Genomic DNA, 47,268 nt, shown 5'->3' on the forward strand with positions numbered 1-47,268 from the left:
CAGCACGACGCCCTCTCAGGAATCATGCGGTCTTGGAGTCAACCAAACCTTCGGCAGTCCCGATCTCCGGAAACCGCCGCAGCCCCTCCAGCTCCTCGTCCGTGAACACCTGGACGACCACCCAGCAACCTCCCACCAGAGCCCAAAAATCCCCTGATCAGAAGCCTACCCAGACATATCCGCCCGATTTTTCCCGAGTACTACGGCGACCCCAGGTGGAGGGCACGGGCGAGCGCGACGCAGGCGGACCGTTGGCGATCGTGTGCCTCGGGCGTGGGACGGGCGGTGTAGGCGGCGGCGCTCATCGGAGTGTCCCCGCCAACTCGGATGCCTGAGGAACTGAGCGATCGGACGTGACCTGTTCGTTGCGTGCGCGGCGCCGGGTGACCGCCTCCTGGACACGGGTGCGGACCAGGAGGACGAGGCTGACCGGTCCCATGATGATGAACTTTATCGCGTTCCAGATTGACCACAACACGACCAAATGCGGCCAGCCGGGGCCACCGTCGGCGATGAGGGTGGTGCAGATGTTCGCGATTAGCAGGTAGGGCGCGGCGAGGAGCATCGCGGGGATGCCCCATTTCAGACCGCGGCGGGTGCGGATCGCGTCGAGCAGCAGGTTGGTGGGCATGTACCGGCGCAGGTAGTAGCGGCTGTAAACGCTGATCGTCCAGAGAAGGCGGAACATGGCGGGCCTCTCGTCACACGTGTCTCTCCGTCGAGGAGGCAGTACGTGTATGAGCGCCCGTGATGGGCCGTCCCGAAGGACCCGCAGATGAGGAGGACCTACCTCGCGTTCCACTCTACGCCCGAGCGCGGACATGCGGAACCCCGCGAGCGTGGGCGCACCTTCTCGGCGAACGCTGACCGAGAGGAAACCGAACCATGACCTCGTTCACTGAGCTTGCCCCTGACGAGCGGGCAGCACGGATGGTGTTGTCGATGATTGCCGAACCAGACGACGCGGTGACCGGGCGGCTCCTGACCCGCCTCGGTGGCATGGAGACACTGGGGCTTCTCGACCGTGACGGGAAGGTGCCAGGCCTGAATCGTGTCGACGGGCGAGTCTGGCGCGATCACTTGACCGCAGCGTCGCGGCCCGATGAGCTGGCCGAAATCCTCAGGCGTGTCGAAGAATCGGGGATCGGTGTCCTGATCCCCAGCGGCCGGGACTGGCCCGCCTCCCTGGGAGATCTCGGTGATCGAGCACCGTTCGTGTTGTGGACCCGTGGAGCGGCCTCGTTCCTTTCGCGTCCATTGGCGGACCTGGTGACGATCACCGGGTCCCGAGCGGCAACGTCCTACGGGGAGCATGTCGCCGGGGAGCTCGCCACGGACTTCGCTCGTGATGAGCGTGTGGTCGTCGCCGGCGGTGCGTACGGGATCGAAGGTGCCGCGCATCGCGCGGCCCTCGCGGCCGGCGGGGACACGATCGCCGTCCTCGCTGGGGGCGTCGACCGGCCTTACCCAGCCGGGCATCGAGAACTGCTCGACAGGATCGCCGACGTGGGGCTGCTGGTCAGCGAGACACCGCCTGGCACCACGCCAACCCGGCACAGGTTCCTCGCTCGCGGCAGACTCCTGGCCGCACTGTCCAACACGACCGTCGTAGTCGAGGCAGGGGCACGCTCGGGCGCCCTGCGTACGGCGCAGCAGGCTTACGAGCTGGGTCGCAACGTCGGCGCTGTGCCTGGCCCGGTGACCAGCGCCGCCAGCGCCGGACCCCACCAGCTCATCGGCGATGGTCGGGCACGGATCGTGACCGACGCCGGCCAGATCACCAACATGCTCCAAATGCGAGAAGCCCTCCGAGAGAGTCCGCAGCGATCACCACTCGGAACCGCATTCACCGTCGAGGGCAGGCGAGGCAGCACCGGGCGCGATGGCCCGACATCGGAGACGACGGCGCGGGATGGTCACAGGCTCGGCCTGCGGTGAACCGGAGCGGCCGGCTGATGCTGCTGGCGTGGTTCGGGCTGAGGGGCGAGCTGGCGAAGCGCGACCTCTGCTCGGGCTCGGTCGATCTTCTGCGCTGTCGTCTCCGGTGTCGGGCCGAGGAGTGCGTCGTCGGTGATGCCGTACCGGTCCCGGTAGGCCGCGACTGTGCGGGCATGCCGCCGCCATGCTGTCGCCTTCCGCGAATCGCGAGGAGGCACGCCGAGCGGTCTCGTCCAGGCTTCCCCGGCGTCGCGTGCGGTGTCGAGTACCGCGTCGGCGCGAGCCTCGATCAGTTCACGCCGCTCATCAAGTGCTTGGCGCATGTCCGTGTTCATCGGGCCGTCGGTGTGCGGGACGAGGCCGGCGATCAGCCGCGGTGCCTTGCGGGTGCGGCCGGACCCTGCCGGCTGTGCGGTAGCACGGGCGACCCGGTGGTGGAGGACGGAGGCGATGTCGTCGGCGTCGGCGAAACCACGCGCCGCGACGAGGTGCGGGAACAAGCGATCCATGTCGTGATGGTTCGCCTCGGCCCGTCGCAGCTCGGCGGTGAGCGCTCCGAACGCTTCCGAGTCGAGCGCGACGTCGGCTTGCTCGTCGGTGAGACCCGAGGACCGAATAAGAGCCGCCCAGCGGTCGCGTTGGGCTGCGGCGGCGATGGTCTCGTACTCGGCGGCGAGCTGGGCGATGGAGCCCCACTGCTCGTGTTCGGCGGTGATGGTCTCGTGCGCGGACAGCTCAGCGCCGACGTGCTGGAGCACCCCGTACAGCACGCTCCTCCCGGTGGCCTCACTGTTTTCGCCCGGGTGCGACTCTGTGTGAGCATCGTCAGTCCGGTCGAGGATCACATACGCACGGTTGGAACGCTTACCGCGAGTCATCGCGACGTAGAAATTCTCCCGCGCCGTGGTCGGCTCCACCAGAACGTGGGCGGTGTCGACGGTAACGCCCTGGGCGCGGTGGGCGGTGACCGCGTACCCGAGATCAACGTGCGTAGCCACATAGGACGCCGGGAGGAGGATGGAGCCGCCGAACCTGCGACCGGTCTTGCGGATCGCGACCGAGCCGTCGTCGCGGACGTTGGTGATGGTCCAGGTGTCGCCGTTGCGCACCCACTCCTTGCTGTTGCGGAGGCGGCGGTCGTTGCTGCGGGTGATGATCGTGTCGCCGAGCCCGGCGGCGGTGCCGCCGTTGAGCTCCACCTCCCGGCCCGGTGTCAAGGTGCCGTCGAGGATCAGGTCGGCGCGGGCGCGCTGGTTGAGGGTGGTGACGTCGTCGCGGGTCTCGGCGATCAGCACCGACACCAATCCCCCGTTCCGGTCGGCGCGCCAAGCGGCGTAGGCGGTATCCGTCATTGCCTCGGCGTCACCGTCGCGGATGCGGCCGTGGTCGAGGTAGGTGTCGATCACCTGCGTCCGCCCGTGCCGCAACGACAGTGAGGCCGTCTTCTCCCAGGTGTTCACGAAGCGGTGGACATCGACCAGTTCGGGCGCATCATCCCGGTCGTTCACGAGCAGTCCGAATGTGCCGCCGGCGTCCACTGACTGGAGCTGGGCGAAGTCGCCAACCAGCAGCACTTTCGCCCCCGCCCGCTCGGCCAGGTGCGTGATGCGATCCAGTGAAAGGGTGCCGGCCAGAGATGCCTCGTCGATGATGACGAGCTGGCCGGACTGGAACGTCTCGCCACGGGTGAGATGGTTCTGCCACCACTTTGCCGTGTTCTCCGTCGCGATTCCCAAGTCCTCGGCAAGCACCTGCGCCGCGACCGCGGAGGGCGCCAGCCCGACCACGGACCCGGCGCCGTGTTCCATCTCCCATGCCCTCCGCAGCGCGGACATGGCCGTGGTCTTGCCCGCGCCGGCGGGGCCGACCAGCACGTCGAGCATCCGGCCCGAGACGGCGACCTTCATCAGCGCGCCGGCCTGGTCCTCACCCAGCATCCGCCCCTCGGCGTCCGGGCGGGACGTGATCTTCTCCACCGTCGCCAGCGGGACGGTGGGCGCGGTGAGGGTGCGCGCGCGGTCGAGCAGCCGGCCCTCGGCCGCGAGGAGTTCTTCGGAGGAGAACACCGTGGAATGCCGGGGCCGGAACACACTGGTGCCGTCCACCCGGCGAAACGTCACAGGGCTGGTGGCGAGGTCGGGCGGCGTCAGCCGCAACGAGACGCCTTCGGCGGCATCGGCGACCATCCCGACGATCGCCTCCCGATCCCGCATCGAGGCGAACCGCCAACCCATCGTCTGGCGCGACGCCTCCGCCATCAGATTCCACCGCCGCCACGTCGACCGCTTCTCACCCACGACACTGACGACGCTCTCGCCGAGTTCGGCGATCACATCCAACGGCACAGCATCGGCCCGCAGCAGCAATGGAGCCGCGTTGTCGGCGACGGCGCGTGCCCATGCGGTGGCGTCCTGACCGAGAACGGTCGTGGCGCGACTGCGCCACTCGCTGGTGAGGTCGGCCAGCGACCGCACCTCCTTCTCCGGCCGAGTGGCAAGGGTGGCCTGTGCCCGGAGCTTGATGATCGTCGCTGTGGACGGTTGGTGTCCGTGCTTGGCGACGTACGCGGCGATGAGCCGGTTCTTCTCGACGTCGATGTGCCGGGCGCGGGTGGAGAACTCGACCACCAGCTCCTCCGGCACACTCGCGATCGCCCACGCCGGGTTCCGGTCACGGCCCATGTCGCGGGCCTCCCACTCGACGCCGAACGCGCGGGTCATGTGATCGGCGAACACAGCCTCGTGCAGCTCCGAAAGCGCGACCACGGCGGCGTGCATCGGCCGCCCATCCAGAGACCGCCACTTCCCATCCAAGGTCGTCTTGACCTTGTTGGAGATGACGACGTGGGTATGCAGGTGGGGGTCGCCCGCGCGGGAGTCGAAGTGATCGAACGCCGTGGCCACCAGCCCGGTGACATCGACCTGTGCAACCGCCCCGTCCCCGGCGGTTGCGCCGGTACGCGTGGCTGCAACCTCCCGCTCCATGAACGCAACCACCTCCGCAACCGACCGATGATGCGCCTCACCAATCAGCGCTTGCGTCCCCGCGTCGGCGACCGCCCACAACGCCGAGGCGGACTTCGGGATCGAGAACGTGAAGTCGAACCCCGCCACCGCACGCCGCGTCCCAAGCGCGCTCTCCTCGGCCTCGATCTGCGCGACCGCCGCCGCCTTCGCGCCCGGACTCAGGCCCGCGTCCAGGTCGGCGATCCGCGCCTCGATCCGCTCGTACACCGACTTGTAGGCAGGGAACGACAGACCGAGCGGGTCGCCAGTGATTGGGTCGCGACCCATCCCCATCAAGAGCTGGAGCTGGGCCTCCGACACCCGATCACCGGCCGAGAGCTGTCCCTTGCCGAGCGAGGCGACACCTGAGCCCAGCCATTGGCCCGGTGGTGTTCCAGCCTCCACGTAGTACCTCGTCAGAGGCGTCGACAGCGACCTGTCGCCATCGGCCGCGGCGACCGTGCGGAGCAGGTACTTGTACCCGTCACCTGCACTCATCACCCGCATCGAAACCGTCACCAGAGCACCGCCTCTCGACAGCCAGGTGAGCCGACGCTGACCGAGCGGAACATCGTCAACTTTGGTTGACGACCTCGACCTGCAAGACGCGTGGACGGCGCCGAGGAGTGCTAAAAGCACCGCCTGAGCATGGGCGACCCAAAGGGGGCTCAGTCGCTCGTCGACGGCAGCAAGTCGCGAGGAGACAGCCGGAAGGCGCGCTGGGAATGCCAGCTCGATGAGGTGCGGCCCCATTCTACTAGGTAGTTCTGGGAAAGGGGCAGTCCGAGCTTTATGACCTTCGAATGCGAGCATTCGTGTGGCAAGGACACCGTCCTCCCACCAGAGGCGGCGCATGCGCCGCCGAGATGTGCTCGCATCCCAGAAGATAACCCAAGTTCGCGGCCGTACCGAGAAGACAGGACAAGAGTTTCGGTCACGCCAACTGAGGAGCAGCGAGGTCGCCGCTGAACAGGGTGCGCAGGGCGTCCATCGCCTCCGTGCGGGCCTTGTAGTAGACCCAAACGCCGCGCTTGTGGCGGTCGACCAAGCCGGCGTCGTGCATAACTTTCAGGTGGTGGCTGAGGGTCGACTGCGACAGGTCGAAGCCTTCTGTCAGGTCGCACATGGCGCACGCCTGGGCGCCCTCGTGGGACAGGATCATCGACATCAATCGCAGCCGCACCGGATCGGCCAGAGCCTTAAGCATGCGGGAGACACCTTCGGCCTGCGCCGGGGTGATCGGCTCGCGGGCGAGGGGCGTGCAGTATCCCAACGCGGCGTCACGGGCGGACAGACCAGACATCGACATGGGTACATATTGACATGTATCGAACTCTACGGCAAACTCGGGAACGTAGACTTTGACGTCCATCGAAGTCCGATGTTCCACGAGCTAGAAGGAGATCAACCGTGACCACCCCTACCCAGTTCCTCCGCTCCAAGTACCGCGCCATCGAAGGCGGCTGCGTGACCTGCGCGGGTGACCTCGCCGTCGTGGAGTCCCTGCCCGGGGTCAAGGAGGTCGACGCGCTTGCTTCCGGTCTGGTGCTGGTCACTCACGACGGCACCGTGAGCGATGACGCCGTCGTCGCGGCCGCGAAGAAGTCCGGGCTGCCCCTGGTCGCCGCCGGCCCGGCGCGCCCGGTCCGGGCATGAAGTCACCGGTGGAGGAAGGGAAATAGTCGATGAGTGCTAATGCGAGCACGTCACCACACGTCACGTCCGCTGTCGCGGTTCGGCCTCGCGCCCGCCGCTGGTGGCAGAAGCCCGAGATGGTCACGCTGGCCGTCGCCGCGGTGCTGCTGGTGGCCGGGCTGGTGGTGGAGTGGACCATCCACTCCGAGCCGGTGGCCCTGGCCCTATTCTGGGGCGCGATCCTCATCGGCGGCGTCTACCCATTGCGCAGCGCGATCCGGGCGGTGCGCCACAAACGGCTGACCATCACCGTGCTGCTGGTCGTGGCCGCCATCGGAGCCATCGCGCTTGGGGTGATCGAGGAGGCGGCGATGCTCGTCGTCATCTTCAGCCTCGGTGAGGCGATGGAGGCCTACGCCACCGACAAGGCCCGCGGGTCTATTAGCGCCCTGATGGAGCTCGCACCCCCCACCGCCAACCGACTCAACGATGACGGGGCGACCAAGACCGTGGCGGTGGAGGAACTCCACCCCGGTGACGTCGTCCTGGTGCGTCCCGGTGAGCGCCTACCCACCGACGGCGCTGTGATCGATGGCGCCTCGTGGGTGGACGCCAGCCCGGTGACCGGGGAGTCCGTGCCGGTCGAGGCCACCGCGGGCACCGAGGTCTTCGGCGGCAGCCTCAACGGCAATGGCGTGCTGCGGATCGAGGTCACCAAGGAGTACTACGACACGGTCCTGGCCCGCGTGATCGAGCAGGTCGAGGAGGCCCAGGCCAACCGCAGCGGCGCCGAGCGGTTCGCGGACAAGTTCGGTGCTGTCTACACCCCGGCGATGTTCGCCCTGGCCATAGCCGTGGCACTAGTACTGCCGCTGCTCGGCTTCGAGTGGCGCGAGGCGATCTACCGAGCCCTCGTGGTCCTGGTCGTCTCCTGCTCCTGCGCCCTGATCATCTCGGTGCCTGTCAGCGTGGTCACCGCTATCGCCCGGGGCGCCCGCGACGGCATCCTCATCAAGGGCGGCATCTACCTTGAGCGCCTGGCCGACATCAAGGCCGTCGCCTTCGACAAGACCGGCACCCTCACCCGCGGCCGGCCCACTCTCGCTCAAGTGACGCCCCTCGACGGGATCAGCGAGGACGAGGCTCTGACCCTTGCGGCGGCGGTCGAGACCGGTAGCGAGCACCCCATCGCGACCGCGATCGTGGCCGGTGCCCGCGACCGCGGGTTGACCATCCCGGCCGTCCAGGATGCACGCGCCCTGCCAGGAGCCGGCATGGAAGCCACCCTCGACGGTCGCACCCTGCACATCGGCCGGCCCACCGACGAGGACCGGACTGACGGCACCGCAGGCCCGGCGCTGGCGCACGCCGAGGCGGAAGGATGCACGGCCGTGGTTCTTCGCGACGACACCCGACCCTTGGCCGTCGTGGCGGTGGCCGACCAGCTGCGCCCCGACGCCGAAAGCACCCTTACCGAGCTGCGCGACCTCGGAGTCGAGCGGGTCCTGATGCTCACCGGCGACAACGCCACCGTCGCCAGATCCACCGCGCAGGCCCTGGGGCTAGACGACTACCGCGCCGAGTTGCTCCCCGAGGACAAATCCGCCGCAATCCGTGAGCTGCGCGAGAAACACGGCGTGATCGCGATGGTCGGCGACGGCGTCAACGACGCCCCCGCCCTGGCCAACGCCGACCTCGCCATCGCCATGGGTGCCGCCAGCACCGACGTCGCCCTAGAGACCGCCGATGTCGCCCTCATGGCCGACGAGCTCGACCGGCTCCCGGCCGCCATCCGACTATCGCGCCGCGCTCGGAACAACATCAAGATCAACATCGCCCTGAGCCTGACCGTCGTCGCCATCCTGATCGTCGCCGCCCTCGCCGGCTGGATGTCCCTGACCACCGGCCTGCTCCTCAACGAGGGCAGCGCGGCGCTGATCATCCTCAACGGCCTGCGCATGCTCCGCCCGGGCCGTGGCGAAACTAGGCGCGCCCAGGTCGATTTCGGTACCCGCCAAGGTTCTGACCTGAACTCCGGGCGACCGTGCGCTCCGGGCTCGACGACCGATGGACACTCGGTAGCCGCGGGAAGCTCGTACGACCAGCGCGAGCACGGCAGATGACTTTCCGCGCCTGTCGACGTCTGCATGGCGCCGACAGGCGCGTTGGCGACCAAGTCCGCACCGTTCCGCGACGGCGAACTCATGAGGACTGGCGGGTAACGCTAGAGCGATGCCCACTTCCCCGCGAGGGCCACGGTTTCCATAGTGACTGGCCTGACCGATCTCGATGAGTACGGTAAATGAAGGCGCCGGAACCACGCGCCGACTGCATGAGGGCTTCGCCTGGGTTGGCGAGGAACGCAGTAGATCACATCGTCTCCCGCCCACGCAGCGCTCCTTCAGGGCGGAAACGATCGCCAGTTTTTCGGCATCCCGACAGCCCGACTGATGCATCGCCTAATAGTCGGTTGGGTATCAGGAGCCTGTGGCGTCATGTCGGATGCGCGGTCCCTCAGCGAACCTCAGGCACATACCGCGGCGGTCCGATCCGGTGATACCCGGGCTAAGCACTCTGTGGCAGGCGCCCCGGCAGCGGGCTCCTAGTGGGATACGACAGTGGATCAAGCGGGGTGTCCGACCACGGCTTCTCTCCCGTGGTGGCGCGAACGGAGAGTATCCACCGGCGGCGTGATCCCATCGCGTATGACTGCGTGAAGCTGATCTTCGTGCGAGCCGGGTCGGCGTGGTTGTTCAGCGAGTTCGGAGAGCGACCGGTCAGGGTCGGGGACGTGGTGCTGCTTGCGGCGAACACCCTGTGCGGGGCCGAACCGGAGCAGCGGGTCACGGTCACGACGCTGTTTCTGCATCGAGACTATGTGGTCGATCAGGTATTCTGGCAGCACGCCGCGGTGTTGACCGACCGGCTGGAGGCCAAGGATTTCATCGCGACCCGCTATGCGGAGGCCGCCCAGGTGCTGCGGCTGGGCGAGGACCGAGCCGCGTGTGTGATGCCGTGGTTGGATGAACTCGGTCGGCTCAGCCTCAATGGGCCTGCACCGGAGCAGTTCTATCGGATGCAGTCCCTGCTGTTCGCCGTCCTGGATGTGGTGTCGCCGTTCGTGAGGACGACCGCGGTGCGCCGGTCCGCGACCCAGCACAAGGCCACCTACCTCGACGCACCTGCCCTCCGGCGTTTGGCACCGTTGCGGGCCGAGGCCCGTGCCGCAGCCGACCGGCTGCGGGACCAGCCAGCACGACGGTGGACGCTAGCGGAGTTGGCCGAGTCGGTGCACCTGTCGCCGTCCCAGCTCGGCCGGGTCTTCGTCGACGCCTACGGGAAAACGCCGATGAAATACCTGGCGACGCTGCGTGCCGAGCACCTGGCCCGGTTGCTACGTGAGACCGATCTGCCGATCGAGGTGGCGATGCGTGAGGTCGGCTGGCACAGCCGTGGTCACGCCGCGCGACTGTTCCGCCAGTGTGTCGGAGCGAGCCCGACGCGATACCGCCAGGTCGTCCGGCAGAAAGCACCGACCTGACGGATCGATACCGATATTCGCTTTCGCGATACGCGTATCCGCATCATCGCTCGATCCGGCGCCCTCGCCACCTGACGGGCTGGTAGTCCGGTAGGACTCGTCGGGTTCACCCCGCGCTCTGACGGTCACACCGTCGTCGTCCGTCTCGTCGCCCTGGTGTCCCTGGCGCACCTGATGGTCACCGAGCCCAGTCGGCCCGGTGCTAAGGGTATCGGGAGGAGACAGCGACGATGGCCACGACACGGGAGGAAGCCCAGGCCGCGCGGGAGGCGAAGCTCGATGAGCTGCATGAGCAGCTGACCGGCGCCGTCGAACAGCTCGTCTCTGGCGACGACTGGGGCCGTGCGCTCGCGTTCGCGGCGCGGTTCAGGGCGAGATCGTTCTCCAACACCCTGTTGATCTGGGCACAGCATGCCGCGGCTTACGAGGCAGGTCGGGTGCCGGAGCCGATGCCGTCGTATGCGGCCGGGTATCGCCAGTGGCAGACCTTGGGCCGGCAGGTGGAGAAGGGTCAGTCGGGGTACATGATCCTCGCCCCGGTCACCGGCCGGTTCGCTACCGCCACGCCACAGGATGCGGAGTCGTGGCGGCGGCTCGGCATGGGCGAAAAGCCACGCCCCGGTGAGGTCGTGCGCTCGAAGATGATTACCGCCAAGCCCGCCTACGTGTGGGACGCCTCGCAGACTGCCGGTGACCCGATCCCGGAACCACCCGCGCCGAAGCTGCTGGAAGGCGAAGCACCGGCCGGGTTATGGAACGGTCTGGCCAGGCTCATTGAGGAGCGCGGGTTCACCGTGCTGCGGGTGCCGCACGAGGGCATGATCCACGGCGCCAACGGCATGACGGACTACACCGCGAAGACGGTCGCGGTCAGGGAGAACATGGACCCCGCCGCGCAGGTCAAGACGCTCGCCCATGAACTTGGGCACGTCCTGATGCACGGCCCCGACCAGGAGGACGCCCGCCAGCATCGCGGCATCGGGGAGGTGGAGGCCGAGTCGGTGGCGCTGATGATCGGCGCCGCCCATCACATGGACACGACCGGGTACACGATCCCCTACGTGTCGACCTGGGCGGCGCGGGTGGACGGCAAGGAACCGGCCGAGATCGTCAAGGCCACCGGCGAGCGGGTCCGCAAGACCGCGCTTGCGATCCTCGATCAGCTCGACACCGCCCAGGTCGGTGACGGCACTCCACCGGGTCTCGACCGTGAGACGCCGCACCGCAACCAGCCATCCCACGAGCGGACAGCACCCGAACGCGCAGCGTCGGCGAGGCGGGTCGAGCCCGTGCCCGAAACGGGTCCCCGCCCCGCGGCCAGCACGGCCGTGATGCAGGGACGGGATCTGTGATGGCCGCTACGGATGCGCTCGCGGGTGTGCTGTCGCAGATGACCAGGCCATGGCCGGTCTCCGCCGCGGCACGAGAACTCGCCGCCGCAGGGGTGCCGGTGTTCCCGTGCGTGCCGGGCGGGAAGCGTCCGCTCACCGCGCACGGGTTCCACGACGCCACCACCGATCCTGGCCAGGTGGAAGCCTGGTGGCGGACGCACCCGGATGCGAACCTCGCTGTCCCCACCGGCGCCACCTCCGGGATGGTGGTGGTGGACGTCGATGTCCACGCCCCCGTCGACGGATTCGCCTCCTTCGGGCGCGCCCACCGTGCCGGCCTCGTGTCGGGGTGGGCGTTCCTGGTGTCCACGCCGTCGGGCGGGATGCACGCCTACTACCCGGCGACACCGGAGCGGGCGCAGCGGTCCTGGCAGGCCGCGCGCGCCGGTGTGGACTTCCGTGGCGACGGCGGCTACATCCTCGTCCCACCCTCGATGGTGTCCACCAATGGCGGAGCTGTCGGCTACCGGGTGCGGCAGATCAACACCGGCCCCTCGGCGACGCTGGGTTCGGACCGGCTGCGGGACTTCCTCGACCCGCGCCCGATGCCCCCGCCCAGGACGGGCGACGATGTGGAGCGGTCGGTGGATGTGTCGCGGCTGGCGGTGTGGGTCGCTGCCCGCGGCGAAGGGGAACGGAACCGGGGCCTGTTTTGGGCCGCCTGCCGACTGGCCGAGAACGGTGTCCCGGCCCCGGAGGCACTGGATGTGCTCGCGGCCGCGGCCTCGGAAGTGGGGTTGGGCGAGCGGGAGATCACGACGACCGTCCGCTCGGCCTACCGCACCACCCAACCCCAACCACGCCCTTCGCCGCCGGTGGAACGCGGCGCGCCGCAGGCCAGAGACGGGTGGTTTGCTCGCGAGGCGACCGTGCGTCCGTCCGCTCCGGGACGACGGCTGTCATGACCGTCCCTAGCAGTCCGACGAGTCGACGGTGGGCGGTGGTCACGGCGGTCGCCGGGACGGTGTTCATCGCCGGCGGCGCGTTCTGGCTGTCGTTCACGGCGTTGGCGGACCTGGCCGCCCGCTCCGGGGTCGGCGGCTCGCAGGCGTGGGCGTGGCCGCTGATCGTCGACGGCATCATCGTCGTGGCCACCGTCGCCGTCGTCGCCCTGGCCGGCCAGCGGTCGGCGTGGTACCCGTGGGCGCTGCTGATCGGCGGCGCTCTCGTGTCGGTGACCGCCAACGCGATCCATGCCGTGGTGGCTGCCGATGCGGACGTGCCCGGAGTGCTGGCGGCTGCGGTGGCGGCGGTGCCGCCCGTGGTGCTGCTGGCGATCACCCACCTGACCGTCATCCTCACCCGACCGCAACTTGCCGCCGAGGTGCCCGCATCCACCGACGAGTCCGCGATCGAAGCCGCAGCGATCGAGGACCCCGGCCCGGACGCAGCGTGGGAGCCGGTATCGGCGGTGACAGCACCAGATGGCGTGGAAGCCGCCGCGCTGTGGGCGCCGACCTCGCAGGAGAACGACCCCGTCGCAGCTCCCGGCACGAGGCAGGCATCAGCGGCCCGGCGCGCTGACCCGCAGGGCGATGCCGCGACGGATGCCGCCGACCGACGGGCGCGGGCGGCGGCGCTGCGCGGGCAGGGATGGTCGAACAAGAAGATCGCCCGCGAACTGGGCGTCCACCCGTCCACGGTGGGCCGGTGGTTCACCAGCGCGCACCTTCCCGATACCACCGAACACGCCGATGCCGAGGAGGCGAAGGACGCATGAATCCCGATCACGACCACCAGCAGGAACCTCACCGGCGACCGCCGGTGCCGGAGACCGGCCACCCGACGTTGACGCCAGCCGAGCAGGTCGAGACACCGCCGGCCGAGAAGGCGGAGACACCAGAGGCAGTGCAAGCGGCGAGGATCGCTGGTCTCCGGGGCCACAGCCGTGAGCGGCTCGCCCAAGATGCGGGCCTGCGTGCGCGGGGGGTGGAGTGGGTGCGCCCTACGGACCTTCTCGCCCGCCAGGGTGCGGCGCTGGCGGGGCGGGGCATCGACTTCGAGGTCGAGTTGGCTCGCCGCACCCGCACCGCCACGAACACCGGTGTGCGAGGGCTTGGGGATCGGGCGCGCCGGTTGCCGCCGCTGTCGGCCTTCGGCCGCAGCAAGACAACCGAGTCCGTTCCGTCGCGGTCGCCGGTCGGATGAGCTGAGCAGGTGAGAGGTCATGAGCACCGCCCGGGCAGGCAGCATGGACGTCGTCGTTGGGGACGGCGTGCGCACCTGCCTGTTAGGAGGTGCCCCCACCATGACCGAGAACGCCCACACCACCATTCGCCAGAGAACCGAGAGCGGCGAGGATTTCACGCGAAGCGAAGGTCTACGCACGCTGCTGACTCGCCTCCACGATGCCGGGCCAGGCGCGTGGGAGCACGACGCCACCGCCGCAGAACTGATGGCCTACGCGGCGGAGAAGTACGCGCCACTGGCGCATAAGCACGACCTGGACCCCTGGGAGGCAGCCACCGCGGCGTTCGACGTGATGCGCACCCAAGCTGCCCGCACGGCGAATGATCCGTGGGCGGTGGTGACCCATGCGGTGCGGATCACGTGCATCTTCGAAGAACGCGCCCAAGGACTCCTGTGCTCGGTCCACCAGGCACGCCGCCCGCACATCTCAGCGTTCCACGACCCCGAACGCTTCTCCGACCGGGAGAACCCGCTGGCCGACTACCACCCCGCATTCCAGATCACCGATGACACCACAACCGCCGCCGATGATGAGGGCGACGGCGCGCCAGCGTCGGTGCGGGCGCGCACGTCGGCGGGCTCCACGGTCGAGGACGCGATCGCGTTGTTCACGTTGCTGGACTGGCCGCCAGCCACGGCGCGCGCCGGGATCGAGCATGTGTGCGGGGTGCTGACCAAGGCCGGCACCCGCCAGGCCACCTACGAGGCGCTGCGCCGCGACAAGCACGCCCGCGCACTGCTCGACATCCCCGGCCATTCCTGGACGGCGCTGTTGAAGGCGCTGCTGGGTAACCCCCACCCCGCCTACGCCGCCACGACCGCGGGGCGGGGCGTCCTGTTGCGGCTGCTGATCGGCGAGAGCCTGCCGGTGCTGCTGCGCGACGACGACCTCGTGCTCACCATCTCCCTGGCCGCACCCGCCCACCGCAACCGGAATCCCCGTGGGGGCGGGTCGCGATGAGCGCGCCGGCGGGGTCCATCGAGCTGGAACGCACCGTCGCCTCGATCCAGGTTGGGCGCCGACACCGCACCGAGCTGGGGAGCATCGACGAACTCGCGGCCTCCATCGACCGCGACGGCCTCCTCCAACCCATCACCATCACCCCCGACGGCGTGCTCGTGTGCGGGGCCAGGAGGCTGACCGCGATCAGACAGCTCGGCTGGAAGACCGTCAACGTGTGGGTCCGCTCGGGCATCTCCGACCGGCTCGGGCACCTCTTGGCCGAGCAGGACGACAACGTCCTGCACAAACCCCTGACCCAGACCGAGGCCGCCGCCCTCTACCGGGAGCTGAAGGCGCTGATGGCCGAGGACGCCGCCCGCCGGCAGGCCGCGGCCCGGTTCAGTGCGGAAAATCAGCCTGGAAGCGACGGTGGTGCAAATTTTGCACCACCGTCACCTGCCGGGAAGGCACGGGAGCAGGCGGCGGCGATGATCCCGGGCGGTGCGTCCCACACCACGCTGGACAAGATCAGCTACCTCCAGCAGCTTGCCGACGACCCCGCCCAGCCGGCCGAGCTACGCCAATACGTGGCCGGCGAGCTGGAGCGGATCGACGCCGGTGCCGCCGTCGATCCGATCTACCGGCACCTCCGCGATCTCGCCGAGACAGCCAGGGATGAGCGCGAGGCGGACCTGCACCAGCTTGCCGCCGACGCGCTCGCCCGCGCGAAGACCGCGACAGCGAAGAAGCGCACCCCCCGGTCCACGGCGCCAGCCGACGATGATGGTGCGCCGGTGCGGTATCCGGTGCGGGCGTTTGTGCTGACCTGGACCGAACTGGCCAACTGGTGGACCCACTACGACGCCGAGCAGCTCGCCGCCGAACTCACCGACGAGCAGATCGAGTCCTTCCTGACCGCCGTCGAGGGCACCAGCAGGTTCGCCGAGGAACTGCGTACCGCCCGCGACCGCCGGGCAGGCCACGAGACCCCGCCCGCACGGGGACACCTGCGCGCCCTCTGAGCATTCGGGCGACTGCGGGTACACGTGGTGCACCTACCGGGCATGAAGACTCCCGACCTGTCTGCCCCGCGTTCCCGTCACCGGCTGATCGCCGCCCTCGCCGCCCTCGTGGCGGTCCTGGTGCTGGCCGGTGTCGGCGTCTACGGCCTCCTCACCGGACCACCCACCGGCAGCATGGTTGAGACCGAGCCTGGACCAGGTATTACTGCCTCCAGCGATCCGGTGCCCGGTGATCCGGCCCCGACCGCGACACCGCGTCTGCCGACGGTGCGGGCCTCGGCTGATCCGGCGACCTTCGCCCGCAACGTCGCGACGGCGCTGTTCGCCTGGGACACGGCCAGCGGGTTCATGCCCCTGGACTACACCTCGGTCGTCCTCGCCGTCGGCGACCCCTCGGGTGCGGAGCAGGCCGGCCTTGCCTCCGACATCGCCACCTACCTGCCGAACCGGGACGCCTGGATCGAGCTGCGCCACTACGCCACCGCCCAGCACCTGACCATCGACGACACCTATGTGCCCGATGCCTGGGATGCGGCCCTCGAACAGGCACAACCCGGACAGCTCGCCGAGGGCACCATCGCCTACACGATCGAGGGCACCCGCCACCGCGAAGGGGTCTGGAACGACGAGACCGTCACCTCCGAGCATCCGGTGGCGTTCACCGTGTTCCTCGTCTGCGCACCGACCTACGACACCTGCCACCTGCTGCGGCTGTCCCAGCTCGACAACCCCCTCCGATAGGCCGGAGGTGCGCTCATGGTGAAGAAGCTCGCCCTCGCCGCTCTCGCGCTGGTGTTCCTGGCGCCGTCGCTGGTGCTGGTCGGGGTCGGGGTGGTGATGAACCCTGCCGCCTCGGCCTCCTGCACCGTGGCCGGCACAAGTGTCAGGGTCGGCGGCGTCCCTGACGAGCTGGAGGTCACCACCGCCAACGGCGAGACCTTCACGCTGAACAATCAGCAGCTCACGCATGCGGCGACGATCATCGAGACCGGGTCCGGCATTGACGGGGTGACCCGGGACGGGCTGGTGATTGCGCTGATGGCGGCGCTGACCGAATCCACCCTGCGGATGCTGTCCAACACGAGCGTCTATCCGGAGTCGGCGGACTATCCCAACGACGGCGACGGTTCCGACCACGACTCCCTGGGGTTGTTCCAGATGCGCCCGCAGTCCGGGTGGGGCACCGTCGCCGAGCTGATGGACCCGACGTATCAGGCGCAGGCGTTCTTCGGCGGACCCACCGGCCCCAACCACCCCTCACCGCGTGGCCTGTTGGACATTCCCGGCTGGGAGCAGATGGACAAAGGCGAAGCCGCCCAAGCCGTCGAGGTGTCCGCCTACCCCGACCGGTACCGCAACCACGAGCCCGTCGCCGAGACCATCCTGACCACCCTCACCGGCACCACCACGACAGCCAGCGCGGGCGCCTCGACCGGCGACGCCACGGTTCCGGCCGTGCAGACTGTTGCTGCGGAGTCCTCGCGGGTGGTGTTCCCGGTGCCCGCGGGCACCTCGGTGCTGACCAGCGAGTACGGGCCGCGGGTCCATCCGATCTCCGGGGAGAGTTCGTTCCACACCGGCACCGACTTCGCAGCCCCGGACGGCACCCCGATCCTCGCTGCGGCCGATGGCACCGTCACCGTCGCCGAGTTCTCCGGCGGCTACGGCGGGCTCATCGTCATCGAACACACCCTCAACGGGCAGACCGTCGCGACCGCGTACGGGCACATGTGGGAGACCGGCATCCACGTCCAACCCGGCGACACCGTCACCGCCGGCCAGCACATCGGCGACATCGGCTCCTCCGGCAACAGCACCGGGCCGCATCTGCATTTCGAGGTCCGGACCGGCGGCACCGACGGCGAGCACACCGACCCCGCTGCCTGGCTCAACGCCCATGATGCCGCCGACCTGCCCGAACCCGAGACCGGCGCCCCGGCCGGCTGCGACCCCGACACCAGCACGCCGGGCGGGCAGCCCGACCCCCTCGACGGTGAGCCGGACCGCCTCGTCGACGACCCCACCAGCGACGGACAGATCACCGCTCGGATGCTGCACCTGTACCAGCAGGGCATCGCCGCCTTCCCCGACACGTCCTGGGCCTGCTACTCGCCCCGGCCTGGCACCCGCTCCGAACACCCGCTCGGTCGGGCCTGCGATCTGACCTTCGGCAACGCCATCGGCCAGCACCCCACACCGGCCCAGCTCGAAGCCGGCTGGGACATCACCAACTGGATGAAAGACCACGCCGAGACCCTCGGGGTCGAGTACCTGATCTGGCAGGGCAAGATCTGGTCCCTGGCCCGCGACGGCGAAGGTTGGCGCGACTACAGCGGCGGCGGCATGCACGACCCCGGCGACGTCACCGGCGGCCACTACGACCACCTCCATGTCACCGTTCGGTCCTAAGGTCCGAAGTTACATCTAATGTAAGATTCGTACCTTAGATGTAAGCCGGAATCACGCTGTTCCGCGGAACCAAAGCCGTCTCCAACCTAGCAGCGTCACCGCCGCCTGACCAGGGGTTTCGCTACTCATCTTACATCTGATGCATGATTCTTACATTTAATGTAAGGTCGTGGCATGGTGTTCTCAGACGATCAGGTACCCGGCACGGGGGTCTTGTCGTCTGGCAACGTGTCGCTTTTGCGGCCGGCGGAGCAGTTCTTCGATGAGATGGTGGCGGGCTGGTCGGCACAGCAGACCTCGCGGATGCTCGCGGTGCAAACCATCAAGACCAGGGCCTCGCAGGTACGCCGGTTCGCGGACTTCTGCAACGCCCCGCCGTGGGAGTGGTCACCGGCTGACGTGGAGGAATGGACAACCTCGCTCGTCTCCGGACCGCGGCCGCTGTCTGTGTCGACGGTGCGGGCCTATCAGAACTCCGTGGCGCTGTTCTGCGACTACCTGGTCGATCACCGCTACGGCTGGGTCGATCGCTGCGTCGATCTGTTCGACACGCATCCGGTGCAGGTCTGCCACGAGTGGAACACGGTCATCCATACCAGCGACCACGAGGCACGGCCGGACGTGCGACCGCTCTCGCGGGATGAGCTGCAGATGTTCTTCGACTACGCCGATGACCTGGTGGATCAGGCCCGCTCCTCCAAGCGCAAGGGATGGCTGACGCTGTTCCGCGACGCCACGCTGTTCAAGATGATCTATGCGTTCGGGTTGCGTCGGCGCGAGGCAGCGATGCTCGATCTGCCGGACTTCACCCGCAACCCGCAGGGCTGGGAGTTCGGCCGGTTCGGGGTCTGCAACGTCCGCTGGGGCAAAGCGATGCGCGGCTCGCAGCCGCGCCGCCGGGCGGTGCTGGCCGTGTTCGGGTGGACCCGGCCGGTGATCGAGGAGTACGTGAGCGAGGTTCGGCCTCGGTTCGACCTTGCCGACAAGACGATCCTGTGGCCGACCGAGCGACAAGGGCGCATCCGGCTCAAGCACATCGACGACCGGTTCGCCGAGTGGCGCGATGATCTCGGCCTGGACCCGTTGCTGCACCCGCACTGCTTGCGGCACTCGTATGTGACGCATCTGATCGAGGACGGCTACGACCCGTTGTTCGTCCAGCAGCAGGTCGGGCACCGCTGGGGCTCGACCACCGCCCTCTACACCGGGGTCTCCGGTGACTACCGCAACCGCACCCTGCGCCGCGCTCTCGACGGCGCGTTCACCCCACCGACAGCGATCGAGGGAGGATCACGATGACGAAGACCGTCGCCTATCACTGGCACCTACGCAAGGTGATGAACGAACACGGCATGCAGGTCACGACCGATCTGGTGCCGCTGCTGGCCGACCGGGGCGTGGTGATGACCTCCACCCAGGTCTACCGGATCGTGGTCGGCCAACCCGAGCGGCTGAACATGCAGTTCCTCGCCGCGCTCTGCGACATATTCGGCTGCACACCGGCCGACCTGATCGAGCCCTACGTCGAGTCGGCGTCGCGGCGGGGCCGCAAGACCGGCACCGCGGGTGCGGTCAAACCGCCGACGGGCGGGAGCAAGAACCGCCCGACCCGAGCGGTCATCACCCCTGCGGACGAATGACCGGCGCCGGTGGCGAACACGATCGTCCAGGGCATCTGCTTTCGCTGCGGCCGGCTGAAGTCTCTGCGCTGGAACCACACGCTGGATCGGGGTGAGTGCCGCGCCTGCCGCGCTCACCGGTCACCGATCGAGACCTGCACCGGATGCGGACGCCAGCGCAGGGTCAACGCCCGCACCGACGACGGCGGCGCGGTCTGCGTGACCTGCTATGCCCGCGACCATCACCCTGAGGATGCCTGCGACGAATGCGGCATGATCGGCCCGCTGGCGACCAGAGCTGGCGGGAAGCGACCCGGCGCGGCGAACCTCTGCGGTCGCTGCTATCGGAACCCGTGCCGGGTCTGCGGCGTCTGCGGCAGGCTCAAACGAGTCGCCTTGAAAGCCACCGCGACCAGCCCGGACGTCTGCCCGACCTGCTACCAAGCGCCCGTGATCGACTGCTCTATCTGCGGGCAGCAGGCTCTCGGGCGACGCACGACGAATCACGGCCGACCACGCTGTTTCGCTTGCCAAGCAGCCCAGCAGATCGACGCCGCTCTCACCGGCCCGGACGGGGTGATCCGGCCAGAACTGAAACCCGTCCGCGACGCCCTCACCGAGCTCGAACGACCCCGATCGCTGCTGACCAACTGGCACGATCTGGCATCCTTGCGTCTGCTGACCTCGATCGCCCGCGGCCAGGTCGACCTCAGTCACGACGCGCTCGATGCGCGGCCACAGATGTTCTCGGTGACCTATCTGCGCGCGATGCTCGTCGCCGCGGGCACCCTGCCGCCTCGTGATGAGAACGCCGCCCGACTGCACCGATACGCCGCAGACGTCGTCGCCGAGGTGAGCGATCCCGAGATGCGCGGCGTGCTCACCCGCTACGCCCGCTGGCACGTCGTCGGCCGCGCCAAGACCGACCGGCACGACCGGATCGCGCCGAACGCGGCCGCCCGCTGCCGGGGCGACATCGACACTGCCCGCGCGTTCCTCGACCATCTCAGCTCCAGCGGCTACGACCTCGATGACTGTCCGCAAGACCACCTTGACGCCTGGATTACCACCGACCGGAGCCGCCGCCTCGGGTTCGTCCGCTGGCTCAAACGAGGCGGCTACCTCCGGCACGTCTGGCTCCCTGAGCCGGTTCCGGCGAAAGACCCGGCCCACGACGTCGACCCCGAAGAACAGCTCGCCCTGGTTCGCCGGCTGCTACACGAGCCCGGTAGCGCCAGCATCGAAGACCGTGCCGCAGCCTGTCTGATCCTGCTCTACGCCCAGCCGGTCGCGAAGATCACCGCCCTGATCACCAGTGACATCGAGGTCCGCGATGGTGAAACCTACCTGCGTCTGGGCTCCGAGCCGGTGTTGCTCATCCCGCCGCTGGATGCGCTGGTGACCGCCTTGCCGGTCGCCAAGCCATTCGGGGCGGCGAGCAGGCTGGCTGATTCCCGGTGGCTGTTCACCGGCAAGAACGCCGGCACCCACTTGCATCCCGCCTCGCTCCTACGCCGGATGCACCAGCTCGGGGTGACTTCCAGAGCAAGCCGGAACACCGCCCTGCTGCATCTGGCCTCGACCACACCACCGGCGGTGTTCGCCTCACTGATCGGCGTCAGCAACGGCACCGCGACCCGCTGGGCCGGTCTCGCCGGAGCCTCCTGGAACCGTTACGCGACCCTGCCGCGCTGAACCCGTCTCAGCACGACGAGGCAGGGCCACCGTCGGTCAGGGCCTGCGGGTCGAGGGCGCTGCTGAGCATGGACAGGATCTCGGGCACGATTGCGTAATAGGCCCACTTGCCGCGCTGCTCGCGGGTGACCAGGCCGGCGTCGACGAGCTGCTTCATGTGATGCGAGACCGTGGGCTGGGAGAGCCCGACCGGTTCGGTCAGGTCGCACACGCACGCCTCCCCGCCGGACTGCGCCGCGATCATCGACAACAACCGGACCCGGGTCGGGTCACCGAGCGCCTTGAACATCCGCGCCAACCGCTGGGCATCCTCGACCGCGAGCACCCCGCCCGTGACCGGAGCACAGCACCCACCCGCATCGGCGGCGATCAGTGGCAGCGAAGTCGTCATGGCCCTGATCCTACGCCACGCATTGACAACTGTCGATGCATCGACGAACATCAATACGTAGATGACGAGTCCACCCGACCGAATGGAGCGCGCCATGAGTGAGAACACCGAGCTGCGCGAGCAGGTCCGCGCCCGCTACGCGCAGGCCGCGACCGCCGTGACCCGCGGCACCCGCAACGCCGACTTGCTGGCTGAGGAGACCCCCGCGGGCTCGTGCTGCACCAGCACGCCCGCCGTGGAGGAGGCCGATTCGGGTTCGTGTTGTGCTCCGACCGAGCGCAGCTTCGGCGCGGGCCTCTATGACGAGGCGACCGCCGCCGGCCTGCCCCTCGAAGCGATCGAGGCGAGCCTCGGCTGCGGCAACCCGACCGCGGTCGCTGAGCTGCATGAGGGTGAGCGGGTGCTCGACCTCGGCTCCGGCGGCGGCATCGACGTCCTCTTGTCGGCCCGCAGGGTCGGCCCGACCGGGTTCGCCTACGGCGTGGACATGACCGACGAGATGCTCGCGTTGGCCGAGAAGAACAAGACCGAAGCCGGGGCGGAGAACGTCGAGTTCCTCAAGGGCACCATCGAGGACGTGCCGCTGCCCGATGGGTCGGTGGATGTGGTGATCTCCAACTGCGTCATCAACCTGTCCACCGACAAGCCGGCGGTGCTCGCCGAGATGTTCCGCGTCCTCACCCCCGGTGGGCGGATCGGGGTCTCCGATGTCGTCGCCGAAGACCGCCTCACCCCCGAGCAGCGGGCCGAGCGCGGCTCCTACGTCGGCTGCATCGCCGGAGCCCTCTCCAAGACCGAGTACCTCGACGGGCTCGCCAAGGGTGGTTTCGCGGATGCGAGCGTGGAGTTCACCCACGAGGCCGCCGACGGGATGCACGCCGCGATCGTCCGCGCCACCAAGCCTGCCAACTGATCCCGAGCTGACGAGGAGACTGAGCAGCACGATGCCCGCACCCCAGAACATCACCAGCATCGCGACCCCGACGCAGGCCCCGGCCGCGAAGCGCCTGTCCACGTTGGACAAGTGGCTGCCGGCCTGGATCGGCCTGGCCATGATCGCGGGTCTCCTCCTGGGCCGGTTCGTGCCCGCCCTCTCGGACCTGCTTGCTCGGATGGAGGTCGGCGGGATCTCGGTGCCGATCGGCCTGGGACTGCTGGTGATGATGTACCCGGTGCTGGCGAAAGTCCGCTACGACAAGATCGCCGCCGTCACCGGAGACAAGCGCCTCCTCGTCTCGTCTCTGCTGCTGAATTGGCTGCTCGGCCCGGCGGTCATGTTCGCCCTCGCCTGGCTCTTCCTACCGGACCTGCCCGAATACCGCACGGGCCTCATCATCGTCGGCCTGGCCCGCTGCATCGCGATGGTCGTGATCTGGAACGACCTCGCATGCGGCGACCGGGAAGCCACCGCCGTGCTGGTCGCGATCAACTCCGTATTCCAAGTCGTGATGTTCTCGGTGCTCGGCTGGTTCTACCTCACCATCCTCCCCGGCTGGCTCGGCCTCGACACCCAAGGCCTGGACGTCTCGGTCGGGCAGATCGCCCTCAACGTCCTCGTCTTCCTCGGCGTGCCCCTGGTCGCGGGGTTCGCGACCCGCTGGATCGGCGAGAAACGCCGCGGCCGGGCCTGGTACGAAGAGCGCTTCATCCCGAAGATCGGGCCGTGGGCGCTGTATGGGCTGCTGTTCACGATCGTGCTGCTGTTCGCCCTCCAAGGCGACGCCATCACCTCCAACCCGCTCGACGTCGCCCGGATCGCTCTGCCGCTGCTGGTCTACTTCGCGCTCATGTGGTTCGCGGGCCTCCTGCTCGGCAAGGCACTGGGCCTCGGCTACGCCCGCTCGACCACGCTGGCGTTCACCGCGGCAGGCAACAACTTCGAGCTCGCCATCGCCGTCGCCATCGGCACCTTCGGCGCCACCAGCGGCCAAGCCCTCGCCGGGGTCGTCGGCCCGCTGATCGAGGTGCCCGTCCTCGTCGGCCTCGTCTACGTCTCCCTCTGGACCGCCAGAAGCTGGTTCCACACCAACCCCTACCAGACAGAAACCGAGGCATCATGACCACCCCGCAGCTCCCGATGGTCTTGTTCGTCTGCGTCCACAACGCCGGACGATCGCAGATGGCCGCCGCCTACCTCAATCGCATGGCGGCGGGTCGCATCGAGGTCCGTTCCGCCGGCTCCGAACCCGCCGACCAGCTCAACCCCGCCGTAGTCGAAGCTATGCGCGAGGTCGGGATCGACATCACCGCCGAACGCCCGAAGCTGCTCACCCCCGACGCGGTGAAGACCTCGGATGTGGTGATCACGATGGGGTGCGGGGATACCTGCCCGATCTTCCCCGGCAAGCGCTACGAGGACTGGCAGCTCGACGATCCTGCCGGGCAAGGACTCGACGCCGTGCGCACGATCCGCGACGACATCGAGAACCGCGTCCGCGCCCTCGTCGCTGAACTGACCTGACCCTGGGCCGCCCGGCGCACCTGCCGGGCATGGACCTCTCCCTCTTCACACATAGCCCCGGCCAGTCCTGGCCGGGGCTATTCCGTCATCTCCATCATCGGACCCTGCCGGTAGGGAGCTGAGCGGCATGGACGTGTTCCCCGACTTCGACGGCCTCGGCGGGATCGGCAACCTGCGCGAGGTGATCGGTGCGCTGTTCACCTTCGTCCTGGTGATCGCCGTGTTGATGCTGATCGTCTGCGCCCTCATCTGGGCCATTGCCGCCGCCAACGGCCACCACGCCGCCGCCACCAAGGCGCGCATCGGCGCGTGGACCGCGCTCGGTGCCGCGGTCCTGGCCGGCGGCGGGGTGGCGTGGCTGAACTGGCTCATCGACCTCGGCCAACAACTCTGAGGCCCTGCCCGCTCTCGAACTGGTTCCGTCACACGGAGCTGTAGGGGCGGGCGGTGCACCTGACCGACGAACCCATCCGCGTTCCCCGCCCTCCGGGGCGGGTCCGTTCGTCAGGAGACCCACCGTGTTCGACCTCATCACCACCGTCCTGGCCGCACCCGCACTGGTGCCGATGAACATCAACATCGACCCCAACGATTCCGGTCTTCCCGGCATCGCCCAGCTGCGCACCATCGTCGGCGCGGTCATGACCATCGGCCTGATCCTGTCCGTCCTCGCCCTGATCATCTCGGCGATCGTGTGGGGCTTCGGCGCCAACTCCTCCAACCCGCACCTGGCCGGCCGGGGCAAGGTGGGCGTCCTCGTCTCCTGCGGCGCCGCGGTGATCTGCGGCGCGTCGGTGACGCTGATCAACTTCTTCTGGAACGTCGGCCAGCAGGTCTGACCCCGCCCCCTCCATCAACTCGATCTGAGGAGTGATTGCGGTGGGTGTGTGCGATGTTCCCATCATCTCGACCGTGTGCGACACGGCCGGCGAAGCAGCAGCCTCGCTGGTGGCGGCGCCGTTCGACTGGCTCGCCCAAGCCATGGGTGCCGCCGCCGGCTGGTTGTTCGAAGCCGTCTGGACGGTTTTCGACACCACCACCCTCGTGGACGTCACGAGGCCCGAGTACGTGGCGGTCTACAACATCCTGTTCGGCATCGCGGTGTTCGTGATGCTGATCTTCTTCTGCCTCCAACTCATCACCGGTCTGATCCGCCGCGACCCCACCGCCCTGGGCAGGGCCGCGCTCGGGTTGGCGAAGTCCGTGCTCGGCAGCTTCGTCGTCATCACCCTGACCGCCCTCCTCCTGGAGATCGTGGATCAGCTGTGCGTCGGGATCATCCAGGCCGCCGGCGAGACCACCGAGTCGATGGGCGACAAGATCACCCTGCTGGCCGCGGGACTGGTCGGCATCAACATCGCCGCGCCCGGGGTGGGGGCGATCATCACGATCTTCCTCGCCGGCCTGGCCATCAGCGCGGCCGCCATCGTGTGGCTCTCCCTCCTCGTGCGCAAGGCACTGCTGCTGGTGGCGATCGTGCTCGCACCCCTGGCGTTCTCCGGCGCGTCGTGGGATGCCACGCGGGGGTGGATCGGCAAGTGGGCGATGTTCGTGATCGCGCTGATCTGCTCCAAGCTGGTCCTGGTCGTCATGTTCCTCGTCGCCGTCACCCAGGTGGCCGCGCCGATCGATGGCGACCTGTCCTCGGTCAGCGACCCGATCGCCGGGATCGTGCTGATGGCGATGGCCGCGTTCGCCCCCTACCTGACCTACAAGTTCCTGTCCTTTGTGGGCTTCGACATGTACCACGCGATCGGGTCCGAGCAGGATGCGAAGAGCGCCCTCAACCGGCCCATCCCGACACCGAGCAAACCGGCCGGCGACGGCCCACAGAAGGTCCTCGACGGAGGCAACAGCGGCAGCGGCGGTGGCAGCAGTGGCAGTGGGGGCGGCAACAGCAGCGGCGGTGGCAGTGGGAGCGGTGGGAAGACCCCGCCGCAGCCGAAGTCTCCGACATCCCAGGCTGCGGGGAGCACTGCCGGGGCAGGCGGAGGGAAAGCCGCCGCCGCAGGCGGCGGGTCCGCCGGCGCGAGCGGCACAGCCGGAGCTGGTGCAGGTGCCGGTGCCGGGGCTGCGGCGGCTGGTCCGGCCGCAGCGGCGGTGATCGCCGCGAAGGTCGCCAAGGACGCCGCCACCGCTGGCCCCAAGGCCGGCACAGCGCTCGGCCGCCAGGGCGAGACCGCCGCCGACGCCGCTGGGCAGTCCGGCAGCACCCCACCGCCATCGCAGGCACCCCCGCCATCGAGTCCCACACCGAAGCCGTCGTCCACGCCGGCACCGACGGCGCCGTCGACCGGTCCCTCGCAGCCGGAGCCGCGCCCGCCGAAGCCGCCGCCACCACCGGCGCCGAAGCCCACTGGGAAGGAGTGAGGCGGTCATGACCTCGAAGCAGAAAGAGCCCTCGACCGCGCTGGTGCCGGTCAAGTTCTCCCGCCTGACCCGCCGCGGTATCCTCCTCGGCCTCTCCCTATCCCAACTCATCACCCTCGCCACCGGTGTCCTCTCCGTCGTGGTCGCGCTGTATGCAGGCGGTGGCATCCTGCTGGCCTACACCGCGCCGGTCTGGGTGCTCGCCGCCGCCCTGACCTGGGTACCGGTTGCCGGGCGTCCGGCCGTGGAATGGCTGCCGGTCACGTTCTGGTGGCTGTGGCGTGCGACCGGCGGCCAGCTCCTGTACCGGCGCCGCCTCGTTGTCCCACGACCGGCCGGCACGCTTGCGCTGCCCGGTGACATGGCCCGACTGCGCGAATACACCGACCCCGACACCGGCGCCGGGATGGTCCACGACCCTCACCAGCAGACCCTGACCGTGGTGTGTGAGGTGACCCATCCCGCGTTCGTGCTGCTCGATCCCGGCGAGCAGGAACGCCGGGTCACCTCCTGGGGCCGGGTGCTGGCCACCGTGTGCCGCTCCGGGCGGATCGCGACCCTCCAGGTGCTGGAGCGCACCCTGCCAGACTCCGGCACCGGGCTGGCCGAATGGTGGGCGACCCACGGCACCGCCGACGACACGTGGGCCGCAACCACGTATGCCGAACTCATCGAGCGCGCCGGCCCCGCCGGGGAACGCCACGCCACCACCGTGTCCCTGAGCCTGGACATGAAGACCAGCGCGCGGCAGATCAGGACCGCCGGGGGCGGCATCCGGGGTGCTGCCGCCGTACTGCGCCAAGAGATGTCCACCCTCACCGCCGCCCTGCGCTCAGCCGACCTCACCCCATCGGGCTGGCTGAGTCCTGGGCAGATCGCCGTCATCCTGCGCGCCGCGTACGACCCGGCCATCGCCGCCACCTTGGCGCGCCACGGCGAACTCGGCCAGCAGCTCGCCACGGCCGGACCCGTGGCCGTCAACGAATCCTGGACGAGGCTGCGCACCGACTCCGCCCACCACGCCGTGCTGTGGATCAATGAGTGGCCCCGCTCGATGGTCTACCCCGGTTTCCTGTCCCCGGTGCTGCTGTCCACCGGCATCCAGCGCTCGTTCTCGCTGCTGTGCACGCCGATGCGTTCGGACCAGGCGGCCCGGGACATCCGCAAGAAGAAGGTCGAACACATCAGTGACGCCGCCCAACGCGCCAAGATCGGGCAGATCGAATACGCCGCCCACACCGCCGAATACCACGACGTCCTCCAGCAGGAAGCCGACCTGACCGCTGGCCACGGCGTGCTGCGCTACACCGGCCTCATCAGCGTCTCCGCACCCACCGTCGACGAACTCGACGCCGCCGTGGCAGCGATCGAACAGGCCGCCATCCAAGCCTCCTGCGAGACCCGGCTGCTGGTCGGCCAGCAGGCCGCGGCGTTCACCGCCGCCGCGCTGCCGCTGTGCCGCCACATCTGACCCAACTCACTGCGGGGCGGGACTCACAGCGGGGGCGGGCGTGCACCTGACAGGCGAACCCCGGATGCCGGGGTTTTCCGTTCTCGCCCCACAGGAGGCGCTCATGCCCACGTTCCATGACCCACTCAAAGATGCCGCCGAAGCATCCGAAGCGCTGCGCGGTCTCGCGCACGCCAGCCGGGTCTTCGACGATCCCGCCGACACGTACGCGGTGTTCGGTGACCTCGTGGCCAGCGTGCGGTCGCTGCGGCAGGTGCTCGACCAGCTCGCGAACACGCATCTGACCCACCGCGACCGTGCCCACGATGACGATGGCGATCACCTCGCAGGATCGGACAGCGTGTTCGCGGCCGCCGACGAGCTGCACCACGCCGGCACCCTGCTCGACCAGGCCCACGACCACCTCGATTCCGCGTTCTCCCATTCGGGGCGTATCGCCTGGCACGCCGAGCCAGCTATCTCGACCGAGGCGCCGACCGATACTGCCGAGCGGCGGTGGGTCTCCGTGGTGTTCCTCCAGGGCGAGGAGGCCGATCAGGTGCTGGCCCTGATCGACCGCGCCGGTACCGACACCGCGATCACCCACTTGGCCCAGTGGGACTTCGGGGAGGAGACCACCGGCGCCGCCATGGAGAACGGCTACGTCTACGACGCACCCCCGACCGGGGCACTGGACAGGGTCGTGACCGAGGGCGACTACGCCCTGACCTACAACCCGGCCATGGGGCACGTCAGCCTGCTCCGCCAGCACACCGTCCCACCCGATGCGGAACTGGACGACGCCGATGTGGTGCCCGCCCGTGAAGCCATCGCAGGCGTCGGTCCCCTCGACACGAGCACATCGCATTCCACCCGCACAGCGATGCGGGAGCGATCGCTGCGGACATCTCCCGCGACAGAGGAGGACTGGTTCGCCGGTCCCGCCCGCACGGCCGGGCCGGCAGGGCGGGGGCTGTCACTGTGAGCGCGCGCGAGACCGAGCGGCTGCACACCTCGGTGCTGGTCGCTCCGGCGAAGGAGCGACGCCGGCTGCGCAAGCAGCGCCGGGAGGCGGCCGCCCGCCTCCAGGCCGAGCAGCGCCGGACCGAGCAGGCAGCAGCGAAGGCCAAAGCCGACGCCGAGCGCGCCGAACGCCGTGCGACGCGGTATCTGCCTGCCGCGGGTGAACCCGGACCGGCAGCGCTGCGCACACCGGGCAGATTCCACCTCCCTCGGCACCAGGACACGTCGGCGACGTTGGCGGGCGCGTATCCGTTCGTCGCCGAGGGCGGTCTCGGCGCCGACGGGGTCTTCGTCGGCCAAGACCTCTACTCCGGCGGCTCCTTCGTCTACGACCCCTGGGTGCTCTATGCCCGTGGGGTCATTACCGCTCCTAACCTGGTCCTGGCCGGGATCGTCGGCTCCGGCAAATCGAGCTTGGCGAAGTCGCTCTACACGCGGTCGTTGCCGTTCGGGCGGCGCGTGTACGTGCCCGGCGATCCCAAGGGCGAACACACCCGGGTGGCCGAAGCGGTCGGCGGGCGAGCGATCGTCCTCGGCCACGGCCTGAACACCCGCCTCAACCCTCTCGACGAGGGTCACCGACCCTCCGGGTTCTCGGATGCGCAGTGGGCCACCACGGTCGCCTCTCGCCGCCGCGACCTCATCGGCGCGCTGGCAGAAACCGTCCTCACCCGAGGTCTGACGCCCTTGGAGCACACGGCGATCGACCTGGCGCTGTCCGAGACGGTGCGGGAGAACACCGTGCCGATCCTGCCGATGGTCGTCGACCGCATCCTCCAACCGAATGCGGAAGACGACGCGGACGGGCGGTTGGCCGAAGACGGCCGGCTCGTCGGCCACGCCCTGCGCCGCCTGGTGGCCGGTGACCTCGCCGGCTTGTTCGACGGACCCTCGACCGTGGCGTTCGATCCCGACCTGCCGATGATCTCGCTCGATCTGTCCCGCGTGACGGAGAACTCCACGCTCATGTCGGTGTTGATGACGTGCTCCTCGGCGTGGATGGAATCGGCCCTGCTGGACCCGGCCGGTGGGCAGCGGTGGGTGATCTACGACGAAGCCTGGCGGCTGATGTCCCATCCTGCCCTGCTGCGCCGGATGGATGCGCACTGGCGGCTGGCGCGGCATTACGGGATCGCGAACATGCTGATCTTCCACAAGCTCTCCGACCTCGACAACGTCGGCGACGCCGGCTCTGCCATGCGCTCCCTGGCCAACAGTCTCCTGGCCAATGCCGAGACCCGGATCGTCTACCGGCAGGAGTCCGATCAGCTCGGCTCCACCGCCCACGCCCTCGGGCTCACCGGCACCGAGCAGAAACTCCTCCCCTCCCTGGGGGTCGGGCAGGGGCTCTGGCGGATCAAAGACCGGGCTTTCGTCACCCAGCATCAGCTGCATCCGGCCGAGCTGGAACTGTTCGACACCAGCTCCCGGCTCACCTCGGGAGTGAAGTGATGACCCGCACACCCCCACACCGTGCGACCCCGCACAAGCCCGAGGAGACCCCGGTGGTGCTGCCTCACGTCGTCATCACCGTCACCGAGACCGGCGCCCTGCACGTCACCGTCGACGGCACCAACTTCCCTCCGCCATCGGAGGGAGAGACGTGGACGCGGAGCACCTTCGGAACCCTCCTGGACGCCATCACCGCCGACCGGACGATCACCGTGCGCATCGAGGTCCGCGAAACCGACGGGACCGTGTTCACCGACATCATCCGCGGCCGCCGCCGCACCTCGCCACCCGCCGATGCCGAACCAAGCGAGCCAGGCTCGGGGCGGGGGAAGCACACGACGAAGCCCCGCGGCCCCGCGCTGGCGGAGTTGACCGCAGACGGGTTCGTGCCCGGCGAGGACGTCGCCGTCGCGGTCATCGTCTCCCACACCGACGCGACCGGTACCGGGGACGCCCGCACCCTCCTCGACCTCGACCGCCTCCGGCCAGTCCTGCGCGACGGCACGGGTGAGGTCGTGTTGCTGGGCCGCGTCTCGGGGACCCTGCATGTGCGGCGGCTGCCGTGAGCGCACCGCCACGGCAGACCGGAAGCATGGGCGATGAGCTGACCAACGCCGCCCTCGTCGGTCTGGTCGGCATGTTCGGGGTCGCGCTTATCCTGCGCGCCGCAGGCTCCGTCACGGCGTTCCTCACCGGCACACACCAACCCGAAGCCGGCCCGGCCGCAGGACTCGGGGTGCTGTTCAACCCCGGTGACCCCGCAAGCGCGCTGGCCGCCGATGGCCTGCACCCGGTCGCCTACTGGATCACCACCGCGGCCCTGCTCGCAGGGCTCATGGCCACCGGTGCATGGGTGTGGGGTCGGTTACGACGGCACTCACGGAAGGTCGAGCGTGACCCACGGCGCCTCGCCGGGACCGCCACCAGCCAGGAAGTCACCCAGACCGCTTCGGGCAAGGCGCTGCTACGCCGCGCCGGGACACTTCGGCCCTCGCTGAGCGATCCCGTCCCGTCGGATGTCGGCTACCGGATCGGAACCTCCAAGAGGCGTGAGGTCTGGGCGAGTGTGGAGGACTCGATCCTGCTCATCGGCCCGCCGCGGTCGGGCAAAGGCCTGCACATCGTGATCCCGGCGATCCTCGACGCGCCCGGCGCCGTCGTCACCACCAGCACGCGGCCGGACAACCTCACCGCCACCCTCCGCGCCCGCGAGCGGGTCGGCCCCGTCGCCGTATTCGACCCGCAGCGCTTGGCTGAGGGGCTGCCTGCCGGGATGCGCTGGTCACCCGTCCGCGGCTGCGAAGACCCGCTGACCGCGATGATCCGCGCCACCGGCCTCGCCGCGGCCACCGGGCTGTCCGCCGGTGGGGTCGAATCCGGGGGCTTCTGGGAGGGCAAAACACGTACAGCCCTCCAATCGCTCCTGCACGCCGCCGCCCTCGACCACCGGCCACCGGCCGAACTGTTTCGGTGGACCCTCGACCCGAGTGCGGCAGCCGAAGCCGTCGCCATCCTCACCAACTCACCGAACGCGGCGACCGGGTGGGCGGACTCCCTCGGGGCGATGATCGACTCCGACCCCAAGACCCGCGACAGCATCTGGCAAGGCGTGGCGCTGGCCCTCGGTGCACTGGCCGACCCCCGTGTTCTCGATGCCGTCACACCCGGCCCAGGCGAGGAGTTCGATCCCGAAGGCTTCATCCGAGAGCGCGGCACGCTCTACCTGCTCGCCACCGGCGCCGGCGCCGGCGCATCCGCAGCCCTCGTGGCGTCGTTCGTCGAAGACCTCATCGAAACCGCACGGAAGATCGCCGCGCGCTCACCCGGCGCAAGGCTCGACCCGCCCCTACTGCTCGCGCTGGACGAGATCGGCAACCTAGCCCCCTTGCCGTCACTGCCGACGCTGATGGCCGAAGGCGGAGGCACAGGCATCACCACTCTCCCGGTCTTGCAGTCGCTGGCGCAGGCACGGGACAAGTGGAACGAGAACGCCGCCGGCGCGATCTGGGACGCCAGCATCGTCAAAATCATCCTCGGCGGCGCCTCCAACAGCCGTGACCTCCAAGACCTGACCACCCTGATCGGCGAACGCGACGAATACACCGACTCGGTGACCCTCGGCGACCACGGCACCCGCTCCAACCAACGCTCCATCCGCCGCGTCCCCATCCTGCCGCCAGACCGAATCAGAACGCTGCCATTCGGCACCGGTATCACCCTCCTGCGGTCGGCACCGCCCATCGTCACCGACCTGCGGTCCTGGCCATCGCGCCCTGACGCCGCCCGGTTGAAGACGGACCGGGCCGAGATCGAGGCGTTGCTGCGCCGCCCCACCGAGTCCTAAGACGCGGTGCCATGACACATGCGCGTGCGTGTGTGCGGACGTGCACCTGCCTGACACAGCGGCCCCGAACGGGTGGTCGCTATCGAGAAGGCAGGAAGGCATTGTCATGGCTATTCAAACGCAGGAGTCGTTGTCGGGGTTCATCGCCTCGGACCCGCAGTTGCGCGAGACGTCGAAGGGCGATGCCCGGTTCTACGCACGGATCGGCAAGGAGCACTTCCGCCGCGAGGACGACGGGTCGTTCACCCAGATCGAGACGAGCTATCACCACATGGTGATGTTCGGCCGTTCGGCTGACCACGCCCACGCGAAGTTCGCCAAGGGCGACAACTTCATCGCCGAGGGCTACACGCGGCCCGTCAGCTACGAACGCAACGGCCAGAACGTCGAGGGTGAGGAGTTCGTCGCCAAGAAGATCGGCCACGACACGGCCCGCACCCGGTACGACGTGGACCGCACACCGCGTCGGGCCGCGTTGGAGCGGGAGGCGACCGCGTTCGAGGCACCACACCGGCCGGCACCGGCCGCCCAGTCGTCGCCGCTGAGCCTGTGAGCCGGGAGCCGCGACGATGACTGACGACACTCCCGACTTTGACGCCGGCGCCGGGGCGGACGACTCCGTCCTGGATGAATCGGATGTCTTCGACAGTCCGCCGCGGATCAGCGCCGCGGACGTGTCGGAGCCACCGCGCCCGGTGAACTGGAATCTGCTGACCGCGCACGAGCTGGAACAGGAATGGCTGGCTCTGAACCGGTGGGTGGACTGGCTTCGGCACACCTACGGGCTGCCCGCCAGCGTGATCCCACCGTTCTGGCACCACCACCCCGAGCTGGTGTGGGAGCTGTCCGCTCTGCATCTGCATTGGCTGTGCGCCTACGACGCCGAGCAGAACGGCTCCGCCCCGAGCGGGTGGCATCGCGACTTCGTCGAGACCCGCAACCGGCTCCGCGACTGGGTGGCCGCTTCCGGCACTCGCCTGGATCGGGACCGGCCCACCCGGCAGACCGTCTGGCCCGGCGAGGACCCTGCACCGCCGGTGGAGGACATCGTCATCGCCGACCGCGACGAGGAGTTCGTGGAATGGGTCCAAGCCGATGTGCGGCGCCGCCAGCAGACCGAGGACGAGTTCTACGCCCACATCGACCGCGACACCGGGGAGGTGCGGGACTGATGGGCTCCTACGCGAAGAAGACGAACCGCCGTAGCTACGAGGACCGGTCGTTCTCTGTCCGCGCGGTCCATCGTGACCAGCCGGACCTCCACAAGCTCGCCGAGGTCCTGATCCGGCTGACGTTGCAGGAGACCGGCCGCACCCGCGCCGAACACCGGGCAGCCGAACTACCCGACACCTACCGCCCCGCCACCGGCGGCGCCTCGGCGTCTACGGCTATCGCGCAGTGACGGACCGGGACGGTAGAATGAACCAAGCAAGCCTCGCGCACCGCGTGTGGTGTTGTGGTCCTAAACCCCGCCACGTGGCGGGCAACACGCAACGTGACCCTCTCTGGGTCTAGTCCTACAGCCTTCGGGCTGCTCTCACGATCAACACCCCCGTCCCGGCCTCCATCGGCCCGTGGACGCGAGGGTCGATCCGCGTGAGAGAAGGACCCCGATGGCCACCGCGTCCAACAATACCGACCCCGTCCGTGACGACCCGGCACAGAGCCTCATCGACCCACCCGAAGGTGCCGCCGTGGCAGTGTCGTATCTGCGCGTGTCCACCAAGGAACAGGCAGAGAGGGGCGGCCGCGACGAGGGCTTCTCCATCCCCGCGCAGCGCGAAGCCAACCGCCGCAAGGCCGGCCAACTCGGCGCGGCCGTCGTGGAAGAGTTCGTCGACGCCGGTGAGTCCGCGCGCAAGGCCGACCGTCCCGAGCTGATGCGGATGATCCGCTACGTCAAACAACACAAGGTCGCCTACTGCATCGTTCACAAGGTCGACCGTCTCGCCCGCAATCGAGCCGACGACGTGACCATCCACCTCGCCCTCCAGCAAGCCGGAGTCCTACTCGTCTCCGCGACCGAGAACATCGACGAGACGCCCTCGGGGATGCTGCTGCACGGCATCATGTCCACCATCGCCGAGTTCTACTCCCGCAACCTCGCCACCGAAGTCACCAAAGGCATGACCCAGAAGGCCGCCGGCGGTGGAACCCTCGGTAAGGCACCCATTGGCTATCTCAACGTCCGCACCCGCGACGAACTCGGCCGCGAGGCCCGCACCGTCGAACTCGACCCCGAGCGGGCACCCTTGGTCCAGTGGGCCTTCAAAGCCTACGCCTCAGGGAACTGGACCGTCAGCCAGCTCCACGACGAACTCACCTCCCGCGGCCTGATGAGCCTGCCCACCCCGAAACGCCCCTCCAAGCCGATGGCCGTGTCCTCGGTGCACCGACTGCTGACCAACCCCTACTACAAGGGCGACGTGACATACCGCGGCGTCAACTACAAGGGAGCCCATCAGCCGCTCGTGCCCGCCGAGGTCTGGTACCAGGTCCAATCCGTCCTCACCGCTCACAAGTCCGCGGCCGAGGCCACGCAGATCCACGACCACTACCTCAAAGGCACCATCCACTGCGGAGGATGCGGGTCCCGCCTCATCGTGTCCAACGCGAAGAACCGACACGGCAACGTCTACTGCTACTTCGTCTGCTCCGGCCGGCACTCCAAGCGCACCAACTGCGACCGCAGCGCGATCCTCATCGCCGATGTCGAGAAACTGATCGAGGATTACTACCAGCGCATCCAGATCACCCCCGCTCAGCACGAAGCACTCGCCGGGATGCTGCATCACGAGTTCGACCGGCTCATGTCCGCAGAGGTCGACGAACTGGCCCAGCTCACCGCCAACCGCGACCGCCTCCAACACGAGCAGGAACGGCTCCTGCAAGCCCACTACGCCGACGCGATCCCGCTTGCCCTGCTCAAACGCGAACAAGACCGCATCCTGGGCGAACTCGACCAAGTCAGCCGGCGCATCGACGCCCACCACGGCGAGTACGCCGACGCCCGAGCCCACCTCGACGACGCCCTGAACCTGCTGACCAACTGCGCTGACATCTACAACCGGTGCGACGACGCCAACAGGCGCCTATGCAACCAAGCGTTCTTCACCAAGGTCTACATCGACGAAGACGACGAACTGCGCGTCGAGAACAACCGGCCCTTCGAGATGCTCCTCGACCCCGAGATCAACGCCAACGCCCTCACCTGGGCCGAGAACGCAGACAAGACCCGAACCACCACCAACGATTCTGTTGGCAAGGGTTCGAGCCTTGTGCGTCGGGTGGGCCCCGTGGGGATCGAACCCACGACCCGCGGATTAAAAGTCCGCTGCTCTACCAACTGAGCTAGAGGCCCGGCCTCCGTCGGACCGGCATGGGTGTGCACCCAGAGCGATGATCGGAGACTCCCCAATACTAGGGCCAGCGCACGCGTTTCCTCAAACGCGAACGGGTGCCTCGCGACGTTCGCGAGGCACCCGTTGCGCTCATCCGGTGATCCCCGAGTCCGCGGGCGGACTCAAGTGCCGGTGACGCCGGTCAGCGTCCGATCTGCTTCGAGGACGCGTCCCCACTCGACGCCCCCGCGGAGTTGACCGAATCCGCGTCGTACTTCGACGCGTCGACGCCGACACCGCTGCCGTCGTCGACGACCTCGCCGTCGACGTCCTTGTCCTTCTTCCGGCCCAGGGACGTCAGGGCCTTGATCGTCCCGAGCAGCCTGTTGTCCTTCTTCTGGTCGACGAACTGCGGATCGGTCTCCAGCGGGAACACCGTCGGGGCGGCGCCGAACGCCGTCTTCGACTCGTTCGCGACCTTCCGCGCCATCTGCGCGTTGACGACGCCGCCGATGACCGCGCCGATGCCGAAGGGCAGGAGGCGCCCGAAGAACGACCCGCCCGCGCGCGCGGCGAACTTCTGGATGAAGGTCTTGCGCAGCTTCCGCAGCAGCATGTCGACGACCGGCGCCGGCAGCTGCTTCGTCACCGTCGCACCCCAGTCGCCGAGGAGGGCCTCGGGTCCCACGGACTTCTTCCCGAACCGCTGGACGAGGTTCTTCCCGTCCTTGCCGAGCATGAGGCCGAGGACGAGGGCGTTCGCCCGCGCCGGATCATTGACCGGCAGACCGTGGATCTCCGCGATCGACTGCGCGAAGAGCGCCGTCAGCTCGAGGAACCCGGCGGTCTCCGCGGTCGCGAAGCCCACCGCTGCCATCGTGCCGATGCCGGGCACTGCTGCCGTCGCTCCGACGGCCGCGCCGCCGGTCGTCGTCAGCGCGAGGTAGTGCTTGCGGATGATCTCGACGAGCTCCTCGGGAGTGGCATCCGGGTGCCGCCGGCGCAGCGACCGCACGTAGGCCAGGGCCACCGGACGCTGCACGGAAAGCAGCTTCGAGAGCACCGACTGCGTGCGCGGATTGATGGTTCCGTCCTCGTTGACCGCGAGCTTGGCCGCTTTGTCGAGGCCCTTCTGAACCATTGATGACTTCGCCACGGGAGTTCCTCCTCGTTCACTGTCGATACAAGTCGTCTTCACAAGATGTCTGATCAGACCGCCTGCTGCGGTGTCAGACCCTGATTCATTTTAGTAGGGGACACTGTGATTTTCGTAGGAGATTCTCCCGGAGATTCATGGGCGATTCTTCCCATCACTGTTGCCCACGACACATCCTATGTATACGATTTGAGGAAAAGCTATACGTTCCAACGGGCGCCGGCACCTGCGCCACCGGCAGCTCACAGCATCACACTCAGCAGTGCCCCGAGCAGTGTCTCAACCATCAGCCATCACAGTGTCGTGAGGATCCCAACGGCGGGATTCGTCTGAGGAGAACACATGAAGAAGCGCCTCGCCACCGCGATCACGGCCGCAGCCGCCGTGCTCGCCCTCTCCGGCTGCGCCATGTTCCAACCCGTCGAATTCGACCGCGCCGCGACCGACGCCGTCGACCCGAACGCGACGACCCTGCGCTTCGGCAACGTCTACGAAGCCACCCACCCGGTCAATTCCTGCGGCCTCGAGCCGATGAAGGAGGAACTCGCCGACCAGGGCTTCAACGTCCTCATCTACCCCGCCGCCCAGATCGGCAGCGAAGCCGAGATGGTCGAGCAGGTCGCCACGGGTGCCCTCGACTTCGTCAACAGCGGGCCCTCGTTCCTCGGCGCGTGGCACCCGGAGGCCGCCGTCCTCGACGGCGCCTATCTCGCCGAGGATGCCGCTGAGCTCCAAGCGGCGACGACGGGGCCGATCATGACCGGCGTCTTCGACGACATGGCCGCCGAGACCGACCTGCGGGTCGTCAGCAACTTCTACTACGGAGCCCGCCAGGTCACGGCGAACACCCCGGTGCGCACGCCTGAGGATCTCAACGGTCTGAAGATCCGCACCCCCGACGCCCCGCTCTACCTCACAACGCTCGACATCATGGGCGCGACAGCGACCCCGATGGCGCTCAGCGAGGTCTACCTCGGCCTCCAGCAGAACACGATCGACGCGCAGGAGAACCCGATCCCGACGATCGCCTCGGCGAAGTTCTACGAGGTCCAGGACTACATCAGCATCACCGAGCACATCGTCCAGGGCGTCTACCTCGTCGGCAACCAGCGGCTCCTCGACAGCATGGAGCCGGAGAAGCGCCGGATCCTCACCGAGGCGATCGACGCCGCCCGCGTCCGCGTCGAGGAGTGCACGGTCACCCAGGAGCGGGAGATCCTCGCCGACTGGAAGGAGACCGGGGAGATCGAGGTCGTCGAAGACGTCGACATCCAAGCCTTCCGCGACCTCGTCGCCGCGGAGCTGCCGACCCGCGTGAGCTGGGGCGACACCTACCTCGCGGTGAAGAAGTCCCTCGAAGACGCGCGCTCGCAAGCAGGGGAGGAGAACTGATGAACCCGACGACCCCGAACCCCGACCCGACAAACCCTGACCCGACCAGCCCGGATCCGACCAGCCCCGACCCGACCGACCCGCAGTCTCCCGGCACCGACAACATCGCCGACGCCGAGGCGACCCTGGCCTTCGAGCAGGACTCCTTCGAACGCCGCAGCGGCCTCTACCGGGCGGCGATCACGCTCGAGCGCACGATCGGCATCCTCCTCATGGTCGGCGTCTTCGCCCTCGTCATGCTCCAGGTCATCACCCGCTACGTCTTCGACTCGCCGCTGTCGTGGACCGAGGAGGTCGCCCGCCTCACCCTCGTGTGGCTGACCTTCATCGCCGCCGCCTTCGTCTCCTCCCGGCGCTCCCACATCACCGTCGATCTCATCGCCACCGTCGTCCCCGCCTCCGTCGGCCGGGTCATCGGCACCTTCGCCCGCCTCGTCGTCCTCGCTGTGTCCGCGTTCATGGCGGTCTCCGGGATCATGATGGTCGACATCGTCTCAGCGATCGCGATGCCCGCCTCGGGACTGCCCACCGCGCTGCTCTACCTCGCCGCCACGATCGGCTTCATCCTCATCTTCATCCACACGGTCATCGAGATCATCATGGTCGCGAAGTTCCCGGAGGAGAACCCCGACACCGTCGACTCCGCCGCTCAGTTGGAAGGCCTGTGACATGACCCTCATCCTCATGCTCGCCGCCCTCCTCCTGCTCCTCGCCCTGCGCGTGCCCGTCGGCATCGCCCTTCTTGTGCCCTCGCTCGTCTACATCATCACCGACCCCTCCTCGAGTCCGGCGCTCGCCGTCCAGCAGGCGACCTCCGGGGTCTTCGACTTCGCCATCCTCGCCGTGCCGATGTTCATCCTGCTCGGCAACCTCGCGAACATCTCCGGGGCCACCGACCGCCTCTACGACGCCGCGGTCGCCGCGATCGGCCACGTCCGCGGGTCGCTCGGCTACGTCAACATCCTCACGAGCTTCGGCTTCTCCTGGGTCTCCGGCGCCGCGATCTCCGACGCCGCGGCGATGGGCCGCATCCAGGTGCCGGCGATGATCCGCCGCGGCTACCCCGTCGGCTTCTCCCTCGGCGTCACCGGCGCCTCCTCCCTCATCGCCCCGATGATGCCGCCGTCGATTCCGGCGATCATCTACGCCGTCACCGCCGGCGTGTCCGTCGGCGCGCTCTTCATGGCCGGCATCGTCCCCGCCGTCCTCCTCGTCCTCACGCTGAGCGCCATGGTCTGGGTCCTCACCCGCAAGCGCAACGACCTCCGCCTGCCCAAGGCCTCCCGCGCCGACCGCGTGAAGTCCGGCCTGCGCGCCCTGCCGCCGGTCGGGGCCGCCGTCGTCATCCTCGGCGGCATCCTCTCCGGCATCTTCACCCCCACCGAGGCGAGTGCCGTGGGCGTGGCCTACATCGCCATGCTCGCGATCGTCTACGGCAACTTCACGTGGGAGAAGGTCCGCCACGCCCTCGTCACCGCCGTCGAGACGACCGGCGGCATCCTCATCATCGTCGCCGGGGCCGCCCTCTTCGGCTGGGTCCTCGCCCGCGAACAGGCACCGCAGCTCGCCGCCGAGGTGCTCCTGTCGATCACCGACCGCCCCATCGTCTTCCTCATCCTCGTCAACCTCCTGCTCCTCATCATCGGCTGCGTCCTCGAACCCACCTCGGCGATCCTCATCCTCGTCCCGGTCCTCCTCCCCGTCGCCGAGGTGTTCGGCCTCAGCCCCGTCCACTTCGGCATCATGATCATCTTCAACCTCCTCATCGGACTGCTCACCCCACCGGTCGGCCTCGTCCTCTTCGTCCTGTCCTCGGTGACGAAGTACCCGGTGACGACGGTGATCAGGGGAACGATGCCGTTCTTCATCCCGATGCTCATCACCCTCATCCTCATCTCCGTCGTCCCGTTCCTCAGCCTGTGGCTGCCGAGCCTCCTCGGCTACGCCGTCTGACCGTCCACCCCGCCAGAGAGGTTCCCGTCCCGTGTCACTTCCCATCGTCGTCTCCGCTCGCCGAGGAGGTCGTCCGTCGTGAGTCTCCGTGACCTCCTTCCCGCCGAGGCGACCGGCACCTTCCTCGGTCGCGTGTCCGCTCCCGGACGCCCGGCTCCCGTTCCCGTCCTCGTCACCGGCGACGAGGTCCGCGACGCCTCCCGCATCGACGTCACGGTCGCCGGGATCCTCGACCACCCGGAGGCGACCGACCGACTCGCCGCACTGACCTCGCACCCGGCCGAGTGGTCGATCGATGACATCGTCACCCCCGCCGAGGCGGTCGCCGGGGCCGCTGACCGCCCCGTCCTCCTCGCCCCGATCGATCTCCAGGTCATCAAGGCCTGCGGGGTGACCTTCGCCGGTTCGATGATCGAACGCCTCATCGAGGAGCGCTGCGACGGCGACCCGACCCGCGCCGAGGCGGTGCGGACCGAACTCGCCGCAGCCGTCACCGCCGACCTCGCCGCGATCCGCCCGGGTTCGGCCGAGGCCGCCCGGCTGAAGGCCGCGCTCGTCGCGAAGGGCTGGTGGTCCCAGTACCTCGAGGTCGGTCTCGGCCCCGACCCCGAGGTGTTCACGAAGGGCCCCGTGCTCTCGGCCGTCGGCTCCGGCGACACCGTCGGGATCCCCGCCTTCTCCGCGTGGTCGAACCCCGAACCCGAACTCGTCCTCGTCGCCGACTCCCACGGCCGGGTCCACGGGGTGACGATGGGCAACGACGTCAACCTCCGCGACGTCGAGGGCCGCAGCGCGCTGCTGCTCGGCATGGCCAAGGACAACAACCGCTCGACCGCGCTCGGCCCGCTCATCCGCCTCTTCGATGCGACCTTCGACCTCGATGACGCGCGCGGCCTCGACCTCACCCTCACCGTCACCGGCGACGACGGATACACGCTGTCGGGCATCAACTCCGTGAGCGCGCTCAGCCGCTCCTTCGAGGAGCTCCTCGCCGCCGCCCACGGACCCCACCACCAGTACCCCGACGGGTTCGTCCTCTTCACCGGCACCCTCTTCGCCCCGACCGCCGACCGCGGGGAGGAGGGGCTGGGATTCACCCACCGCCTCGGCGATGTCGTGACGATCACCAGCGATCGCCTGGGCAACCTGACGAACGTCGTCGGACGGTGCGAGGAGCTTCCCACCTGGGACTACGGCATTCGCTCCCTCCTTCGTGACCTCGCCTCGGGACAGCGATAGTGTCGGTGATGACAGGAGTGGGGACGGATGTCGCCAGCGCGTCGGGGAAGGATGTCGAGATGACCGGACGGGACACGGCCGCGGAATCCACCGTCTACGCGAGGATCAGGTCGATGATCCTCGACGGCACCGTGCCGCCCGGTGAGCGGATCACGATCGACCGCATGGCCCGCGAACTCGGGGTGTCCCAGACGCCGGTGCGCGAGGCGATGCAGCGCCTCGAAGGCGACCGGCTCGTGCGCACCCGGCACCCGCGCGGGTACGCGACGACCCCGCTGCTCAGCCGCCGCGACCTCGAGATGATGATCGAGATGCGGCTGCTCCTCGAACCGTGGGCCGCGAAGGTCGTCGCCGCGGACCGGGGCTCGAACCCGGGGCGCGCCCTGTGCGAGGAGATCAGCGATTTCCGCGCGGGCTTCGGTGCCGCCGACTGGAAGCAGGAGCTCTCGCAGCATGACACGCGCTTCCACACCCGCATCCTCGAGGCGACCGGCAACAGCTTCCTCCTCGACGCGTATCGGCAGATGCACCCGCACCTCCACCTCTTCCGCCTCTTCCCCGGCGATCCGCACGGCACGGACACGGTGACCGAACACGCCGAGATCGCCCAGGCCATCGCCGACTGCGACCCGCAGGCGGCGGAGGAGGCGATGCGCACCCACATCCTCCGCGCGCTCGAACGCTTCTCCGCGAGCACCGCGGACGCAGCGCCCGGACGGGAGCCCGCGGACGCAGCGCCCGGACGGGAGCCCGCGGCGGCGCGCTCCCACGTCCTCGGGGCCGGGGCCTGTGAACCGGACGGCGGCTCATGAGATTCCGTGTCGACTCCCTCACCGACTTCGCCGCCTCCGCCCTGAGCGCCTGCGGGGTGCCCGGCGCCGACGCCGCCCTGACCTCGCGCTCGCTCGTCCAGGCCGATCAGCGCGGCATCCACTCCCACGGCCTGCTGCGCCTCCCGCTCTACGTCAGCGCGCTCACCGCCGGAGGGATCGCGGCGCGCCCGCAGGTCTCCTTCGCCCGGGACAACGGCGCCTCCGCCGTCCTCGACGGCGGCAGCGGCCTCGGCCAGGTCGTCATGCAGACCGCCGTCGACTGGACCCTCGAGAGGGCCCCGGAGTACGGGGTGAGCTGCGTGGCCGTGGAGAACTCGAGCCACTACGGGGCCGGGGCGTTCTGGACCGACCAGCTGGCGGCACGGGGCATCTTCAGCCTGCTCACCTCGACGACCGGGCCCACTGTGGCCGTCCACGGCGGAAGCGCGAAGGTCATCGGGACGAACCCGCTCACCCTGGCCGCCCCGACCGCCGACGGCGAGCCGCTCACCGTCGACATGGCCACCTCGGCGGGAGCCTTCGGCAAGGTCATCGCCGCCCGCAACGCCGGACGCGACATCCCCGCCGGCTGGGCCGTCGATGCCGAGGGACGTCCGACGACGGACCCGGCCGACGCCGCCGAGGGGGCGCTCGTGCCCTTCGGCGGCCACAAGGGGTCGGGACTCGCGGTGCTGCTCGAGGCGCTGAGCGGAGCGCTGACCACCGCGACGTTCGCCCACGAGACGCAGGACATCTGGGACAACCCCGCCTCGGCGATGAACAACGGCCACCTCCTCATCGCGCTCGACGCCGCGGCGTTCAACGGCCGCGACACCGCCGAGGCGAAGGTGAGCGCCCTCAGCGCCGCCATCCAGGACTCCGGCGCCGACGTGCGCCTGCCCGGTGAGATCGAACACGGGACCGAAGCAGCTCAGGCCGAGAGCGTCGACCTCGACGAGTCCACCGCCGCGGCGCTCACCGCCCTCGCCGACCGGCTCGGCCTCACGCGACCGCAGTGACGCCCCTACCCGTGCCCAGCCGCGGCGACTAGACTGCACGCACGATGAATGAACGCCCGTATCACCGCCCCGTGCCCCTCGCCGATCTCGACGCCGTGAGCGACCCGAGCGACCCGGTCACCCGCTCGGAGACCTCGCACGCCACCGCCGCGCTCCTCCTCGGCGACTGCCGCGGCAACCGAGACGAAGCCGCGACGAGGCGGTTCATCGACCTCGCCGACGACATCGGCCTCGAAGTCATCGCCGAGATGTGGTCCGCGGCCCCCGCGGTCTCGGCCCCCGGCGCGCTGTGGCGCCTCTACGCCCTGCGGGAGTGGATCGTCACCGCGCCCCGCGAGGTCGCCGACCTCTTCGACCTCGGCCTGCGCCGCACCACCGAGGGCATCGGCCTCACGGAGATCCTCGCCGGCGTCGAGGTGCCCGCCGGACCCGACGAGGTGGCGCGCGCAATCGACGAGATCCTCGCCGGCGCCTTCCGCGGCGACGTCGTCATCGCCCTCCTGCGGGCGGGCGCCTTCGTCGGCATCTGCGCCGCCGGCGCGAACGACCCGGACACCCGCACCCGCCTGCAGCAGCTTTCGAAGGACCTGGGTGACGCGGGCATGGCCCGCCGCCACGGCGGACTCGAGTGACACCCGAGGTCAGGGGTGCGCGGGACTGAGGAACCGCCTCGGCGGGGGAGTTCCGGGTCCCGCTCCGATGCAGGCGCGAAGTCCCGAGATCAGCGGTCCGGGACTGTGAGATTTTTCAACGTCGTCCGGGCATTCTCGGGGTAGACGCACGGCGAGGAAGCGGTATCGTGGGAAGCGGCCCTCGGGCCATCCGGACGTTGGATCGTTGAAGCCCCGGGCTCCAACCTCAGCCGCTTCGAGCGGCCTATCGCCGAGAGGCGCTCTCGGTTCAGCGTCCGGGTCATAACTTCACCACAGAGCATTGGCGCGACATGCACACCGTCCGGCGGCGGGGCAGGAGGAATCGCATGCGGCTGCGACGGGTACCGCAGGACACCGTGTTCTACGAGCGGATGGCCGATCTCGTCGGACAGATGCGGCAGTGCAATCTCGTCCTCGCCGAACTCTCCGGCTCCGATGTCGGGCAGCGTCGTGAAGTCGCCGACCAGCTTCGGGAGATCGGCGATCGTGCCGATGAGGACATGGGTGCGGTGCTGCGGGCGCTGCGCGAGAACTACATCACCCCGTTCGACCGCTACGATCTCTACCTCCTGTGCCATCACATGCGCGAGATCTGCCATCTCCTCCACGGGGCCGGGTTCGTCCTCGCCTCCGAAGCCTTCGACACTCTGCCCTCGGGTGTGCTCGAGACCCTGGCCGTCCTGTCGAACCAGACCGACCACACCTCGCGGATGGTGTCGAAGCTGCCGGGCAAACTCGACCAGTGGGACTACGTCGACGCGATCAACCGGCTCACCCACCAGGTGGAGACCCTCCAGTGGCGGATGTCCGACGCCGTGCCGAACTCGAAGCGCGGCCTCACCTACATGGCCGCGGTGTCCCAGCTCGGGCAGGCGTTCGTCCGCGCCGCCCACGGCTTCACCGAACTCGGCAAGGTCGTCGCCTCGATCGCGATCAAGGAATCCTGATCCGTGGAGCTGCTCTTGGCGGGTGTCATCGTCGCCGCGGTGATCTTCGCCGGGTCAAACGGGTTCCATGATGCGGCGCTGACGATCGGCAACGCCGTCGTCGGACGCGCGCTCAGCCCGAAATGGGCACTCGGACTCGCGGTCGTCTTCAACTTCATCGGCGCCCTCCTCGGTGAGGGCATCGCCATCGTCGTCGCCAACCAGATCGTCCAGTTCGCCGGTGCCGCCGACGCCATCCTCCTGTGCATCCTCATCGCCTTCGTCTCCGCGACGGCGTGGAGTCTCTTCACGTACTGGCTCGCCCTGCCGGTGTCCTCGACGCACTGCCTCATCGGCGGACTCATCGGCGCCGGCATCGTCCTGGGGTTCGCCCTCGACATGCGCGAGGCCTTCGACTCCGTCGTGCTCCCGCTGCTCCTCTCACCGCTCCTCGGCTTCCTCCTCGCCTGGGCGCTCACCGTGCTGCTGTCGAAGATCTTCGCCTCGACCCCATCGAAGCCGCTCTTCCGCAGCGCCCGGATGGTCGACTCGGTGCTCACCTGCTCGCTCTCGCTCGTCCACGGCGTGCAGGACGCACAGAAGACGGCGGCCCTCGTCATGGTCGCCATCGTCGCCGTCCAGACCGCACCGGGGGAGAGGGTCGACGTCATCGACATCTCGTGGCCGGTGCGCATCATCATCGCGCTCGCGCTGGCGCTCGGCACCGGATTGAGCGGCTGGCGGGTCGTGCGCACGCTCTCGGTGCGGATGGCGAAGCTCGACCCGGTCAAGTCCGTCGCCGCCGACGGTGCCGCCGCCGTGCTCATGTACATCGCGGCCCTCATCATGCGGGTGCCGGTGTCGCTGACCTTCGTGCTCGGGTCGGCGATCCTCGGCACGCAGTACGCGGGCCGGAAGGGGCATCCGCGCGCCCGCTACTTCGTCCCGATGTTCGGGGTATGGCTGCTGACGATCCCCGCCGCCGCGCTGCTCGCGATCGTCATCGGGCTCATCGTCAAGGTCTCCATCGGGACGTGAGGGTTTTCGTCTGAACGTCAGGGTCTCCGTCGGGGCGTGAGGGTTTTCGTCTGAACGTCAGGGTCTCCGTCGGGGCGTGAGGGTTTTCGTCTGAACGTCAGGGTTTCGGCAGTGACGTGACGGTTTTCATCTGAACGTCAGGGTTTCGGCAGTGACGTGACGGTTTTCATCTGAACGTCAGAGTCTCGGCCGAGACGTGACGGTTTTCATCTGAACGTCAGAGTCTCGGCAGTGACGTGACGGCTCGGGGTCCGCAACACGCGGCTGACGGAGTACCGCCAGCCGCACTGTTGGGGATGGACTGCCGGGTGTCCCGCCGATCTCAGCGGCTGCGATGACAGCCGCTGAGGCCAGTGGGCCGGCGAGGGGAAGGTGTGGCCGACAGAGCCGCAGCCGATCCACCCGTCGACGGCGACCCTGCCGGAATCAGTGGGGCGTCGCGGTCCGCCGCCCGAGCACGAGCGCGGAGACGGCCACCGTCGCAGCGAGGACGGCAGCGGCTCCGAGGACGCCGCCGACGAGCTCGATGAGGATACGCGTCGGGCGGTTGAGTGCAGGAGCCGCGGTCATGGTGTTCCCTCCGATGGCGGTGCGATGGTGTCAGGGGTTCGGAGCCGTCCCCGATCCGGATGGGCCGAATTGGGAGGAAAACCTGTCGGGTGCGCGGGGCAGCTGTGTCGGGCACCTCGAGGGAAGCCGATGGACGCACTGGGGATGCCGTGCCGGACACCCTCGACGGAAGCCGTGCCGGACGCCTTGGGGCGACGTCCGGTCCGACGTCCGAGGCCGACGTCTGGTCCGACGTCCGGGCCTCCCCGAGGTGGATCCCGCTCGATTCCGTGCGCGATATCGAGCGGGAT

Annotated in this window: 44 protein-coding genes, 1 tRNA gene and 1 pseudogene; 39 read left to right on the top strand and 7 right to left on the bottom strand. The window is 68.8% G+C overall.

Going from position 1 to position 47,268, the window contains the following annotated elements:
- Positions 1-301: 301 nt before the first annotated feature.
- Complete coding sequence (locus tag ABD154_RS00005; protein ID WP_344249199.1) at positions 302-688, bottom strand: sulfate permease; 387 nt, start codon at positions 686-688, stop codon at positions 302-304.
- 197 nt (positions 689-885) lie between these two features.
- Here ABD154_RS00005 and dprA point away from each other — a divergent pair, with 197 nt between their 5' ends.
- Positions 886-1,938: a DNA-processing protein DprA gene (gene dprA / locus ABD154_RS00010; RefSeq protein WP_344249201.1), complete on the top strand. Its 1,053-nt coding sequence runs from the start codon at positions 886-888 to the stop codon at positions 1,936-1,938.
- Here the strand turns inward: dprA and mobF are convergent.
- On the bottom strand, positions 1,917-5,450 hold the full coding sequence (mobF, locus tag ABD154_RS00015; protein WP_344249563.1) for a MobF family relaxase: 3,534 nt from the start codon (positions 5,448-5,450) through the stop codon (positions 1,917-1,919). The two genes, dprA and mobF, sit on opposite strands and share 22 nt — an antisense overlap.
- A 427-nt stretch (positions 5,451-5,877) precedes the next feature.
- Entirely contained in the window at positions 5,878-6,315 is a 438-nt protein-coding gene (locus ABD154_RS00020; RefSeq protein WP_368664634.1) for an ArsR/SmtB family transcription factor, read from the bottom strand.
- A 38-nt stretch (positions 6,316-6,353) separates the two neighbouring features.
- Here ABD154_RS00020 and ABD154_RS00025 point away from each other — a divergent pair, with 38 nt between their 5' ends.
- From ABD154_RS00025 to ABD154_RS00090, 14 genes are all read left to right on the top strand, one after another.
- Positions 6,354-6,599 carry a hypothetical protein gene (locus tag ABD154_RS00025; protein WP_036317959.1) on the top strand — a complete coding sequence of 82 codons (246 nt, stop codon included), beginning with the start codon at positions 6,354-6,356 and terminating at the stop codon, positions 6,597-6,599.
- A 116-nt stretch (positions 6,600-6,715) separates the two neighbouring features.
- Positions 6,716-8,701: a heavy metal translocating P-type ATPase gene (locus ABD154_RS00030; protein WP_051995335.1), complete on the top strand. Its 1,986-nt coding sequence runs from the start codon at positions 6,716-6,718 to the stop codon at positions 8,699-8,701.
- A gap of 533 nt (positions 8,702-9,234) precedes the next feature.
- Complete coding sequence (locus tag ABD154_RS00035; RefSeq protein ID WP_102162548.1) at positions 9,235-10,119, top strand: helix-turn-helix transcriptional regulator; 885 nt, start codon at positions 9,235-9,237, stop codon at positions 10,117-10,119.
- Positions 10,120-10,349: 230 nt separating this feature from the next.
- The gene (locus ABD154_RS00040) at positions 10,350-11,471 is read left to right on the top strand and encodes an ArdC-like ssDNA-binding domain-containing protein (protein WP_061228233.1); all 1,122 of its coding nucleotides are present in this window, start codon (positions 10,350-10,352) and stop codon (positions 11,469-11,471) included.
- Complete coding sequence (locus ABD154_RS00045; RefSeq protein WP_061228232.1) at positions 11,468-12,415, top strand: bifunctional DNA primase/polymerase; 948 nt, start codon at positions 11,468-11,470, stop codon at positions 12,413-12,415. The genes ABD154_RS00040 and ABD154_RS00045 overlap by 4 nt, the downstream gene beginning before the upstream one ends.
- The gene (locus ABD154_RS00050) at positions 12,412-13,230 is read left to right on the top strand and encodes a DUF2637 domain-containing protein (protein ID WP_174521523.1); all 819 of its coding nucleotides are present in this window, start codon (positions 12,412-12,414) and stop codon (positions 13,228-13,230) included. The genes ABD154_RS00045 and ABD154_RS00050 overlap by 4 nt, the downstream gene beginning before the upstream one ends.
- Entirely contained in the window at positions 13,227-13,658 is a 432-nt protein-coding gene (locus ABD154_RS00055) for a hypothetical protein (RefSeq protein WP_061228230.1), read from the top strand. Before ABD154_RS00050 ends, ABD154_RS00055 begins: the two co-directional genes overlap by 4 nt.
- A gap of 100 nt (positions 13,659-13,758) precedes the next feature.
- Positions 13,759-14,661 carry a hypothetical protein gene (locus ABD154_RS00060; RefSeq protein ID WP_061228229.1) on the top strand — a complete coding sequence of 301 codons (903 nt, stop codon included), beginning with the start codon at positions 13,759-13,761 and terminating at the stop codon, positions 14,659-14,661.
- The gene (locus ABD154_RS00065) at positions 14,658-15,665 is read left to right on the top strand and encodes a ParB N-terminal domain-containing protein (RefSeq protein WP_061228228.1); all 1,008 of its coding nucleotides are present in this window, start codon (positions 14,658-14,660) and stop codon (positions 15,663-15,665) included. Before ABD154_RS00060 ends, ABD154_RS00065 begins: the two co-directional genes overlap by 4 nt.
- Before the next feature lie 42 nt (positions 15,666-15,707).
- Positions 15,708-16,406 carry a hypothetical protein gene (locus tag ABD154_RS00070; protein WP_344249215.1) on the top strand — a complete coding sequence of 233 codons (699 nt, stop codon included), beginning with the start codon at positions 15,708-15,710 and terminating at the stop codon, positions 16,404-16,406.
- A gap of 15 nt (positions 16,407-16,421) precedes the next feature.
- A complete protein-coding gene (locus tag ABD154_RS00075) occupies positions 16,422-18,074 on the top strand; it encodes a M23 family metallopeptidase (RefSeq protein WP_344249217.1) in 1,653 nt (550 codons plus the stop codon).
- A gap of 174 nt (positions 18,075-18,248) precedes the next feature.
- Positions 18,249-19,373, top strand: coding sequence for a tyrosine-type recombinase/integrase (locus ABD154_RS00080; RefSeq protein WP_094429396.1), 1,125 nt, complete (start codon positions 18,249-18,251; stop codon positions 19,371-19,373).
- Complete coding sequence (locus ABD154_RS00085) at positions 19,370-19,714, top strand: helix-turn-helix domain-containing protein (protein ID WP_094364327.1); 345 nt, start codon at positions 19,370-19,372, stop codon at positions 19,712-19,714. The genes ABD154_RS00080 and ABD154_RS00085 overlap by 4 nt, the downstream gene beginning before the upstream one ends.
- Positions 19,715-19,723: 9 nt before the next feature.
- Positions 19,724-21,388 carry a hypothetical protein gene (locus tag ABD154_RS00090; protein ID WP_344249224.1) on the top strand — a complete coding sequence of 555 codons (1,665 nt, stop codon included), beginning with the start codon at positions 19,724-19,726 and terminating at the stop codon, positions 21,386-21,388.
- A gap of 7 nt (positions 21,389-21,395) precedes the next feature.
- Here ABD154_RS00090 and ABD154_RS00095 read toward each other — a convergent pair whose 3' ends face one another.
- A complete protein-coding gene (locus ABD154_RS00095; RefSeq protein ID WP_094429398.1) occupies positions 21,396-21,779 on the bottom strand; it encodes an ArsR/SmtB family transcription factor in 384 nt (127 codons plus the stop codon).
- Between the two features lie 94 nt (positions 21,780-21,873).
- On the opposite strand from ABD154_RS00095, the gene arsM reads away from it, so the two are divergent.
- From arsM to ABD154_RS00170, 15 genes and pseudogenes are all read left to right on the top strand, one after another.
- Complete coding sequence (gene arsM, locus ABD154_RS00100; protein WP_094364498.1) at positions 21,874-22,692, top strand: arsenite methyltransferase; 819 nt, start codon at positions 21,874-21,876, stop codon at positions 22,690-22,692.
- 31 nt (positions 22,693-22,723) lie between these two features.
- Positions 22,724-23,839 (top strand): ACR3 family arsenite efflux transporter, encoded by a 1,116-nt coding sequence (gene arsB / locus ABD154_RS00105; RefSeq protein WP_094364330.1) that lies wholly within the window; start codon positions 22,724-22,726, stop codon positions 23,837-23,839.
- Positions 23,836-24,240 carry an arsenate reductase ArsC gene (locus tag ABD154_RS00110; protein ID WP_094364331.1) on the top strand — a complete coding sequence of 135 codons (405 nt, stop codon included), beginning with the start codon at positions 23,836-23,838 and terminating at the stop codon, positions 24,238-24,240. Before arsB ends, ABD154_RS00110 begins: the two co-directional genes overlap by 4 nt.
- Before the next feature lie 127 nt (positions 24,241-24,367).
- Positions 24,368-24,634: a DUF6112 family protein gene (locus ABD154_RS00115; RefSeq protein ID WP_344249230.1), complete on the top strand. Its 267-nt coding sequence runs from the start codon at positions 24,368-24,370 to the stop codon at positions 24,632-24,634.
- A 124-nt stretch (positions 24,635-24,758) separates the two neighbouring features.
- Positions 24,759-25,079, top strand: a complete 321-nt coding sequence (locus tag ABD154_RS00120) for a DUF6112 family protein (protein ID WP_193095653.1) — start codon at positions 24,759-24,761, stop codon at positions 25,077-25,079.
- 40 nt (positions 25,080-25,119) lie between these two features.
- On the top strand, positions 25,120-26,610 hold the full coding sequence (locus ABD154_RS00125) for a conjugal transfer protein TrbL (protein ID WP_344249566.1): 1,491 nt from the start codon (positions 25,120-25,122) through the stop codon (positions 26,608-26,610).
- A gap of 7 nt (positions 26,611-26,617) precedes the next feature.
- On the top strand, positions 26,618-28,081 hold the full coding sequence (locus ABD154_RS00130; RefSeq protein ID WP_061228222.1) for an SCO6880 family protein: 1,464 nt from the start codon (positions 26,618-26,620) through the stop codon (positions 28,079-28,081).
- 103 nt (positions 28,082-28,184) lie between these two features.
- The gene (locus ABD154_RS00135) at positions 28,185-29,045 is read left to right on the top strand and encodes a hypothetical protein (protein WP_061228221.1); all 861 of its coding nucleotides are present in this window, start codon (positions 28,185-28,187) and stop codon (positions 29,043-29,045) included.
- The gene (locus ABD154_RS00140; protein ID WP_061228220.1) at positions 29,042-30,535 is read left to right on the top strand and encodes a TraC family protein; all 1,494 of its coding nucleotides are present in this window, start codon (positions 29,042-29,044) and stop codon (positions 30,533-30,535) included. The genes ABD154_RS00135 and ABD154_RS00140 overlap by 4 nt, the downstream gene beginning before the upstream one ends.
- Positions 30,535-31,101, top strand: a complete 567-nt coding sequence (locus ABD154_RS00145; protein ID WP_061228219.1) for a hypothetical protein — start codon at positions 30,535-30,537, stop codon at positions 31,099-31,101. The genes ABD154_RS00140 and ABD154_RS00145 overlap by 1 nt, the downstream gene beginning before the upstream one ends.
- Before the next feature lie 26 nt (positions 31,102-31,127).
- Positions 31,128-32,879: a type IV secretory system conjugative DNA transfer family protein gene (locus ABD154_RS00150; RefSeq protein ID WP_344249235.1), complete on the top strand. Its 1,752-nt coding sequence runs from the start codon at positions 31,128-31,130 to the stop codon at positions 32,877-32,879.
- 106 nt (positions 32,880-32,985) lie between these two features.
- Complete coding sequence (locus ABD154_RS00155) at positions 32,986-33,432, top strand: single-stranded DNA-binding protein (RefSeq protein WP_061228217.1); 447 nt, start codon at positions 32,986-32,988, stop codon at positions 33,430-33,432.
- A gap of 16 nt (positions 33,433-33,448) precedes the next feature.
- Positions 33,449-34,051: a hypothetical protein gene (locus ABD154_RS00160; RefSeq protein WP_102162517.1), complete on the top strand. Its 603-nt coding sequence runs from the start codon at positions 33,449-33,451 to the stop codon at positions 34,049-34,051.
- On the top strand, positions 34,051-34,281 hold the full coding sequence (locus ABD154_RS00165) for a hypothetical protein (RefSeq protein WP_061228216.1): 231 nt from the start codon (positions 34,051-34,053) through the stop codon (positions 34,279-34,281). Before ABD154_RS00160 ends, ABD154_RS00165 begins: the two co-directional genes overlap by 1 nt.
- A gap of 211 nt (positions 34,282-34,492) precedes the next feature.
- A pseudogene (locus tag ABD154_RS00170) lies at positions 34,493-35,557 on the top strand (recombinase family protein); the annotation flags it as partial.
- Between the two features lie 610 nt (positions 35,558-36,167).
- On the opposite strand, the gene ABD154_RS00175 reads toward ABD154_RS00170, so the two are convergent.
- Together ABD154_RS00175 and ABD154_RS00180 are read right to left on the bottom strand one after the other, a co-directional pair.
- Positions 36,168-36,240 (bottom strand) — tRNA-Lys (locus tag ABD154_RS00175).
- A 182-nt stretch (positions 36,241-36,422) separates the two neighbouring features.
- Positions 36,423-37,376, bottom strand: coding sequence for a hypothetical protein (locus ABD154_RS00180; RefSeq protein WP_232623705.1), 954 nt, complete (start codon positions 37,374-37,376; stop codon positions 36,423-36,425).
- A 342-nt stretch (positions 37,377-37,718) separates the two neighbouring features.
- Between ABD154_RS00180 and ABD154_RS00185 the strand changes: the two genes are divergently transcribed.
- The 9 genes from ABD154_RS00185 to ABD154_RS00225 all read left to right on the top strand — a co-directional run bounded on the left by ABD154_RS00185 (position 37,719) and on the right by ABD154_RS00225 (position 46,408).
- Positions 37,719-38,768: a DctP family TRAP transporter solute-binding subunit gene (locus tag ABD154_RS00185; RefSeq protein ID WP_198499663.1), complete on the top strand. Its 1,050-nt coding sequence runs from the start codon at positions 37,719-37,721 to the stop codon at positions 38,766-38,768.
- Positions 38,768-39,436, top strand: coding sequence for a TRAP transporter small permease (locus ABD154_RS00190; protein WP_198499662.1), 669 nt, complete (start codon positions 38,768-38,770; stop codon positions 39,434-39,436). The genes ABD154_RS00185 and ABD154_RS00190 overlap by 1 nt, the downstream gene beginning before the upstream one ends.
- Before the next feature lies 1 nt (position 39,437).
- Positions 39,438-40,721: a TRAP transporter large permease gene (locus tag ABD154_RS00195; protein WP_344249245.1), complete on the top strand. Its 1,284-nt coding sequence runs from the start codon at positions 39,438-39,440 to the stop codon at positions 40,719-40,721.
- Between the two features lie 78 nt (positions 40,722-40,799).
- Complete coding sequence (locus tag ABD154_RS00200) at positions 40,800-41,960, top strand: fumarylacetoacetate hydrolase family protein (RefSeq protein WP_344249247.1); 1,161 nt, start codon at positions 40,800-40,802, stop codon at positions 41,958-41,960.
- A 59-nt stretch (positions 41,961-42,019) separates the two neighbouring features.
- The gene (locus ABD154_RS00205; protein WP_198499659.1) at positions 42,020-42,772 is read left to right on the top strand and encodes a GntR family transcriptional regulator; all 753 of its coding nucleotides are present in this window, start codon (positions 42,020-42,022) and stop codon (positions 42,770-42,772) included.
- On the top strand, positions 42,769-43,791 hold the full coding sequence (locus tag ABD154_RS00210) for an Ldh family oxidoreductase (RefSeq protein ID WP_344249250.1): 1,023 nt from the start codon (positions 42,769-42,771) through the stop codon (positions 43,789-43,791). Before ABD154_RS00205 ends, ABD154_RS00210 begins: the two co-directional genes overlap by 4 nt.
- 44 nt (positions 43,792-43,835) lie before the next feature.
- The gene (locus ABD154_RS00215; protein WP_232623704.1) at positions 43,836-44,423 is read left to right on the top strand and encodes a hypothetical protein; all 588 of its coding nucleotides are present in this window, start codon (positions 43,836-43,838) and stop codon (positions 44,421-44,423) included.
- Positions 44,424-44,770: 347 nt separating this feature from the next.
- A complete protein-coding gene (locus ABD154_RS00220; protein ID WP_137825730.1) occupies positions 44,771-45,391 on the top strand; it encodes a DUF47 family protein in 621 nt (206 codons plus the stop codon).
- A gap of 3 nt (positions 45,392-45,394) precedes the next feature.
- Positions 45,395-46,408 (top strand): inorganic phosphate transporter, encoded by a 1,014-nt coding sequence (locus ABD154_RS00225; protein ID WP_198499657.1) that lies wholly within the window; start codon positions 45,395-45,397, stop codon positions 46,406-46,408.
- Positions 46,409-46,834: 426 nt separating this feature from the next.
- Here ABD154_RS00225 and ABD154_RS00230 read toward each other — a convergent pair whose 3' ends face one another.
- Positions 46,835-46,978 carry a hypothetical protein gene (locus ABD154_RS00230; RefSeq protein ID WP_198499656.1) on the bottom strand — a complete coding sequence of 48 codons (144 nt, stop codon included), beginning with the start codon at positions 46,976-46,978 and terminating at the stop codon, positions 46,835-46,837.
- Between the last annotated feature and the right edge of the window lie 290 nt (positions 46,979-47,268).

This window comes from Brevibacterium sanguinis, assembly GCF_039528855.1.
GTDB classification, from domain to species: Bacteria; Actinomycetota; Actinomycetes; order Actinomycetales; family Brevibacteriaceae; genus Brevibacterium; species Brevibacterium sanguinis.

Bases quoted from the DNA above. Each gene is read 5' to 3' on its own strand.
- ABD154_RS00160 (WP_102162517.1), top strand. From the start codon at position 33,449: ATGACTGACGACACTCCCGACTTTGACGCCGGCGCCGGGGCGGACGAC.
- ABD154_RS00230 (WP_198499656.1), bottom strand. From the start codon at position 46,978: ATGACCGCGGCTCCTGCACTCAACCGCCCGACGCGTATCCTCATCGAG.
- ABD154_RS00185 (WP_198499663.1), top strand. From the start codon at position 37,719: ATGAAGAAGCGCCTCGCCACCGCGATCACGGCCGCAGCCGCCGTGCTC.
- ABD154_RS00150 (WP_344249235.1), top strand. From the start codon at position 31,128: ATGGGCGATGAGCTGACCAACGCCGCCCTCGTCGGTCTGGTCGGCATG.
- ABD154_RS00190 (WP_198499662.1), top strand. From the start codon at position 38,768: ATGAACCCGACGACCCCGAACCCCGACCCGACAAACCCTGACCCGACC.
- ABD154_RS00115 (WP_344249230.1), top strand. From the start codon at position 24,368: ATGGACGTGTTCCCCGACTTCGACGGCCTCGGCGGGATCGGCAACCTG.
- ABD154_RS00205 (WP_198499659.1), top strand. From the start codon at position 42,020: ATGACCGGACGGGACACGGCCGCGGAATCCACCGTCTACGCGAGGATC.
- ABD154_RS00165 (WP_061228216.1), top strand. From the start codon at position 34,051: ATGGGCTCCTACGCGAAGAAGACGAACCGCCGTAGCTACGAGGACCGG.
- ABD154_RS00130 (WP_061228222.1), top strand. From the start codon at position 26,618: ATGACCTCGAAGCAGAAAGAGCCCTCGACCGCGCTGGTGCCGGTCAAG.
- ABD154_RS00040 (WP_061228233.1), top strand. From the start codon at position 10,350: ATGGCCACGACACGGGAGGAAGCCCAGGCCGCGCGGGAGGCGAAGCTC.
- arsB (WP_094364330.1), top strand. From the start codon at position 22,724: ATGCCCGCACCCCAGAACATCACCAGCATCGCGACCCCGACGCAGGCC.
- arsM (WP_094364498.1), top strand. From the start codon at position 21,874: ATGAGTGAGAACACCGAGCTGCGCGAGCAGGTCCGCGCCCGCTACGCG.
- ABD154_RS00065 (WP_061228228.1), top strand. From the start codon at position 14,658: ATGAGCGCGCCGGCGGGGTCCATCGAGCTGGAACGCACCGTCGCCTCG.
- ABD154_RS00155 (WP_061228217.1), top strand. From the start codon at position 32,986: ATGGCTATTCAAACGCAGGAGTCGTTGTCGGGGTTCATCGCCTCGGAC.
- ABD154_RS00210 (WP_344249250.1), top strand. From the start codon at position 42,769: ATGAGATTCCGTGTCGACTCCCTCACCGACTTCGCCGCCTCCGCCCTG.
- ABD154_RS00110 (WP_094364331.1), top strand. From the start codon at position 23,836: ATGACCACCCCGCAGCTCCCGATGGTCTTGTTCGTCTGCGTCCACAAC.
- ABD154_RS00215 (WP_232623704.1), top strand. From the start codon at position 43,836: ATGAATGAACGCCCGTATCACCGCCCCGTGCCCCTCGCCGATCTCGAC.
- ABD154_RS00080 (WP_094429396.1), top strand. From the start codon at position 18,249: ATGGTGTTCTCAGACGATCAGGTACCCGGCACGGGGGTCTTGTCGTCT.
- ABD154_RS00135 (WP_061228221.1), top strand. From the start codon at position 28,185: ATGCCCACGTTCCATGACCCACTCAAAGATGCCGCCGAAGCATCCGAA.
- ABD154_RS00145 (WP_061228219.1), top strand. From the start codon at position 30,535: ATGACCCGCACACCCCCACACCGTGCGACCCCGCACAAGCCCGAGGAG.
- ABD154_RS00075 (WP_344249217.1), top strand. From the start codon at position 16,422: ATGGTGAAGAAGCTCGCCCTCGCCGCTCTCGCGCTGGTGTTCCTGGCG.
- ABD154_RS00195 (WP_344249245.1), top strand. From the start codon at position 39,438: ATGACCCTCATCCTCATGCTCGCCGCCCTCCTCCTGCTCCTCGCCCTG.
- ABD154_RS00095 (WP_094429398.1), bottom strand. From the start codon at position 21,779: ATGACGACTTCGCTGCCACTGATCGCCGCCGATGCGGGTGGGTGCTGT.
- ABD154_RS00220 (WP_137825730.1), top strand. From the start codon at position 44,771: ATGCGGCTGCGACGGGTACCGCAGGACACCGTGTTCTACGAGCGGATG.
- dprA (WP_344249201.1), top strand. From the start codon at position 886: ATGACCTCGTTCACTGAGCTTGCCCCTGACGAGCGGGCAGCACGGATG.
- ABD154_RS00070 (WP_344249215.1), top strand. From the start codon at position 15,708: ATGAAGACTCCCGACCTGTCTGCCCCGCGTTCCCGTCACCGGCTGATC.
- ABD154_RS00085 (WP_094364327.1), top strand. From the start codon at position 19,370: ATGACGAAGACCGTCGCCTATCACTGGCACCTACGCAAGGTGATGAAC.
- ABD154_RS00050 (WP_174521523.1), top strand. From the start codon at position 12,412: ATGACCGTCCCTAGCAGTCCGACGAGTCGACGGTGGGCGGTGGTCACG.
- ABD154_RS00055 (WP_061228230.1), top strand. From the start codon at position 13,227: ATGAATCCCGATCACGACCACCAGCAGGAACCTCACCGGCGACCGCCG.
- ABD154_RS00020 (WP_368664634.1), bottom strand. From the start codon at position 6,315: ATGGACGTCAAAGTCTACGTTCCCGAGTTTGCCGTAGAGTTCGATACA.
- ABD154_RS00005 (WP_344249199.1), bottom strand. From the start codon at position 688: ATGTTCCGCCTTCTCTGGACGATCAGCGTTTACAGCCGCTACTACCTG.
- ABD154_RS00060 (WP_061228229.1), top strand. From the start codon at position 13,759: ATGACCGAGAACGCCCACACCACCATTCGCCAGAGAACCGAGAGCGGC.
- ABD154_RS00030 (WP_051995335.1), top strand. From the start codon at position 6,716: ATGGTCACGCTGGCCGTCGCCGCGGTGCTGCTGGTGGCCGGGCTGGTG.
- mobF (WP_344249563.1), bottom strand. From the start codon at position 5,450: ATGCGGGTGATGAGTGCAGGTGACGGGTACAAGTACCTGCTCCGCACG.